The sequence below is a fragment of the Asticcacaulis sp. AC466 genome, from assembly GCF_000495815.1.
Classification (GTDB): domain Bacteria; phylum Pseudomonadota; class Alphaproteobacteria; order Caulobacterales; family Caulobacteraceae; genus Asticcacaulis.
Genome location: NZ_AWGE01000003.1, coordinates 1 through 54,351 on the forward strand (window position 1 = coordinate 1; position 54,351 = coordinate 54,351).

Below are 54,351 nucleotides of genomic sequence, written 5' to 3' on the forward strand. Positions count from 1 at the left end.
CACCACAGCATCGGCTACGGCTGTTGCCGACACGATTACCGCAATCAAGTTCGGCACCTATCAACTGGGCGCGAACGACACCACCCGGCCCACCGGCTATCGGAACATCGCTACGGTCGTCGTAAAGGATACTGTCGGCGGCACAACGACCTACGTGGCCGGCGTCGACTACGTTATCGATTCGATCCGTGGCACGATTACCTTTATCGAAGGCGGCACGATCACCGAGGGGAACCCGGCCTACATCACATACAACGTTGGCGTTTCGACCCGTACGCAGGTCGTGTCCAGCAACGATGTCATCGAAGGGGCGCTGTGGTTCAAGGCTTTCAACCCGAAGGGGCCGAAGATCGACTACTTCATGCCGTACGTCTCTCTGGCACCGGACGGCGATTTCGCGCTCAAGGGCGATGACTGGCTGAAAATTACTTACTCGCTGGATGTTCAGCGCAAAGGTGGTCTGGCCCGCGTTTATGCGGATGGCCAGGCTGTCGCAGCTTAAGGCGAGGTCAAAGGGATGAGCCTCAAAGCTATTGCGCTGCAAACTCAAGGACGGGTTGAAATCAAGGGCGTAGATCCGATCACGGTCTATGGCCTAAGCCCGTCCGATATTATCGGTCTGATTGATCGTAACCGGGCGTCGGCCGACAAAATGTTTGCCGACGTGTCCGGCGACAAGACCAATGTCCTCCTGACCAATCCGTCAGCTATGGCCGGCAAACTCTTCAAGGATGCGCCGACACTCGTGGCCGACGCTATCGCCGTCGCGACCCGCAATCCGACCGAGATTGAGGAGGCGAGAGACCTGCCAGTCGGTCTTCAGATCAAACTGATCGAGGAAATCCTGAGGGTCACTGCGTTCGTGGAGGGCGGCCTGGGGGAGCTATTGGAGATCGTCATCGGCGCAATGCGCGAGGGAACAAGCGTCGTCAAACAACTGAAGAGCGTCCCACGCTTTCAGGATGGATCGCCGGAGTCCGAAGGCAAGTAAGCCTTTTGCTCGCGAACGGACATACCGACGCTCAGTTCTATCCATTGTGCCGGGTTTGGGAAGAAGCGGCAATCGTCGTCGAGCGGGAAAATTCCCGGATCAAGACGGACGCCATTCTCACCAACCAGGCGGTCTCAACAGCAATCGCGACAGCCTTCGGCAACAATCGGGCGCAGAAAAACTTCCAAAAACTTCTAGACGAAATGAGTGACGCAGATGGCTAATCGAGAAAGGGACGTATCGCTAGTCATTCGTGCGAAAGAGCAATCCACGAAGGCGATCGCCGCTGTCGAAGATGCACTCAACGATCTCAAGAAGGCCCAGGAGTCATTCGGCGCGTCCGCGACCAAGGGCAGCAGCCTGGTCGAGCGTCTCAAGGCTTCATACTCAAACCTTGGCAAAGAACTCAGAAGCCTGGCCGCTCTCGACAAGGTTGCCGTCAATATGGACAAGGCGGCCGGTGCCGTCGGCCGTCTTGATGCTGAAGTCAAAGCGACTGCCGCTAGCCAGGTGCAACTGAGTGAAGCGGTCTCGGCGGCAGCCGCCAATACGGCCCGACTCAAAGCTGCCGCAGATGAAGCCGGCGCGGCCTATGCGCGCCAGCGCGCCGTAATCGCAGGGCTGACGGCAGAGCAGAAGAAGGAAAAGGACACGGTAGATGCGTTGCGTGCATCCCGTGACAATCTGAAAAAAACTTTTGCCGCCGCAACCTCCGCAGCTGATCAGGCGCAGCGCGCCGAGGGCGACCTGAATAAGCAATTGAGCCGCAGTCAGGCCGTTCTCAACGACCAGCAGCAAGCACTGGCCGAAGCCAATGCGGAACTATCTCAGATCGCAACACTGGCCGGTAAGGCATCCGCCGCGCTGGGCGGCGTTGAGGCTACACAGAGCGCCGTTGCGCGCGCGTCTGCCCGGGCAACGGCGGAAATGGAGCGCACAGCGGCGGCGCTCCAACAGGTCAAGAGCGCTTCTGGTGACCGGCGTCTTTTACAAGGCGGCAATGTCCTCACAGACGACAGCCGCACCAATGCCGTCCAGGCCCTGAAAGTCTATCGTGAAGCCGAAGCCGAACTGGCGCGCCTCGCTTCGGTGATGGAGTCGGCGGGGCAGGTTAGTGAAGAAATGCGCCGTGATTTCGATCTGGCATCGGCAGCGGCGGCAAAGTCGGCGGATGATTATCGCCGGATGCGCGATGCGCTCAATGAGGCTACCGCTGCCCGTCGGGCGGCGAAAGCGTCAGGTGCGGCGACCTCAACGTCGAGCGCATCTGGCGGCACGACGAGCGGTGCCGGTATTTCGGGTGTGCCAACGGCCGTACCGAACTCAATGCGCGAGGCTACCGTCGCGGGCAATGCGCTGCGCGATGCGTTCAAGGGAATTTATGGTGAATCCCGTACCGCCATGAACCTGTTCCAGCGGATGCGTGGCGAAATCCTGTCGCTGACGGCCAGTTTTGTCGGACTCTATGCGGCTATCGAAGGTGTGCGCTCGGTCATCGATACGGCAATAAAGTATCAGGCGACCTTCAATAGCTTGATGGTCGTCACGGGCGGAAACTCGTCGAAGGCCCGGGCGGAGATGGAATATCTTCAGGCTGAGGCTGCTCGACTGGGTATCTCTTTCACCACGCTCGCCACAAACTACGCAACCTTCGCGGACGCGGCGCAGGGTGCAAATCTGTCCATGAACGATACGCGCCGCGTGTTTAAGGCGATCTCCGAAGCCGGCGTTGTAATGAACGTGTCCGTTGAGGATATGCAGGGCATTTTCAAGGCCCTTGGCCAGATCATGTCGAAGGGTAAGGTTCAGGCCGAAGAACTGCGTGGTCAGTTAGGTGACCGGATGACCGGTGCCTTCCGATTGATGTCGCAAGCCCTGGGTGTCACGACCGGACAACTCGACAAGATGTTGCAGCAAGGACAGGTTCTTGCCGACCGGTCCACAATCGTCAATTTTGCCGACACCGTGAGCGCGCGCTATGGAAAGCAGCTTCCCGAGGCCCTGCAGGGCGCAAATGCGGAAATTGGGCGCTTCCAGAACAATTTGGTGCAGGCACAAAAGAACGTGGCCGACGCCGGTTTCCTCGACGCCTTTATCGCGAGCCTGAGGAAGCTCAACGAGTGGTTCCAGTCTGACGATGGCAAACGGTTCTTTGAGGGCATAGGGATCGCGCTTGGAAAGCTCGTCACCGTCCTGCCACCTGTTATCGAGAATATCGGGGCTATCGTTTCGCTATTCCAGGTGTTCGCCGGTCTAAAGTTGGCGCAAGTTTTGCTGAGCCTGACGCCGGCATTCCTCTCGGTGGGCAGTTCTGTCGCCGGAATGCGCACGGCGTTCCTGGCGGCGCGCGCCGAAGTCATGGCAATGACGGTTGCCATGCAAATCAATAGTATCGCGGCGACGGGCGCGGCGCGGGTCGGCTACGCAGCAGCCACGGCAGGCTTGCTGACCTTCCGTGGGGCGATTGCTGCCACCATAGCCGGGGTCCGGGCGCTTACGGTGGCCATCGCTGCAAACCCCATCGGACTGTTGATCACCGGTCTGTCGGTGCTGGCGTCGTTCATTCTGCCCGGGATGCTCACCTCGACAGACAAATTGTCGGAAGCTCTGAACACGCAAAACGACATCATGGAGAAGGTGCGGGCAGCCTACGCCAAAGGCGCCGACTCTCTTGTCGAGTTCAAAAAGAACCTGGACGGTGTAAGCGAGTCCACGATTATCGTGGAACTGGCTAAGGTGCAGAAGGCCTTTGCCGACTTACAAGACCAGGCGCGTAAGCCTTTTGCCGACGACAATCTGGCGCACGTGTTCACTGGCTTTTCCGATGACTTGGTTAAGGTCCGGCAAAAGCTTTATCTGGTGACTGATGCATTCCAGAACAATCGCATCTCGGCCGAGGACTATCTGAAACAGGTCGACGATCTGGTCGCGGCCAACCCCCGACTGGTCAGCGAGAACAGCAAACTGATTGATGGCCTTCGGGAAACGGCAAAGAAGGCTGTAGACGCCCAGAAGAAGACTGAGGTCTACCAAGGCTTGCTGGCCTACCTGCGCGGCACGGCAACAGATGCACAGCAAGCTTTACTTGGTTTTGCCGATGCGGCCGATACGGCCAACGCCTCGCTGACTACAACCTCGATTGATGCGTATGCCCAATCTCTGCGGGCATTGCGTGATTCCGTTCCCAGTCTTAAGGCCTTCGATGACTACCAGTCAAAACAAGCGACAGCGCTCAAGGACTATAAGGATAAGGTTCAGGAACTTTGGGGGAGGGACAACCCGCTATCGGCACGACTGTTAGACCCAAGTAACGCCGGCGAACTCGCGAAGTTGTTTGGGCCGAGCAAACTAGCCAAATTGCAAGAGTTGGTCACCACCTTCTCCCAAGCGCAGGCCGCGTTTACCGATACGTTCCAGAAGTCGATGACCTCGACCATCGACACCTATCTGGAAAAGGTAGCCCGCATCGAGTCGGGCGGTAAAAATCTAGGTCGCCATGGCACGGCTTCAACAGCGTCCGGACTCTACGGCTTTACAGATCGCACGTTCGAGAACTCTCTTAAGACGTTCTTCCCGCAGGTATATGCTGCGATCGATAAGGCGACATTGGACGCCTATAAGCGCGATCCCGCTTGGCAGAAGAAACTGGCGGAAGCGCTGACGCAGGAAATCGACGCGGCTCTGCGCACGGCAAAGCTGCCGGCGACCGATGCCAACCGTTACCTCGCGCATCTCCTGGGCGCACCTGATGCGATCAAAGTGTTGCAAGCCAATCCGACGACACCACTGGCCGGATTGATCGGGAAGGACTCCGTCAAAGCCAACCCGAAACTCATGGGTGGTAATGCGACGGCTGGGTCGATCATTGGCTACGCGAATACCAAGATCAACGGTGCTTCGGTTGCTGCGAATAGCGGTCTGAGTGCAGAGGATGCGAAACTGGCCAATGATCGGGCCGAAGCGCAGCGGAAGTTCAATGAGCAGTTGGCGGCCGAGGCCGCACAGCGGACGGCGATTGTCGATTCCGAAGGGCTTGCCTACGCGCAACAGAAGGCAGTCGCCGCCGCCCAAAAGCAAGCCGACGAACAGCACTTGGTTCTCAGTAAGGCACAGATTGAAGAAATCAATACGTCGGTAGCGGCAGAATACAAGCGCGTTAAGGCGTCGGAAGCTCAGAAGCAGATCATGCAGGCGCAAGCCGAACTGGCCAGTGCGACTAACAGAATTGAAACGGAATCCGAATTCATCGCCCGTAAGGCGCGCGAGGATAAGATTGACCTGCTGACCGAAGAGGGACGGAAGTGGGAAGAGATACAAAAACAAATCTACGCCGTCACAAAGGCTGAACATGACCGGTCGCAGTTCGATAATGGCGTTTCGACGCTTCAGAGCCGCCAGCGTTCAATTCTAGACCAGATCGGTATCGCGCGGGACAACGGCGATGCTGCACAGGTGAAATTGCTTAAAGAGCAACTAGCGCAGACTAATGCCGCACTGGTCGCAGCGACCGAGGCATCTTTAGCCTTCTACCGGGCGCTTGATCCGGCAACCAACCCCAATGCGGCCGGTGCTATCGCAAACCTGGAAGGCCTGAAACAACAGACGCTGGCGTATCGCGATGATACGGCGGTGACGGCATCGCAGGTGAATGACCAATTTGCGCAAGCGGCGACCGGAGGGTTGGACTCGTTCATTCAGAAAGTGATGGATGGACGGGCCGTCATCAAATCTCTGGGCGAATCTTTGCGCCAATCGGCAGCGGACATTCTCACGTGGATAGCCAAGCTGATCGAGCAAGCCGCCATCCTAAAGGCGCTCGAAAAGACGCCTATTGGAAAATATGTTTCCGGCGCCATCAATTCATTGAATGGCGTCGGCATGAAGAGTGCTGCTGACGATCTAAAGCAAGCCGGACTCGTTGTCGGCGGCGCGGCGGCGGCGATTACAGCCAGTGCGCTCGCTCTGAAATCGGCGGGTGCTGCCCTGGGCGGAGCCGGTGCCGGTGGCGCACAGGGCGGGTCCAGTACTTTAGCGGCAATCCTCACGTCGATCTTTACCCGTAAGGCCCCAGTTCATCACCGGGGCGGCGTCGTCGGCGCAGGGACTGCACCTACTCGCAATGTGTTCGCAAGTGCCTTCGCCAATGCGGCTCGCTATCACGGCGGAGGCGTGGCCGGTTTGAAACCCGATGAAGTGCCAGCCATCCTGCAACGCGGCGAAGTCGTATTTACTAAGGGGCAGATGTCAGCACTGGGCGGGGCGGGTGCTGCCAGCAAGGCGGTTGAACTCAAAAACGTCAACGTGTTCGACGCTTCGGATATGCTTGCCCACGCACTGGCAGATACCGCCGGCCAACAGGTCCTGATGAACTATATCAATCAGAACCGCACGAGCATTAAGGGGGTGCTGCGATGAGCGCTGCCCTGTGGACATTCGTCCCGAACTGGAAGAACAGCTTTTCAGTTACCCGGAAATTCAGCACGGATATCCTGACCAGTGAAAACGGACAGGAGCAACGACGCGCAATTGTCACGACGCCGCGGCGTTCGTACGAATTCACCCTCCTGGAATGGGGTAAGGCGTTTCAGCGTCTGAAGCACATCCTCCAAATGCGTCAGAACCAGCCGGTCATCTTTCCCGATAGTGTGAGACTGACTCGCCTGGCATCAGATGCCGTCGTAAACGGCGCGGCTATTTCCGTGACAGATGTACCGCGTTGGCTTCGGGCCGGAGCCACGATTGTTATCGGAGATCGTGACACGCGTGAAGCCATGCAGGTCCTGAGCGTCGTCGGTTCGTCGGTCAACCTCACTGAATCGCTGGTTTTTGCCCACCGTCAGAATGAGCGTGTGTATTTTGGCGTCACGGGTCTGTTTGACGCCCAGTTGTCGAGCACCCGGCACACCAATACTGTGAACGAGACGCCCATCGCTTTTGAGCAGATGCCTCTATCAGAGGCATACGTCAGTCCCGACACAGGCGATCTGACGTTCAACGGCCGCGAAGTATTCATTCACAAGCCAGACCGTCGGGTCGACCCAACGGTAACGAGCAATCATCCGGTCACCCGTCTTGACTACGGGCAGGGTGCGATTGCTTTAAAGCGGCTTATTACGTGGGGCATCCGCACTACCCAGGCGACCTACCTTAAGCGCACAGCGGCCGACATGCAGGCCATCGAGGATTTCTTCGAACGTCAGCTTGGCAGGCAGGGTGAATTTTATGCGCCCACCTGGGAAGAGGATCTGACGCTCGCCGCCGTGACGCCGCCATACGGCGTGAACATGATTATCGAAGGGCGGCTGGTCTACGATCTGTATGCCAACAACGGTGTGTATCGCAGCCTCTACGTGCGGCTAAACGATGGCCGGTCGGCAATGAAGCTAATCGATAGTTTCGGCCTGTCCGGGGCGAACACAGTCATCCAGGTCACAACGGGCTTCCCCTTCGAACTGCAACCGGCGGCTATCGATATGATCTGCTGGATGCCCGTTTGCCGGTTTGCGACGGATGCCATGACGACCGAGTGGATTACCGATCAGGTGGCCCAGACCCAACTATCTTTCCAAACGCTGCCCGCGCTGAGCCCGGAGGCCTGACATGAGCCTGAACGCCATGGAGAACAGCCGATATAAAGGCAAGCCGATCAATCTTTACCTGTTTACCTTCGGGGACGGGCCGAATGACTATTACGGCTACACCACGGCCGACACGCAGATCATCTATGGCGGTCATGTTTTTGAAACCATGCCCATAACCCGCGATAGCGTGACGGCCAGTGGTAAGCTCGACAAGGCCGAGATGACCGTAAAGACGGATGTGGTGACGGGCGCAGCGAGGCTATTCGCCAACTGGGCGCCATCATCCGTCGTGCAGTTGACCATCTTTCAGGGCCATGCAGGCGATCTGAATTTTCAGGTCTGTTGGGCCGGCCGCATCACAAGCGTATCGCGCGCCAACGGCGAAGTATCATTCGGAGCCGAGCCGGTTACAACATCCCTTAGCCGTCTGGGGTTGCGGCGGAATTATCAGTACGGCTGTCCCCACGTTCTGTACGGTCACGGCTGCTTTGCGAGCGAGGCCGCCGGCACGGTGACTGCCACGGTCTCAGCCGTAGCGACTCCTACCGTCACATTAAATGCGGGCTGGAACGGCGCGAAGGATCGCACACGGTTTATCAACGGCAAATTTGAATGGGTCGATGCCGACGGCCGTACCAATATCCGAGCGGTGCTCGCGCTCGTCAGCGACAACAAACTGCGCCTCAACGGGAAGGTCAATAATCTCCTGGTCGGGCAGACGGTCAAAGTCAAACTGGGCTGCCGCCACGACATGGCCGATTGCGAGGAAACCCACAACAACATCCTGAATTATGGCGGACAGCCGTGGATACCCACGTCCAATCCGACCGGCATCAAGAACAACTTCTACTAGGTGACCCGTGCCCGATTGGCTCATACAAATAATTATTGCGGTAACGATGCAGGTGGTGGCGTACGCGCTCACACCGAAGCCCAAACAGCGCAACACGTCGACAGTCCAGGAAGTCCAGGTTCCGACAGCCGAGGCGGGGAAGCCGATCCCCGTTGTCTTCGGGTATGGACTGCAACTGCAGACGGTCAACATCCTGTGGTCTGGCGAGAAGTACACCTCGGAACAGCAGGTGAAGGTCTGATGGCCGACGAACTCAAAATAACGGTTACCGATATCCGTGAAAGCCATTGCGCGATCGGCCTGTACGGCTGGTGCAAACGGAACGGCATCGACTTCAGGAAACTCATGGACGACGGCATAGACGCCGAAGTCCTCCTCGCCACGGGTGACGAACTGGCGCGCAAAGTTGTCGAGCGCGTGAGGGAGAAGCGCAATGGGTAAGGGCTCCTCCGCTAAAATGAATGTGGTGAGCTACCACACGTCACTGCACGCGGGTCTTTGCCATGGCCCGCTCGACGAAATCACCGAAATCACCGTCGACGATAAGGAGATGTGGGCGGGCTCGCTAACGACCATCGGCACAATTCAGGTCAATAAGCCGGAGCTTTTCGGTGGGGTGCAGAACGAAGGCGGCGCCATCGGCACGATCCAATATCTCAAGGGCGATTATGTCCAGGTTATGCCTGAAGTCCTGGCGGCTAAACTAGGGCGCACGTCTGCGAACTGCCCGGCTTTTCGCGGGATTGCGAGCCTATTCTTTTATGGTGCGGCGGCAGGCAAGGGCTTTGCATGGAAGCAGAACAGCCCGATTATCGCCCAGACGATCAAGGCGCGGGTCAGTCGGGCACCGATTGGCCTCAACCCCGCATGGGTGAAGATCGACTCGGCACAAGGCGCCAATTTTGCGCACATTATCTACGAGTGTCTGACCAACGTGACGTGGGGCATGGGTGCGCCCGCATTCACTATCGATACGGACTCCTTCAACAGCGCAGCCCATCAGCTTTATGACGAAGGCCTGGGCGGCACCATGGTCTGGGACAAGCAAAAGACTATTCAGGATTTTGTCAGCGAGCTTCTCTCGCTCATCCAGGGCGTGATGTTTCTCGATCCTACGACAGGCAAGCATACCATTGCGTTGCTGCGCGACGACTACGATCCTGCAACTCTGCCGGTATTAAACGAAGACAATTCGAAGATGACCAGCTTCAAACGGTCCTTGCCGGGCGAAGTAACCAGCGAGATCACGGTAAGCTGGACGAACCCGATCAATGAGCAGACCGAGACAGTCACGCGCCAGGTTGACGCACTGGTCGCTATCCAAGGGCAGGCGATCAACGATCAGCGCGACTATTATCCCATTCGCACGGTCGAACTCGCGACACAGCTTTGTGAGCGGGACCTGCGCTCGGCGTCAGCAGGCTTAGCTACGTTCGATCTGCGCGTTGACCGTAGTGCGTGGAACCTCCGGCCCGGCAACTGCTTTATCGTGTCGTCGGATGTCAACGAAGTTGACGCACTGGTCGGACGCATCCTAGAAATCGACTACGGGACGACAACCGACTCCCAGATCACCTTGAAATGCATCGAGGATATTTTCTCACTCGATCATGCGCCCGTCACCACGGCGCCGACGACACACTGGGTTGATCCGGCCGTCGCGCCGTCAACGCTCGATGCAGCGCTATTCATCACGGCCCCCTATTATTTCGCCAGTTCGGCCGACTTTCAGAGCCGCGCAATCGATCTGCAATACCCGCAGACACTGGCCGTTGCGCTCGGCTTCGAGCCTGGCCTGGATACGATCAATTACGACCTGATGAGCCGGATTATCTTGCCCAACGGCGATTCCGCCTGGCAAAATGATGGCACCAATACGATTGTCGAACGTAGCCTTTTGTCCGGTCCCATGGGGCCAACGGCTACCAACTTAATTGTTGGCGGCAGCCTGCGCAGCGAACGCGGTCCAGTCGTGTCCGGGTTTGTCCTGTTTCAGGGTGGAGATGAGTACGGGCACGAGTTGGCCTATATTCACGATATTGCGACTGACGGTTCTTTGACACTCTATCGGGGTGCGCTCGATACTATCCCGCGCAACTGGGCGGCCGGTACGCCGGTCTGGTTCCTTCGACCGAACACCAAACTGACCGATGAAGTTGTTATCCGGTCGGCCGGCGAGATTGCCTACTACAAGATGCTGCCGCGCACCTCGCTCGGGCGTCTGGACCTCGATGCGGCGCCGCAAATTCCAGTGGCGATGACCGACCGCCCCTATCGCCCTCTTCGGCCAGCCAATGTGAAGATCAATGGTGTCGCCTTCGCTGACGTGAATGTCAGCGCGGCGGCCAATATCGATATCACCTGGGCCACGCGGAACCGGACCTATGAGGACGGTCAGGTGTTCAACTGGGCAGACGGCGCGACATCGCCCGAATACGGCCAGCATACGGTCGTTCAGGTCTATAACGGTGGCACCCTGGTCTACGAGCACGCAGGTCTCTATCTGGAAACCTCACTGAGCCTGCCGAAGGACTGGTTTGCCCGATACGCGTCGGTGGCGATTGTCGTTCTGTCGCGGCGCGGCGATCTGGCGTCCTTACAGGCCTATCGCACGAATGTAACTGGTCTGGCGAACAATCCAGCGGCCGCCTTGCCGCCGGCATGGCCCGCAGTCGGAATCCCCCCGTCCATGGCGGAGAAGCCCGTGGTCGGAGATTTCACCGTGATCGCGGGGCCGACGGCTACGACATCGGGCCAGAGCATTCCGAGCGTATCCGTCTCAGGCGTGGTCAACAGCAGCACCGCCAAAAAGCTCCTTATCCGCTATCGCGAGAACGCCGGGGCTGTGGACTGGCGATACCATCCCGCCACGCATGTCTACGGCACGATCGTGCGCGTCGATATTACGGCCGTGAAGCCGCAGACTGACTACTTGGTTGAAATCGCATATGGCGCCGACGGGGAATACGATAGCGACTACGTGTATATTGGCCATGCGTCGTCCGGTCAGATGGTGGCCAATGATGTAACCTCGCTTAACGGACGCCTAGTCACAGAGGTTCTTGCGGACCTGGACACGACCGGTGAACAACTCGCTGCGGAAGTGCTGCGCGGCCAGTTGCTGGAAGCCGAGATCAAGGCGCTCGTTTATGACGGCGACGGCAAGTCGATCAAACTGGTCGTCATGGAAGCCATCGACAAGTCGGACACGGCCATAGCGAGGATGAACTTGCTGGGAGCCGTCAGCCCGTCAGGGACGGCGTTTGTGCTCGATGCCACTAAGGTCATGATCGATGGCACGACGACGCTGGCGCAATACCTGACCCAGACGGCGACAACGGTGAACGGCCATACGGCCTCTATCACGACGTTGCTGGAAGCGATCAATGGACTGGATGCCAAGCTTCAGATTACCGTGGACGCACCAGGCGGCACGGCGGCGATCATTCTGCGCGCGGGTTCGGCTGGTTCCGTAATCGCCATGTCGTCCGATGAATTCTACATCTTCAGTGGTAGCGACGCATCGACGCGGAAAAAAGTATTCGGCTTCAGCGGCGGGCTTGTCACATTAGGGGCAGATGTTCGCGTGTCTGGCTCGCTGATCGTCGACGGATCGCTAACCATTGGAAAAGCAGTGGTGAATTTTGCGGTGCAGCCCTCCTACGCGAAGACCGCAACGAGCTATCACGGCAACGGCTCTACCATATACACGCTTTGTGAAACGACGATCACGCTTACGACCGCAGGCTACATCGAAACGAGTGCCAACGTCTATCAGGGATTCCCAAGCGGTAACGACGCCTGGAACTGCTGGCTATATGTCGATGGTGTCGCTGACGAGCCCACATCCTATATCCAGGGCGCCTGGACGCAAGTTCAAGTCCGGATGGACACGATCAAATACAAGCCTGCGGGCACCTATACGGTTCAATTAAAATGGAAAGGGGGCTCGTCGGTTGAAAACGTCGTCGGCGTTCTTTTCGCCAAGGGATACGAGAAAACCTCATGATATATGTATCGTACCAGCCAGATTCAGCGGGAAGCACGAGCGGCTTTATTGTCCAAGTACTGCGCAATCCAAATCTTAAGCCGGATCTATTATCGCTTCCGGTTGTCAGAGTTGATGAGTGGCGTGACGACTACGGCACAGCCTTCAAAGTGGTTAATGGTGAGGTCGTGCCGAAATGACGATCTCAGCCCCCGCGAATCCAGCGCTCATTCTCGACGATGGCACCACAACATTTGCGCCGACGGGCGGCGGCACGTTTACCCGCAAGGGTACGGTCGGCGGCGCGGCGCATGTGTTCGACACAGGCTCGTCGACCAACCCCTGGTCGGGGATTGCCGCATTTCAGGCGTCCGTTTTGAAGCGGTCTGCCGGCAATGAGCAATATATCGTCACGGTCGAAGGCTGTGCGAATGCGGGCTTTGTCGGTGAGGTGCGGGCGCTGACGACCTCGTGGAATATGACTAACCCGGGGCAACAGGATCTCATGCGGATTTCGAACCTGGACCCGCTCGACAATACGATATGGCGCTACCTGCGTCTGTCGGTCCAGGTATCGGGCACGTTGCCGCAGATTGCCCTGACGGCATTTGTCCGCGCTCTATCCGATTTGCCTGTGTCGAGCTACGTACAGTTGATCCAGTTGCAGGTTTTCACACTGGAAAACATACAGAACGCGGTCGGCTGCTGGTTGCCATGGGCCACGGGCGTCGAGGGCGGCGGGCCGAACGGTGATGGGAAGTATCCGATCTATGACGGGGCAGGTCATAGTGTGCTCGTTGCTTGTCCCGCGCAATGGGCGGCCGATGGCGGCGGGCTGTCACAGGGCAATATCGACGGCTTGCCGGTCTACAATAGCCCTGTGGCATCGCCCATGGTGCCGGCCACTGTGCCCTTGCCGGGTGGCGGACGCGGCCTGGCCAAATTCGATCTGTTTCAGCTTACCTCCGCGTGGCGCCAATCACTGGTCTTCCAATCGGACCTGTCCGGCATTCAGGCAATCTTTGGCCTTACGACGGCCGGTCTGGAACGTCAGATAGATCTGAATGCGATTGTGCAGGTCTTCGGCGGGGTTATCGATCCGAGAAAGGCCCCATATAACTGCAAATTCGATTTCCGTGATTACCGCGCCTTCACGGCGACCGCCGGATCATCCATCATCGAGTCGGCGGATGCGAATGTCGTGACGGCGGCTGACCTCGGCAAGGAATTCTGGCTATCCAACGTTGGCCCCAACGGGTGTCTCTATGGCTGGATCGGCCAGATTATCGATAGCCGCCATTTCCGTATCTATACCGACAACACCTTTTCCACGCCGAAAACATCGCCAAATTCGCAAGCCTACCTGGATGGAATGTGGGGTACGGACGATACGGTCGGCATCCAACGCGCGTTCGATGACGCCGAGCCTTTCGATCATTATTCGCGCGGCAAGGTCGTCGTGATGACGGGCATCGCTATCGTCTCCGCCGTCCGGTTCGGATCGATTGCTATTTATGGCTTTGCGTCACAGACCTGCGGGTTTGCTCAGCGGCCGGAGAACTCGTCAACCACGTCGCCTATGGTGGCCGACAAGATTACCGGCGTATATGCCAGCAAGCGGCCGGCCCATTACAGCCTGATCAATCTCAGTTTCTTCGGTCAAAAATACTGCCAGTTCTACACGTCGTTCCGGAGGTGCTTTGAAATTAGAGGTGGTAACTTCGGCGCCTTCTATGAGGGCGCACCATACGGCCATATCGAAAACCTGATCTTTATTGAGGCTCAATGGGAAGGGGCGTCACTGCAGAATGCTTTCGCCGGCAAGGCCTATGGGCTGCAGGCCTTCTCTAATAATTGGTGCGGCATCCGTTGCGGGCTGTGGGATCTGAATGGACATAGCTGGCACTGCGAAGCCAATGGCCATGCCGGTATCCTGTCGCACATGGCGGGGGCCAACCTGACCAATGTCAAATGCTCTTACAACGGCGGGAGCGCAAGCGGGACGTTCATTCATGAAAACTCGGCCAACTATACCGAACTTGGTGTCGGTAATTCGGTCACCAATATCCGGGTGCAGGAATCCTGGGGCCACGGCATCTGCCTGAGCAATACCGACCCCTTGAGCATTACCAACAATGCGTCCAGCAAAAACAAATTTTACTTGGGGGCGTGGGACGACGTGGGCAACATGGGGCCGGGTCACGGCGTCCGTCCAAGCAGCCTGCCGTCCGTGCGCGCCATGATCTACGTCAAGGGCAGCACGACCAACGACAATATCCTGGACTTCGTTACAGGCACCTACGGCATCTCGGTCAGCGGTGCGCCACCCGAAAACAATGCCACACATGGCTACTTCGACACGGGCGGCCCGCAACGCAATATCATTCATCTCCGCACACCCGGGACAACGAACAACCCTGCTGACTGGTACGCCGGCCGGACGACACCTTTGCCGGCTATTCCGGCCGGAACCGGCGCCTATGCGCCTGGCCCATGGGGCACGGATTCCGCAACCTCGATAAGCGCGCGGAATGAAGTGACCGTAAATGGCGTTTCGCCGCCGTGACAATAAAATCACGTTAAGCGAGATTGTATCGCGAATTGGACGCAAAAGCGCGACGATTTGGACTCGCCACCCCGGAAAATTTCCTATAAGTTCCCGTGTATCGTGTAAATCACATTTAACGTGATTATAGAGGTGCGCACTATGTCCGATGAAACTCCCGTCGTGATCGATCCATCTGTGACCGCCACCCAAGCATGGGGGCTGTTGCGCCAGTTTCTCTTGTTGTTTGGTGGCACTATCTTGGGCAAGTTCCTTTCCAAGGAACAGATCGACTACCTGCTCTCCAATGAGTTCGTACAGTTCGTCGGCGCGGCGGCGGCGTTCGGTGCGTTGGTCTACGGCCAGGTTCATCTTCGGCTGACGAAGAAGACGCTGATTGCTGCGGCCGATGCCGCGCCGAACAGTCAGTTCGTCGTGACCAAGCCGAGCGTAACAAAATGAGCCTGCTTAACCGCCAGCAGTTCACCAGTTTTGCGCCCAAGGCAATCCTGAATACCCTTCCGGCGCTCGAAGCCGCGATTATCGCCTACCCACAATTGGCCGACAAGGAAGTCCTGGACGACTGGTTGGGTCAGATGCACGTGGAAAGCGCCGGCTTTAGCACTATGGTCGAGAACCTGAACTATAGCGTGGATAGCCTGATCGCCTTGTTCAGCCGCGCTCGCATCTCACTGGCCGATGCCCAGCACTTCGGACGCATCGACAAGGTGGTCAACGGTAAGAAGGTCGTTGTCCGGCAGGCCAATCAGTCGGCCATAGCCAACCTGATATACGGCGGCGCCTGGGGTAAGGAGCATCTTGGAAATACCGAGCCGGGCGACGGCTGGAAGTACCGCGGGTCTGGTTTCAAACAGATCACCGGCCGCTACAACACTGAGAAATCCGGCTTCACGCCGGACGAACTGCGCGGCGATGTGTTCAAATCCGCACTGGCGGCCGCCCAGTTTTTCGTCTCGCGCGGCTGTATCGGCCCGGCGAAGGCCGGCGATATCAGAGAAGTTACCCGACTGATCAACGGCGGCCAGAACGGCTACGACGATCGTGTCGCAAGGACAGTCGCCGCGCGCAAGGTCATCCTGTGATGCAACTCTCACTCAGAGAAATCGTTCTGGGGAGTTTGGCGGCGGCCTGCATTATTATCCTGGGTGCCCATCTGTATGGCGCCAGATCGACGATCGCAGACCTTCGTCGCGAGATCGATGGCCCGGTGACGGGCTATAAGGTGCGTCTCACCACGTGCCAGGCCAACGAAGCCACGTTCCGCGTCGCCATCGATCAGCAGAACAAGAGCTTTATGGCTCTTAAAACCGACTCGGCTACCCGGCTCGCCGCGGCGGAGCAACAGGTGTCCGCAGCGCACGCGGCCGCTCGTGCCGAGCGGACGAAATTTGATCGCATCATGGCCGCACCGCCCCAAGGCAAGACGTTGCTTGAGCGATATGAAGACGTTGACCGCCGTCTATTGGAGACCTTGCCATGAAGCGCTTTGTTCTGCCGGCGATCCTCACACTGACAGGATGTCAGACGTGCCCGGTCCCAGATCCGATCTATAGAACGGTCGAAGTCCAGACGCCAATCGCCGTAAGTTGTGTGCCGCATAATCTATCAGCAAGTCCGACCTATAGCGACACGGAGGCTGCCTTGAAGGCCGCCCCCGATGGCGCCGCCCGTTACAAACTGAAAATTGAGGCTGGCCGGCAGAAGGACGCGCGACTGGCCGAGTTAGAGCCGGTCATCGCTGGTTGTCGGGGAGGTGGGGATGTCCGCTGAATCTGACTTCCTCAGGCCGATGCCGGAACAAGCCTTGCGAGAGAGTGAATTAGTGGCAGTTCGAACCTTGTCTGGCCACGTTGAGACCCTGGGGACTCAGATTGAGAGCCTCCGGATCGATATGCGTGAGGTCCGAGATAAGGTGATCACGTTCGAAGCGGCAAAAATGGAAGCTCAGATTACCGGCGTTCGCGCCGAGGTCCAGGCGCTTGCGATTAAGGTCGCTACGCTCGAATTGCAGCGCGCCACAAGCGTCGGCGCGAAGTCGTTGAGGACTGAGTTTAGAGAATGGCTCCCAACCTTGGCCATGCTGGGAGCCGCGCTTCTATTCTGGTTTAAGCACAGTTAGGCGGCGGTCGGCTGCTCGACAGAAGATTCGCCCGAGGCGTAAGGTACGCTGATTACGTAGGCCGAGACCATATACATAAATCCGATCTCAACGGCGTCGTAACGGCCGCCTTTGATCATATCCCGGATGATCTTGCCGAGCAGGGTCGGATCATTGGTGCGGGAGATGAATTCCAGACATTCGGCCCCATAGGTACGACCAAGCTCGTTGTCGCGCCCATAGTTGCCGCACGGCTCGACAGACCACATTGATGTGATCTGGTTTAGCTCGTTTACGGCCACGAAATCGAGTTCGCGGATGTGCGTGGCTTTCTGCTTGGTCATCTCTTTCATCTCCCTGAAAAGAAAATTTTACCCCTTGATAGGACAATACGACCGTCAAAGAGTCAAACGTTAATGTGAACCAACTAGGAACAAAGTAAGGCTTTTTTGTGGCGGGACTATTGCAAACCTGCGACACGGTCGCTGAGTGGCGGACCTGCCAGTAGGTCCGCTAGGTCGTCATCCAAGCCAAATCGTTGCTCTAAGAAACGAACGTACGTCGGCTCCGCTTCCATCAGAAGGCAGTCAAAGCCTTCGAGGCGCGCAGCTTCACCCGTGGTGCCACTACCGGCGAATGGATCGAGACATATGCCGCCCGGCGGGGTGATATGCCGCACGAGGTGGCGCAACAGACCGATGGGTTTTACCGTCGGATGATTGCCACCGGCCCGGTCCGCCTTGGAGGCTTTGCCATGATAGAGGGCGATGGGTAGTCCAAAACCTCGCATGTCCGAGATCAAACCGACATCCACTGCTAACTGATAGTCGTCGTCAGTCAGACTGAAGCTGTTGAAGAACCGCGCAGCAGACCCGCCGTCGCCGTAAAACGTGTGCTCGCCGTTCTGCCTGTTTAACATACCGCCGTATTTCACGGTGCCACTAAAGCCGTTCTTCGTAGGCTCGGTGCCGCGGACTGGTGCAGAAGCGCCCGCCTCGCGCGGGAACAGATCGACAACCTCGGGCGAGCCGTCGTGCAGGATATTGGCCGGCCAGCGTCCATCTGGTTTGACTACGGTGCCGGTGGCAGCACCTTTGCCATTCAAACCCCAATTGTGGCCACTGTCCGCGGCGATACGCTGGCCACGTGTGATAGTTCTAATCTGAGATGTGTCGGAGGTGGGATCTATCGGTACGCGACATGCGTCGATATTGAACGCGCCGACGCTATGCTTCAGCAAGTTGGCGGCGCCTGTCTTCTCGCTGAAAGGTTTCTGCGCTAGGTATATCGGTTCCATAGCGGGCTTCTGCGTCTGCGTGCCGTAGGCGTAGCCCGACCATTGCTCGGCCTCCTCCGTCGCAGCCATGTAAGCGCCCGGCTGATATTCGCGACCGCTGTCCTTGATCCACGAGCCCGTCAAATTCTGGTCGGCACCGGGGATCATGCGTTTGACAGGCGCACCTTGAGCGATGATCTCGCCTTTTTGGCCAAGGTGGCGATCAATGGCCTTGTCGGCAGCATGGTACTTCGGCATCCCGGACCCATATATCCACCCGTGGAAGGGGTGCATGATAAACCCGACCATCTCCATAGCGCACGCCTGCCGATGGCCGGTGCGTGGACTTGAGAAGGCAAACACGAAGCCCCCCGGAAGCAGGATTTCGTAAACCAACGCCCAGAACTCGGGATCGTATTCGATACCAGACGCATCCCAGGCAAGGCCCATAAAGCCGGCCGACGCGCGGGCGAACGCCCCGTCTTTGCCGAACTTGGCTGGCGCGGCGCCATCCTTACCGAAGCGCTTCACGATCGATGTCAGGCTGTATGGTGGATCGCACACGACAGAATGTACCCGGACGCCTTTTGCTATCAGGCTGCGTAGGGATGCGCGATTGTCACCTGGGAACAGTTGGATGGTGCTCATGCCAGCAGGTCTTCCAAATCGTCATCGGCCTCTCGTACGATTTGCTCGACATGGCCCTCCCGACCGGCGTTCAGCCGCCGCAGCATTTCTTCCGGCTCGACCACGGTGTCGTGCAAGGGCAACCGGCCAAGGGCGCTCGATTGATTGGCCAGCTCGTGGTAAAGCCGCAGGTGGCCGGGTGAGCCCTTGCGCCCAAGCAGATCGTCAATTGCGCTGCGCAGGATCAATTGCATGGTCGTCGGGTCGGCTTCGAGAGTGATCGTATCACCGCAGTTGATCAGGTTCAGCATCGGGTACTCGTGGTAAAAGGGGCTAGGAGAGCAGATCAGCCAAGGTGGGCTCATCTGCTTGAGGTGGGGTCAGAAGAATGCCGGCGATTGTCTCGTCGTGGGCTTTGATGGCAGATCTTGCGACATAGACCGCGTAGTTGCCGCCCTTGATCGGATCATACTTGTGCAGTGCTTCGCGGATGCGGAACGCCACATGCTCGACTTCGGGCGGCAGCGGTGTCACGCCAGTAGATCCTCTTCCATGTCTTCCGCGCCGGCCATAACCTCCTCCGGGTCAAAGGTGTCGCTAAGCAGGTCGTCCTCATCTTCATCCTGGTCTTCGCCCAGGTGCTTTTCGACGGCCGTCGACTGGCGCACGAATTGCTCTTGTTGCTCCGGATCGGGCGGCGCGAAGCCGGGAAGGTCGCAGATCAACTGGCCGTTCTCCCGGATCGACAGATCGGTTTCGACCTGGTTGTCGCCGCCATGGGCAGCTTTCAGCGCTTCAAGCAGGCTGTCCTTCTGAACCACAACATAGAGGGGCGTTGTGACGTGCGGAATCCGCAGCCAGATTTTGACGTGCTTGGTCTTGCGGATTTGACTATTGAGAGATGCCAGTTTCATCAGATTGAACCTTTAATTTGGCGCGAAGGTCGCGGATTTTTCTGCGCAGGTCGAGAAATGTGGACCGGGCAATTTCGTAGGTCGTCCAGGTGTGTCCGCACTTGGCGCAGTGCCTACGCCGTCGAATAGTGCCTGAATGGGGCCGGGAGTCCTTGATCGAGGACTTGTCGCCACCGCACTTCTCGCACTTCGGTCGAACGCCGTCATATTCGGAAGTGCCGTGCTTATTGTTGGGGCCGAGTTTCTGCGGCATAGGCGACCTATCGGTCTAATTGCGAGGTCAATACGTCAGCATGGGGCATCGGAACGTGTTTCCAGTTCTTGCCTTGTGCAATCCGTAAAAGACTCGCGTGATGTAAACCGTACGCCCGCGCTAAGTCGGGAATTCGGCGGTTTGATTTGCCCAGTTTGATCGCCCGATATGCAATGCGAATATCGTGAACGTCGGCTTCGGTAATCTTAGCACGTCCGTTTCGCTCACCTTGGGCCGCAGTTCCATGGACTTCCCGATGTGAATGGTTTTCTTGCGAAGTCGCCCAAATCAAATTCGAAAAGTGGTTGTGAAGCCTCGATCCATCCTGATGCGCGATCTGATGTTCCTCGGTCGGCTGAGGTTGACCGAAGGCTGCCATTACTAGTTGGTGCGCGCCGGGCGAACGACGGCGTCCGGCTTTGTCCCGCAGCGAATATCGCACGTAACCGTCGGCATCGATTTTTCCGATTATGCGACAATGAGTGCTGCCGCGTCGGACATCACCGCATTCCGAAACTTCAAAACGGGGAAAATTTGGACAGACGCGCCATTCTAGAGCTGAGATCATTAGCGTTCCCCTAGGGCAGTAAGATATAAGCCCAGAATCGCTTCTTCTTCTTCTCGCTTGATCTTGTCCTTCTTGCGGAGAGAGACGACCTTGCGCACTATCTTACAATCAAAGCCTTCGCCGCGCGCCTCATCATAGACTTCCTTGATGTCGCCCATGATGCCGGCCTTGTCGTCTTCAAGGCGCTCAATACGCTCGACAATGGTGCGCAGGCGGGTTTGGGCGGCGCCACTGATCACATCATCCGATGTGAATTTCGGGCTGTCGCCGTCTAGGAGATCGTCGTCGTCGTCTCGATTATTGATCATTGAAGTGGTTGCTTTCTTGGGGGAGGGTTGCCAAGCGCAAGATCGCTTAAACTCAGGTGACACGTGCCGTAGCAAGCGCCGGCCGGATCGGTTTTTACGCGCCGCCGTCGCACCTGAGCCAATTCACCATCCAAGGTCAGGATGGTGAAGGCTGCGTAGCCATTATGAACCTTGTCGCCGGGTTGCATTAGCCGAACACCCGCTTAAGAGTGTAGTGACCCAGCACCAGATCGCTGTAGTCCTGCCGCTCCTTACGGGTCAGTCGCAGCGTGATCTTCGCTGGGCGTTTGGCCCGAGGCCGGGGCGTCGGGCCTTTAAGGCTTTGACGCTCATGATGCCGCTCCTGCTGACGGGAGGGAGGCGTGAAAGGAACATCCTTAAGCCGGAGGGCATGGGCGATCATTCGATCCTGCTCCCATCGGTTCATCTGTCTGAATTGCATGTGAGTATCCCTTTTAACGTGAAAATTTAAACGTGGCTGCGATATCTTTTCGGAAGGCGATATTCTGTGTCTACGATCACAGGCACAGGTTCACCCGGAGGCACGACGCCGCCGCTATGCAACTGCGCAATACACTCTTCTGTAACGCGTTCGCCAAGGTCCCAGGACCGCTCACAAATGCGGCAGATGCGGCTTCCGTCGCTACGATGTATGAAGGTGTGTGACATAATAAAATCCCTTGATAATCACTTTAAACGTGAAACTTAGAACGTGTCAATATCAATCGTAGACATGGACATGGCGAAAGAATTCAGCCGCCGATTTCGTCCATTCTCCTACGGTCATGTTATCTGCCCGCCGCAGATGCATCCTCCACCATGCCGCGGCGGCCGTCCGCAGACTGACGATCTTGGCCTTGCGTTCGGCACGGGCGGGCGCAAAGTAGTCAACGGCCGTAGCCGGGATGTGTTCGACGGCGGTCATCTTACGAACCTCGCCTTGATTGCCTGCCAGACAGATTTACCATCGAACAGGCGCCGTACGACGTATTGCCGGATGATAGAAACGACGGTGAAAATACCGACGATCACCAGGTTGTCCCCGATGGATATGGGCAGATGATAGATGTGTGCGACGATCAGTTGGACGCACAGGCTTATGGTGAAGCCGACAGCCGTATTGGTGATCGCTTCCATGAAACTGTCGATGCGGGATTGTCGGGCGGCCGCCGCCTGGTGACGATACAGCTTTTCCGTCACCTCAATGTCACTGCGATTGTAGGCGTCAATTTCGGACTGAGGATTGTAATGCGGTATGCTCCCGCTCTTACAGGCATTCCGGGTGCACGACTCAGGAAAGACACATGGGCCGCCGGTCTGGTGGCAGCGCTGCAGGAAAGGATTGCTCATGACGACACCTTAGCCAGTTTAAGAGCGGCCAGTGCGGCTTCGGCATTCTTGCGGCGTTCAGTCGCGAACTCGATATATTTCGCACTTTCACTGATAGCGTCCCACATGCTCTCGTCTTGGTGGCAGCGGTTGACGTAGGATTCTAGGACCGCCAAGGCGACAGCGTATTCTGTCTCCATCTTGGTTGATCTGAATTCGAGAGCATCAAAGCACATGGCCTCCATCTCGCGATTTCGGGCCGCTTTGTCAGCAGAGCCCTTGGCTTCATGACTACCGGCATATTCCCGGAAGCGCTCTTCGCAGGCCCACAGGACAGCTTCCAGTGTGGCGATGCGGGTTTCGTGAGGCGTGCTCATTGTGACGGCCTTTCATACGTGACTTTTGGGCGGAGGGACCATCCCTTTCGCCAGTGCGTAACCAGCCGAAAGCCCTTCTGCCGCAAGGTGCGGACATAGTGTTTGCTGAGGCCGGAGGGATTTGATGTGCGTTGACTGGTCACCGCTATGATCTCATCGCGAGTGATGATGCGTCCCGGCTCAAGGAGAAAGAGCTGCGCCACGCGGTGTTCGGTGGGTGACAGGTTGTTCACCATGGTCAGGCGTTTCCCGTACCGTCGCAAGACCAGCACTCTCTGTAGGTATTGGGAATTTCGTCATAGAGCGTCCCTGTACCACCACACAGAAGGCAGCGCTCGTCAGGTGTTTCGGACGCCGTGGTCACCTGATTGGCGGCGGCGCGAACCCGATCAAACACTTCAGTCGGGATGAGCACGTAGTCGGGATGGTGCTGCTCGCTGGTCATGTAGTCGGCATCGAAGCCGTCCAGAGCCTTCAAACGGTCTTCGGCATCCCTGGCGCGTTGCAGGTAAGCATTGTTCGTGGCCAATAGGTCGTCGCGCTGCCGGCGCAGAGCCTGAAGCTCTGTTTCATCCGCGGCAATCTGAGCGGCCCACAATATGTATGGATACCATAGGTCAGGATGCTCAAGCCATATTGCGGGATTTACCGTGTTAGGTATACAGCGCAGGTAGGTTGCGCGGGTTTGTTCGACGCGGTTCAACGCCCACCGGGGCAAATCCTGGCCGTTGATAATGATGTTCGGTACGGCCTTATTGCCCGACTCGGCGTAGAGCACGGCGGCCATTGCGATGTTCTCAATCAGTCTTGGGTTTATATCCGGACCGCTGCCACGGTTTTCGTACTCATAGGCCTCGATCTTCTGATTGATAAATTCTTCAATTCCGACGACGGTCACTGCGACTCTCCGATAGATCGTGTGTGAGCCATCTACCCATCATATGGCGTGACTGTCAAGTTAAACGTGAAAGTTTTAATTGCGCGCTTCGGTCATTGAATTGAGGCGCTCTTAGAACGCATTGACTCTGGCGCGTCTTTGGAACACAAAGAGAACAAACTGTGCGTGAGGTGGAAAATGGAAATGCTGAAACACGGTATGTGGGCCGATATCGAAGGTCCCGGAGTCAAGGATGCATGGCGGCCGCGCAGCGTGGTCGAGCATCGTAAAGACGGCCAGGTTGTGCCGGACCTCTTTGAGATCGACGGCAAGCTTTATCGCGGCGACTGGACACCGGTCGATCCGGATAGCCCTAAAATCAAATCTGTTGTCGAGTTGTCAGCGCCGCCGAAGGTGAAAGACGGCATGGTCTACTTCGAAAAGTTCAATCCGAAAAAGCTATTCCAGAAGAAACCGAGTTGATCGTTCTTAGGTTGCGGTATATGTACCATAACTATGAAACTCAATCTATGGTCCAACCGAATGCAGGTCTTTTACGCGATTGCGCTTGCGTTTTTAATCGGTTGCCTCATCACGAGCGGACCGGACTTGAATCCGGACGTATTGTCGTCTTCGGAGCACGTGACAAGTCATTAGGTTTCGTCCGCAAACGTTATACTCGGCGCGATAGTCCCTCATGTATACTGCGGCGTAACACTCATGGATTTGACGAACAGGTTTTGCCCCTGCACACAAATCTGACGCGTATATGAATTGGATGTGACGGCTGTGACGACGAGAGTTTGACCGGCGGGAATGGTGATGGTTTTGATCACCACGTCGTATTGCTGCATCAGCTTGAATGAGATGTCTGCACCGGTCGGGTTGTAGACGGTAACGCTATAGATGAAGGCATCATACGGCGTAGCAATGGCGTTGGCGTTCCAGTTGCAACGATATATCTGATTATCTACAAGTTTGCGATAGCCGTTGGACTGGTCAGTAAGGGTGCCCCCAAGCCATGCTGCGGAGACGAAATTTATCTGATCGGCTGTCAGTTGTTCCGGTCTTGGACCCTCTGGACGGTCTTGGATCGTCAACTTCAGTAGCTTAGTGACGGTGGCACCGTTCGGGTCAGTATAGCGTACGAATATCTCATAAATGTTGTCGACATTGGCGTCGGATGGATTTTCGAAGTCGAGAGCGGCGCGCGTCAAAAGGCCGCCAGCCGAAAGGCTGAACAGCGCATTATCCGCTCCACCAGATTCAAGAGCCCATGTCCCACCTGTGGGAGTCGCCGCGAGTTGTGTTGATACGACTCGGTCTTCCCCTTGTGCCAATGCTGGGCTAGTTGTGATTTTTGGTGGGAACATAGATGCTGCTGGATCGGGAGTGCGCTTCCCGTTTGCCCAGGGTTTGGCGTCGGTCTGATCGACAAGCGTTACCTGGCTCAAGGAATAGTAGCGGTATCCGTACACATACATGTCGCCGCTGCCTTGGTCGTATGGCTCATCGATAGACGGAGTGGCAACGGCCACGTCGAGAATAGGATGAAATAGCTTTGTGTCGCCGGACTTCACTGGCTTAAGAATATGTCGAAACTGGTAGATTTCGATGCCGTCAATGAACGTGGTTATGTAGTCCGCACCTACGTGACATTGGCTTTTATGAATCTCGCGGTTCAGATTAAGCCCGGCATCAAATCCCAGGTATTTTAGGAGCGTTCCCATGCCCTGCGCACCCTCGCGGCGCACGCCAAAAGGACCGTAGTGGAGGGTATTCGATGTCTGTTGCGCTGTATCCCAAGCGCCATAGACGCCGTTGAAGTGCTCGAAGATGTCGATTTCAGGCGGCCAAACCGTAGCATGGGTAATCGGGTTCACCCCCATCATCCAGTGTGCCGACCACGCATAAGTCCGATCCGGGGACACGAATTCAAGTTCCCATAATCCGGTTTCGTTGCACAGCGCGTCTATGGTTTGTCCTGAGAGCCAAGACGCTTGGTATTGGAAGAAACTGCCAGAGGCGTTTCCACTCATATCGATTGCATTCTTAGGCGCTGGATAGCGCTTCGTGTGCATCCGTACATAGGGACGCCCTGCACTATCTGTGCCCTTAATGTGGGAGTCCGTGCTAGGGTAGGTGACTTCGTTGGCGTACAGGCCTTTTTCGTTAGCATTAGCCGGCCCATCACCATATTGCAGACTGGTCCGCCAACACGCCCCGCCCCCCGGCTTCACGCCCAGGCGCGACCAAGCGATGTTGGCCATGTCTTCGTCATAGGACGGCGTCCCCAGTTGCAGCTTAAGCGGCTTACGATGAAAGGGCATTGTGCCCGGCAAGACATTCGGAACAGCTGGTGTATCAACGACATTGACATAGAAGCCGGTTCCTGCATTTGCGCCTTGGTATCCAGCCTGACCGAATGAGCCTGCCGCAACACATTGAAATTTCCACCCGCTGACACTACTCGCGTTCGCGCCGGTAAGCGGTATTGAGACGTAGCAGTCCAAATCGTCACCAGGGCTCCAGCGGGCCATATATGGTAAGGGCGTTTGAAGCAATGATGTGTTGAAACCAACCTGATTGCCGTTAGCTATCGTAAAGAATACATAGACGGTGCGCCACGGCGCCTTATCGAGCGAAAACTTGATGTGAGCAAATGTTGCACCAGGCGCGATATCAGTTTGGCTTATAATCAGGTTAGGATCTACTGCGATATCCCAAGGGTAAGACGTGGGCGCTATGATGGGATCGGCCAAGTCCATCAATTGGTTCAGAACCTGACGTACTGACGCCATGCTGTCATTATCTTGAATTCGGCGCAGGGTCATGCCGCATCCCTCCATATGTTGCTATCGTTCCAATACAAACGGTCATTCCAGTGAATAACGTGCTCGCCCGTCGGAACTTGCGGGTCAGCGCCTAATGAGATGGAAAGCCTTTCGCATATATCGGCCAGAGCAAGACCGATGCTGCCGGTGCGAAGACGTTCGCGAGCTTTCAGGTCAATACGCGGCGAAAGGCCGAGTGCATTTCCGGCAGCCTGAATTTTTTCCAGTGTGTCGATCAGATGGTTGCGAAAGTATGGACCGGAGCCTACTAGCGGCGACTGAGGTAACTGAAATGTCGGCATTCCGGCCAGTGCGTTTAGGCGTGCCTCAACTTGCGCCAACATCTTGCGTATGTTCTGGCGCAGCACCTCCCCGCGACCGATGAATTGCCCTATGTTGAGTTGCCATGCCACGTAGGTTGATCCTTAGGCGGCCGCTAACCATGGATTGACACGTGCCGCTCCATAAGTGGCATGTATCGCGTACCCTTCATTTTTCGGATGTATCCCGTCGCCGGAATTGATGCTCGTATTATTGGCGTCAGCGGTATAGCTCGGCAAAGCGTCAAACGCTGAGTCTGCGCATATGTCTATGACCTCGTAACCGTAAATCGCGGCGCCGTCTCGCTTCAACTGGTTGTAGGCCAGACGCTGCGTTTCTTTCGCCGACGTAAAGTCGGCTCGAGGCGGCACGGTGTACGTGTAATACTTCTCAACATCGGGGAGCGATAGGACATACTGCACAAGCGGGATGAAGGTGTTGTCGAATAATGCCTGTGCCTGCGCACCTGCGTTTATGTCATTGCTACCACCAATCTCAACAATGGCGTTTTTCTGGTTGGCGCGCACCGCAGGTGGAATCGCAAGCGCCCTTGACGAATATACGACGGCTAGGTTTTGGCCTGGATTGCAATTGTTCACGACGTTGGTCTGCTTGACCAATTGCTTTTGCAGTTGACGCGACGTGTTCATCCCGTTAGTCGAGCCAGTTCCGGCTCCTAGGCTGTCGCCAATGTGAATGATGTTGTATCCCGTCGGACGCAATACGTTGAAAGCTGCGTAGAGGTCAGACTTAAGCGCCGGCAATTCCGCAGTCTTGTCTGCCCCGGCAACGCCAAAGAACATCAGATCGCCCTTATTCGGAAAAGGTGCTAGATCCGTATAGCCTATCCATCCACCGCTGATCGTACCCGCCGTACCCGCCGCACGGGTTTCGGTCGTATCATTTTGGTGAATGGTTATGTTTACCGCATTCGACACCATAGCCGTGACGACTGTGCGAGATTGAATAGGCGTAGTTAGGTTTGTCGATCCGTCACCAGCAAAGAGCATCATGCCCTTGTTTTGTTCGCAGTAGAGCGTGGGACGCGGAGTCGCCGCAGTACCGAGTTGGAAATACGCAGCGCCTGAGTAGGATGTCTGCGTTGAATGGACCATTACAACTGTGAAAAGCCTATTGTTCACAGACAAGGTTGACGGAAGAGGGATTCCGGCAGACAGGCCGCTCATCGACAGCGCGGGGAATCCGAAATAGTCACTGGTGATTTGCGAGTACAGGGCACCAGAAGGAATGGTGATGTCTTCGGCCAGGGTTCCGTGATTATAATATTTCGAGTAGCGGCCCGTACTTGCGCCTAGGAAGGTGGCAATTGCAGCCGTGTCCAGATAGCCATTGGACGCATACCCAATGTCTTGCGTAGCACTATCTGAAGTGCGTGTAATTTGAACACACGGCTTGGTCGCGCCGACGGGTTTGACGAATGACACTGCGATCAGCATATTGCTGGGAAGCGTTACGGAAGCCGTGGCTATGACCGTGACCGGTAGCGTGGCCATGGTTGCTGACCCGCCTGCATTGGTCGCTACGACCGAACAAACCAACTGGTGCCCAACGTCTGCCGATACAGGCGTATAGGAGGACGAGTTGGCACCTGAAATCGGCGTAACTGAGTCATACCAGAACCATTGGTACGTATATGATGTTGGTGAATTGAGCCACACACCAGGAGCGCAGACTGCCGTTACACCAACAATCGCCGACGTGAGATTCAGTGTGGGCGCAACACTGTTTACAGGTTTCGGCGTTGGACTCAGAACCGCAAGAGCGTTACCTACCGATGTGAACAGGCTGGCTATCGCCTTCTGGTCCAGGAGTCCGGTCTTGAGCTTAGTGGCAGCATCCAAATTCAGAGGGGGACTCGCTCCGACCGCGTTCGCTGCAATCTGTACCTGATTGAGGATGGCGATGAGCCGAGATCGAAAGATCGGACCGGCGCCATGCAACCCGGTTCTTGGAAGAGTGACTGCGGGACTGGCCCCCAGTTCGTTGAGGCGGTCTTCCACCTGCTTAACCAGAGACCGAACTTTCTGGCGCATCACACGGCCACGCCCAACGAAAGTCCCTACATTCAGATTCCACGGCATACGTCACCTCTTGCATCACGTGATGCTGAGGTATAAATCAATTCACCTTTAAAGTGAGAGTCACGTTTTGAGTTAAAGTCCGACTACGGCTTTGAACTTGTCCGTGATAATGCCGCTTACGCGCGCTCGTTCTTCGTAGTCCTCGTCAAAATCGATGATCGGTATGCCGGGAAAGAAGCCCGTGGGCAGCAGACGTGCGCGGACTTCGGGCGCCGACCACGTGTCAGGATGAGCAATCAGAATGGTCTCACCCTCATGAACCACTTTGCCGAACCGGTCGCATGGCCACTCGGACCACTGGCATAAGGTGAGTTTTGGAACGACAGGTAAGCTGTCGATCGCCCGCTTGATATTTGCCAGTAAGCTCTCGGCCGATTTGGGCACGTCGGCGTTGCTAATGGTGGTAGACGTGACGGTGCCGCCAAATAACGAATTGAGCCTGGCCTTTTCGGCTTTCACATGACGTTTGGCCACGTCTGCGGCAATATCTTCAGCCAGCTTCCGTTGCACAGGATCACCCATAGACTCCACAAAGCGTTTGTCCGCCTCGATCAGAGCGTCGAGTGACACTGCGCTGCTATGGGCACGCGGCGAGGGCGCGTCACGTGGGTTGAACCGGCTGAAACGGTTGATTATACGGGGACCACGGGTCATCGTTTGTTGTCCAATGTCAGATTGATGATACGACGTTCTGCGTAGACCCGGATGAGGCCCCAAAAAGCGATTTGAAAACGGCGCCAGGCCGCAGCAGTTATGGGGAACACGGTTGTGCGGATTCTGTCAGGCGTTGACGGACGGCTTCACCAAAACGGTCCAGCCAATAGCCTTTGCCATGGAGCTTGCCTTCGTCATCCATGAGATGGCCAAAGTTCAGAACGCCTTTCCGATGTAGCGATTGCAGCAAAGCACGAGATTCCGATATGGAAATGCCAAGATCGGTAGATATGTGCTTTGGGCCGTATCCCCATTCCGGGACCATCTCGTTTATGGCTGCGATCTCAGCATCTGAAAGCTGCTCAACTACTCTACACATGTCTTCTGGGTTGATAGTCATAGTGCTTTTCCTCTCCGGTGCGCGCGTTCCAAGCGGCGGCGTTCAGCCCGGTTCTTCGCTCCATCCAACCGCTCGCCCCAGCGCGGGACATCGAGCGTCAGCGGTTCATAGTCCGTGGGGGCCATTTGCTGCGGCGCATAGGGCGTCATGTCCACGCCCCTAGCCTTCGCCAGATTGAATGTGTGCTGCGTCAGGAACACGATTTGCGCGTGACTAATGGGCGATCCGATAGCCATGGCTAACCATCCACGGGACGAATGACCCACTCGCGCACCTGGTTTAGTGGTATGGCGTAGCTGGTGTTGTCGTTAAACAAACTCAAGACTCCGGTGGCGCCGGCAGTTTGCGCCAGGTGCCCGCCGATCCGGTGCGAGGCGGAAATTCGGTAGGTCTTAACCTCGCCGTCGATGAAGGTGACATCCACGTCACTTAGCTCTGAATCACTGGCCATGGTTAGACCTCCACCCATAAAATGTTGTCGCCCCAAGGCTGCTGGCGTCGACGCAGCAGGTCTTCCAGTCTTCCTTCCGGGGTTGCGAAATTAAGAATACTCGTTGGCACGGTAACGCGTTGTGGTGTGCGGCACAGAAGTCCTTGCATTCCAAGGCCCGGCCACCACGCCATAAGGTGCTCGTAGCGCGGATGCGACTGGCCTTTGAACCCGGCCCGGCGTGCCTGTCGCATGTCGTGAAATATGATCAGTTCGGGAGGTGCTGGCACTTTTTTCTGCGCCCGCCGACCGTCCATATGACCCAGGCAGTAGACGGCGTAAGTCCAGGTGACTATCCCGATGCAGATGGCGAGAATGATAAGCGGATAGTCCATCAGTCAGCGGTCCTTATGGCATCAAGCAGGCCTTGGCGCTGCGGTGCGTTGGGCGATAGTCGGGCCGGATCGTCGCTGATCCAGTAGCCGTCCACCAGTTTGCCGGGCGGCAGGGTGAAGATGTGTTCGGGATTGTCGTCGTCCGTCGCCGGGTAGATCCGGCCGTCAGGGCGCATAACCACCGGGTCACCGCCTTTCGGACCATCGGCAGGTGGCGTCAGCACCAGATGATCGGTGGCCTGCAGATGTTCTTCCGGGATGCCGAGTTCGATATGCATTTCGGCCAGTGTTTGCCGGGCTGTCGCGGTGATCTGCTCGGCAGTGGCTCGCCGGTAGCTTCGAACTGATGCTTCAAAATCCGCTATCGTAAGCGGGCGGGCGAGCAGTTGGTCAATCTGGCGATCCATACCGGTCGACTTCACATAGTCGGCCCCAAGTACCGTATTTACACGGTCCAGGAGTTCCTGCTTGTGAGCGTCCATGGACTGGCGGGCGCGTCGAACTTGGCCGGTCGATAGGTCGACTTCGACGGCCATACCGGTTTCAATCGATTCGACGGCTGTGCCTACGTGCATGAAGCGGGAGGTCATAGGTCCGCCTTTCGCCCAGCGCCAACATAGTTGGGATCGGGTCGATATTCCGGGAGACAATAGAGATTGTTCCACTCTACCGCTCGCACAGCGTCTATCCAGGCGTCATGAAGGTCTTTGCCCGTACCACAGAGAGAAAGTATTTTGCCGCCGATTGATGGAGCATGTCGGACAAACCTCACTTCCCACGCCCCCAGGTGCGCTGGTCCGTTCGGCACGTGATTTCCGTTGGAGTCCTGAATATGATTGTGGCGCGCCCATGCGAGATACCAGCCGGCGGGCTCAACCATGCGACCACCGTCGTAGCCTAGTTGCGCGCGGGCTTTGATGGCGACTCGTTGCGCGAACTCCCACATGGCATTCTTTGTGCAAACGTAGAGATCAGCATTATCGTTGATCGACTTAAACCCGGTCTGCACACACTCCCTGAGCAGAATGCGTTCGGCCTCGCTGAAGTCGCGCGAAACGGGCGAAACTTCAAGTTCGCGAATATGCCGAGGTATTATGCTAGCTATGGCTTCGACAAAGACTTGTTCCAGGTGCTTCGCCTGGCCGTTTGGGCGGAAACCGTTGCCCAACGCGCTATCGTAGGCGTCAGCAAATGAAACTATCGCTTCGCCTAAGGGTTCATCTAAATATGACTCATGATCAAGTGAACCTGTCAGTTCTGCTAGAATCGCGTCCGCAGCGTCTTCGCGGCCTACCATGTGATGGCTGCCGGCCGACTGCACATGGTCACGAATGATCTCGACGATCTTTTCCTTGGTGAGTGCCATGGTCAGATCACCTTCCCGCCGTCGGCCAGTCGGTGCTCGCGCTTATGGTCGAGACGATTGGCGTTGTAGGCGCGCTTCTCGGCAATGATGTCGAGCAGGGGCACGTTGATGGTGTCGGCAAGGGCGAAGGTGAAGACGACTGCCGCGCACAACTCGTCGAGATAGTGTGCCGTGCGGCCCTTGCGGTAATGTTCAAAGGCTGCGTTGACGAATGACATCGCATTGAGCAATTGGCTTTCAGTGCTCTGAATAAGGAGGTCACGCAGCAGACCTTTGCTGGTGATGTAGCCGAGGGTGGAGGTGATAAAGCCCTCGGTGAACCGGTCGGCCGCGCCTTCGCCGCCGAGCAGGTCAAACAGCCGGATTGCTGCGTCAGCCAATTCGACATCGAGCATCAAGCGGTGGGGCAGATGGTCATCGCGCTTGTCGCCCAGGGTGCCGTCATAGGCTTCCAGATATTCGCTCTGGATAAGCATCATGACTTCCGGGCGATTGCGCGTCCTGAGGATGGATTCCCCGGTTTGCAAGTTCGACCACCAGCCGGCAGCGACGTTGGACTGGTGAATGTCGGTGGTGAGGTCTTGGAACTGTTTGGCGGTAAGCATGTAAAATCCCTTTAAACGTGAAAGTATAGGCGTAAAATTAGGAGCCAAGGAGCGACTGCGAACCCGACCCCGAGGCAAAAGATGATCAGGGCGAGCCCGATCCAAGACGTGACGGCGATCGGCATCCAGCGTTTCGGCATCTCATTGACGAGAATGTCGTAAACACCGGAAAGGAATAGCGCGAGACAGCCGATCGACCAGAGGGCTGAGAAGGCGCCGAGAAGGATGAACATCGGAAATGTCTCCTACAGCGACTGCGTGATTTTGACGCTATTTGGCAGACCCGCCCTAGAGTCCATTAGCCCAGCAATTTCCACCTTCAACCCGAGGGCCTTGGCGTCCTTGATGGCGCTCAACAACTGGTCAAGGGCTTCGCGAACGCGGGCGGCGGCCGCCTGATTGGCGTCCTTCGATGGGGCTGCGGTAATGACGTGCTCATGGAAGAGCGCCCGTTTTAGGCTCTCGCCGCCGCCGCCGTAGCTTTGCGTTCGAAAGAACTGACCACTGTGACGGTCGGCCTGGCGTTCGTTATATATTTCATCCAGGGTGCTTTGAAGCTTCGCCTGGTGCGTATCGGAGAGATCGGGGGTGAGTATCTGGATTGCCACCCCCTCTCCAAATTTATCGGCAGTCATTGTCTTCGGCTCGGAAGGTGCTTTGGGTAGAGACGGGCCGGGGTTTGGATCGTCGTTGACCGTGTAAAGCGAGAATTCCGTGCTGCCGAAGCGGAATACCAGCTGAGTATCGCCGCCATCTTGTGCGCAGAACCTCTCCACCCATTCTGCAATGCCGAAACGCTGGATACCGAAGTGGCGCCCAAGAGCCCGGATGAGCGTGACCCCAAAGTCGCGGCGGGCTTGCGCCTCGCCGGAAATAGTGACCTTCAACATAACAAAATCCCTTTAAACGTGAAAGTTAGTGCGCGAAAATGCTGTTGCCGACCAGCAGCCAGAAGCCACCGCAGACGAGCGTAACGCCGATGATGGTGTAGGCAAAGGGCCAACGCGGCTCCGAGTGCCAGTCTGGATCGGAGAAGGGATCACCCTTGCTGTCCGATTGAAGGCGTGGATCGAGATGAGAGTTATGCGGTTTCATAGGCTTGCTCCTGGTCAGAGTAGAAGAGGGAATGTTTGCATCTGACCATGTCGCGACTTGACTGTCAATTAAAAAGTGAAAGTCACGTAAAAAGGGCTCAGCCAAAGCCGAGCCCTTCTGACGCTGTAATGGTAGCGTAGGATTAGCTCTCAAGCGCCCTGATGTACCTCAGTACCGACTCGGAGAAGCCGTCCAGGTGCGTCCACCGGCCGTAACCCACGCCGTTTTTGTAGGAGGCGACGTTGATCATATAACCCTTACGGCCTGGGTGCGGATCTGGCGCCGATCCGTCGCCAGACTGTTCGTCAGTGATAACGATAAGTCGATCGTATGGAATCAGATCGTTGAGGCCTTTGATGGCTGCTCGCAGGTTTGTTCCGCCGTGAGGCTGCGATTTTGAAATCACCTCAACGCCGGCCATGCCGAGCCGATGCGGGACTTCGACGAGGTAATTTGAGAAACTGAACACGCGCACGTCGCCCGTGATCACTGAGGCTAAAGCGCAGGCAGCATCCATACGTGTCAGGTCCGACTTTGACGATAGTTTTGTGTCCATCGATCCAGACACATCCACGAGAACGACCGTTACACCATCGAAAGTCGGCCCCTCGGACAGGCCCGCGATCAATGCGCCGTCGATAGCCGGCTCAAAGGTAGGCACCGCGCGCGCCGCCGCGATAAAGCGGAACGGCAACACCTTATCCGCACCGCCGCGGCGAGCCCGCAATGCATCAGAAACCAAGGCGCGATCTACACCGGCTTCTGCCATGTTGCGCAGGTTGCGCAGCAGAGCCAGGTAGCCGAGTTTCTGTTCTCGCAACAACCTCTCAAAGGTTTCACGCCTGTTTGCGCCGCCAGACAGTGCGACCTCCCAGGTGTCCGGGCTTTCGAGTGTGCCGGCGGCAAGCCTGTTCCACAACTCCTGTTGGGCGTCGTTCAAGGGCTTAGGCCGCACCATGAAAAGGACATCCCGCAGTTTGATTGCATGGTCGCGATTGTACTTAGCGAGGGCGTAGGCGTCGAACTTGGTGAACGCGCGGCTCAGCCCTTTCTTCAGTTGGGCGGCAATCGGCCGGCGTCCGTCCTTCCAGTACAGGGCCAGCAGTTCGGCCAGTTCGTCGGCCCGGCTGATAACCTCGTAGATGGTGTCCGCAACAAACGACTCGCCGCTGCCGCGCTTGACCAGGGTCAGAAGCAACAGCAGGGGGACATGGCGAAGGTTGTGGACACGCCGCGCTTCGACGGCCAGGTTGGCAAGCGTCTTGAGGGGCACCTTTACGGCATATTCCTCAATGCGCTGGGCGATAGACTTGCCGTCTTCGTAGAATTCATTTTCCCACAATAGGCACGAGAGGACAGACCGACGCAATTGCTGCTCGTCGGTGAGGCGCGGGAATGCCGGCGCTCCTTCGTGAGTCTTGGGACGGGTGATTGTAGTGGCGGTGTTGAAACGCATGGTCGGCGGTCTCCATGAAGGGTTGCTGGACCGCGAAATAGAAGTGGGATCGGAGGGCGACGGGCGCCCGCAGAACGGTCAGCGCTCTCTTACTGAGCTACAGCCTGGCGTTTGCCATGCTGACGAGGATTTACACCTCGCGGCCTCTGTCTTGCATAGAAGTAGCTGCAGACTGCAGCACCTCCGATCCAACTAATATAGCGCGGAAGGACTGTCGAATTCAGATATGCGTCTACCAATTCCGCCATCGGCTCCCAAAAGGTGCTGAGCAGGATTCGAACCTGCAATCGTTGTTACGAAGTAACTGAACTCTTCACTATCCACGAATTGCAGTGAGGGAACCGGCGATAGCAGCACAGGTTTGTCTTTTGCTCTACCCATCTGAGCTTCCGGCCTTGCGACCGAGCCGGATTCGAACCGGCGACCCAAAGAGAAGTATCTGCGATCTGCACCACTCACTAAAAACTCGGATGTTAGGGAATTGTCGAACACGGCTGTTTTCATCCACAAGAAGTAACCGTGGTCTGCACCACCAACGATGCAGACCATAGAGCGGCGCATTTGCACTGTCAATTAAAAAGTGAATGTCACGCAATATTGACGATCTTGGGCGGACGTGCGAACGTGCAGAAGTGCCATAGCATGGAGGGTCGATATGATCCGGTTGGTCGCCCGAAGTATTAGTGAAATCCCTGTTTTTACTGAGCGTATCGACGACCTGCGACCCTAACCCCTTATACTCCGGACGATCTGTTCGGGTAACGCCTCACAGCCCGGTCGCACAACGGCCGGGCATTTCAATTTCACTCAAAACGTGAAATAGTGTTGACGGCCTGTTGAATCCGTGAGAGCGTGCAGTTCTTCGCAAGAGACCTTACCGAGGAGCCTCCCATGAAGTAGCAGATGTTCTCCGCCTCCTGAACCAACTCAACGCCCGGTCACAGTGCCGGGCGTTTTTGCGTTCTAAGGGTAGGAAGACATTTTCAAGTAAAAGGTGATTGTCATGTCGATTGTCGAGATCCGAACAGGTGGCGATGTCCGGTCATTGCACCGGCACTACATGCGCAAGTCGAAAGAAGATTTAGTGCGCAGTCTCCAAGACCTGCAGCGCATGGTCGGTGATACACCTGAACCCACAAACCATTTAATGAGTTTCAGCAAAGGCGGGCTCGCGCAAAGAGCCTTGGCCATACACAAGAGGTTGCCCGAATGACCACCGATACAATGATCGAGCCCGACGGCTGGTATCTGCACCGCGCCACCAATGACCAGTCGTCGCCCGACTGGATCGTCGAATTCATGAGACTGGGCGGCGGACAGCTTACGTCGGGCCGTGGCGCCGATCTGCCGGCCGCCTGGACGAATGCCGTCGCCAACATCGAGGCTGCAGAGAGCGGGCTTGTGCCGACGCAAGAGAATGGCCCGATGATCCTGTCGATCAGCAAGATATTCGCCGCCGGCACGAAGGTCGCTTTTGACAGTCACTCGGGTGCGCTGCGTGACGCCCGGGCAGGCGACCGAATGTCTTTTCCCATGCCGGCCTACGTGCTATCCGAAGACGGCCGCAGCGCTATCGTCGAGCGGCCGATCTGGGAGAATCTGCACACCCACCGGTTTCTGAAGAGGGAAGTGTGACGCATGATCCAACCCAATTCTGAATTCGAAGCCTTCTTCGCCGGCCAATGGGGCGATCTGCTGAACCAGGTTTATCCCAGCGAACTGTCCTGGGACCGAAAGGCTGCGATCCTGTATTGGGTTGACGTGCTCGGCAAACCGGCACCCTATGCCCCGGCCGATGTGCCAAGGGAAGCGCCGTCATCGATCGACGATGAGATTGCGGACTTGCTGGCGTGACATTGCAGATCAGGCCGATCAGCCTATTGCAAGCCCGTAAATTCGTCGGCGTATTGCACCGGCATCACGGAGAGCCCCAGGGCGGCAAATTTGCCATTGCTGCCGAGGAGTCCGGGCGAATTGTCGGGGTAGTGATCGCAGGGCGGCCAGTGGCCCGGCACCTCGACACCGGCAGAGTTGCTGAGGTAACGCGCCTTTGCACCGACGGCACGCGCAACGCCTGTTCGCTGTTATACGGCGCCGCGGCCCGGGCGGCAAAAGCCATGGGCTATGAGCGCATCTACACCTACACGCTTGCCTTTGAGCCCGGTTCCAGTTTGCACGCTGCAGGATGGTGCAGGGATATTGAGACGCGCGGCGCCAGCTGGGATCAACCTGGCCGGAGACGGACGGATAAGCATCAACTCGGGCCGAAGGTGCGATGGGTGAGGGTGTTGAATCCTATGAGCGTCCCCGACTTCCCATGTCCGCTGCGCTTGTACCTAGATGCAATGAGTCAGATCGACCCCATAGACAAACCGCAGATTCACGTTTAAAGTGATATTGCTTGATGGACACGACGCCGAGCGACCCCGCGATGATCAATGCCGCGGCTCGCCAACGTCCCCATAGGGCGATCATCCTCACAACTGAATCTATGAAGGTATCACCATGTCTGTGATTGCAAAGGTCGCCGTGCGCGGCGTCGAAAAACAATACAACCTTTACCGCGTCGAGGCCTATTGTCAGGCCGAGAACCAACTTATGGCCCAATATGCCGATCCAACCGATGAAGACCTGCTGTTTAGCCGGGCCAGTCCGTCGGGCGAGATGCGCGCCAAGTTCCCCGAGGACCCGCACATGGTTGAAGGTGACCAGCTGTATGTGATCTTTACCCGGGCGCCGCAGCCGCGCGCCTGGCATTGGTCGAAAGCCCGCGTTCAGAGTGTCACCGATTATGGCGGCGTCACCAAGGAAGTGCGAATCTGCTCACCGCATAGCTACGGCCGCCCGGATCTGGCCGCTAACGAACTGCCGGACTTCACGTTTAAAATCTCGATCGATAATGCCGGCGCGTCCGAGCAGTTTCAGCCGAATGACGCCGATTGGGTTGTCGGACTCTATCGGTCGTCCCAGGTCACCATGGACCAGGCGCTACAGCTTGCCCGTGATGCGCGGGGTGAGCCTGCTGAGGAACTCGTAGATGAAAGCCAAGGTTAAACTTTCCGCCGATGGCCGCTTCCGTCCTCTCCTCACTTATGGCGAGGGCCCCAGGCGCTATGGGCCGGTCGTCTCATTCAGTGTCGCTGTCACCCGAGCGCGGAAAGCTGAACAGGAGTTCCGTAACCGCGCCCTTATGCTCAAAGGTATCTTGGCTGAGCATAAGGAACGCATGGAAGAGATGAAACGACGCCGACCAATGGGCGTCTACTACGCAGTTTGATCTTCGACCCGGTGGCCCAGGCTGCCGGGTTTTCTTTTGCCGCGCTGATCAAAATGCTCCGGGCGATCTGCCAAGGTAAGTCCGGCTGAACTTTTCAGGTACTGCTCCGGGTGATCCGGCAAGGTAGCCAAGGTAAGGCCTTACGTACGCGTATACGGGCGCCTGGACGCAGGTCTGCACGTGCATGTGCGCGTACACGTGTGACACGGGCGCCGCGCGATTTCCTATTATCGTTCAAAGGCTTGTTCGAAAATAATTTTGCGTGACTTTCACTTTTCAGTTGACAGTTTCACGTTTGCCGTGCGAAAAGGGGTTATCGAAACACGGCTAGGGAGTTAGCCAAATGTCATCTGTCACCCTATTCAACGAAGTCAGCGATAATGGCGATTTCCGCGTTTGCGCCGAATGGCACAAAGACCGCACCTGTACGGTCACCACTTACGAAAACGACGGCAACGCTTGGCGTCAGGTCACCGTCCGTCACTACACATCTGACCTTTTGGCCGTCGGTTCCGCTAAGCGCAAATTCGCCAAGATGAATAAGGAGTCGCCTAAGCCATGAAACTCCCCCCGCTAATCTACCTCACAAACCTATTCGTTTACGGCCTCTTGGTCGTTCTCACATGCGCATTATTGCGCCTATAGTTTCACGTTTAAAGGGAAAGCTATGTTATGACTGACTATTATGTTTTGAAGCACAAGACGCTTACGGCAGTGTCGCACATTGGTAGGGCTATTACCGCTATCCCGACCCAAATCATTGGCCGCATGACCTTCGCGCAACGCAACCGATTGAATGCCAAAAACTTCGTGGCGGATGACCGGTGGCAATACAGGCTTATTGCCGACAAATTGGTTGAAATCGCATACGGCAATTTCATGGGTAATCCGGTTTTGGGTGTGACTGTCTTTCACCTGTACGGGGAGGATAGTGCACGCGCCGAAATGGATCACAATGCGTCAGACGCTGTGCATTCGGTCGACGAGCTTGTTGAAAAGCTTCTCTCCTTACAAACGGACGGCGGCGACCCGACAAGCAAATATCATGAGGCTTGCTGATCATGAAAACGTGGAAAGATATGGAGCCTGCCGCAGGCTCAAACTTGAACCGTATTCGCGTCGGCCAAACCCTTGAATTGTTCGGCGACCCGAAAAAGAAAATCGAAAAGGAAACAACGATTATCAAGTTTCCGGGCGGCCATGTGGAAGTGTCGCGCACCGCAGACAACGAATATTGGGTGCACGTATCGACGGCTGAAAACGGACAAATCGTTGACGCCCGTGCCGACGCGCAAGGCCGCTATGCCGACAACTTCCGCAATCTTGTGCGGGCTCTAAACACCGAAATTGCGGAAGGCGTGAATCACATAGCGTTCCGCGTAAAGCCGGGAAATCTTAAGCCTTGGGAGATCGAAGAATGAAAACTCTATCTGTTGCCAAAGCCAAAGACCGCGCGATCATGGGCAAGGTCAAATTGACACCCGTCTCGAAAGTGGAATCGTTCGTTGTCATCATGCGCGCCATGGGTGGCGACGATCAGCGCGCGGCACTGGCCGAATTACATGCGCGTGGCCTTTGGCTTGGTGACGGCTCATATAGTGGTCACGATCAACAAAGCGCGGCTATCCGCGCCGCCGGTCATCCCGTGCCATCTGAAAAACAGGAACGCAACGTTACCCTGGCCGCCATGGGATACTGCTCACCCAAGGCCCAACAATTCATTGACCTGTATGTTGCCGACGTGAAGCGCACGCCTGATGCTTATGACGCGAGCGTCCGAAATTGGCCAGAACATGCGGCAGCGCGGATCATTGAAAACCTCACCCATGATGAAATCGACATCCTGATTAAAGACGCGAAAGCTGAAGCCCGCCTGTTGGCACGGCACGGACACTAGGGAGATAGCGAAATGGATACACTTGTTAAAAAAGGCCCGTACATCGTCAACGATTGCCTTTTGATGTACGGTCAAGTTTCGGGCGACGAGGACGAAGCGCCCTTTATTGCCGACTTCTCGGAAAATGGCACGACGGGCGAATATACCGACGCCGAACGCGCTACCGCTGAATACTTTGAGCGCGCCGTCAACGCCTTTCCTGCCATGCTTGCGGCCTTGGAGGAATTAATCAGTGAGAAGAAGGCGCCGATTTATAATCTCCCGCCCCACGCGCAAGGCGTGATCCGTAGCGCTATCGCACAAGCCAAGGGGGACGCGGTCTAATGGCTACTTGGCACCAAAATAAGAACGTCGCAGGCATGTCAGCGTTGTATAAATCGCACCCTACTGAGTGGAAAGTGGTCGATGACAAGCCCGGCCAGTTCGCAAGTGCTCAGACCTTCCGTACAAAACGGGAAGCCCTGAAACTCGCCAAACGGAACGGGGGAATTATACGTGAACCATTGCGCCTAATTCAAGGTCACACATATCGCGGCGTCAACATTTACCGCGCCGCACCCAACTCTTCCGGCATCAAATGGGAGGCTCTTGGCTATGGCCGCGCCGACACCTTGGCCGGAATGAAGCAACTTATTCGGAGCGCGCTGTAATGGCCGCCATATTCGGCCTTGTCGCCCTTGTCCTAATCATCGCCACGGCCTGTAAATCAGTTGGCGCTGCAATCGTCCTGGCTATCTTCGCCGCTATCCTTATCGGCTTCCTGAAACGCTAACCCTGACACATGAAAGGACAAGCTGATGAAACAATTTGCGGAACGCAGGCCCTTTCCATTGGCCGGGCACAAATGTCTTGGTGCGCGGAAGCTATATGAGACCAGTTGCGAGTGTGGTTGGTACTCAGACCCGGACCCTGAACGCGCGGCAGTTTATAGGCGATGGCGAGCTCACGTGAGGGAGCACGGCGCAGAAATGGAAACGTTGCAACAAGCCGAAGCGCGGGAAAAGCGAGAGCGCGACAAGCTTTCGGAACGTTTCCCCTTACTTACGGTCCGACGTGGGAAAGATTGAGAGACTGGAATTTGAAATGTTTGACCTTTCGCCCGCCTTCACCAATGACGGTTACAGCGTGACCTTTCGCCTACATAGCGGCAACCTGGTTTCGTGCTGTATTCACGCCTTTGGCCCGTATACGGGGGCAGGGCAGGCGCGCCCTACGTTTCAAGCTATCAGCCCGCCCATGATGGACGCGCAAGCGGCGTTTAATATGGCGTGTCAGAAACTAAAGCCGAAAGACCTAGATTGTCTTTGGGATTAGGGCTTGCCCCACATACCGGCCTATAGATACCCTCTCGCCTCACAAGCGGGAGGGTTTTTCTATGCCTACAGACACGACACCTAAGGCACCCGGTTTCATAGGCTGGATAGGCGCTATCCTGCTACTCTTCGCCATTCTGTACGGCGTGTTCGGATGCTTTAAGCCCAAACACCACAACCCGGTTATCACCCACGCCGACACCACTGACACGCCCGTGAAGCGTAAGGCGGCCGCTGATACCGTCACGGCGTCGGGCTATTGGTGTCCTGTACCTACCGCCCTGTATGACACAAGCCCGCTTGGTAGCGGATGGAAGCAATACACCCTGACATGCGAGGAGGGCGGGCGCATGGCACGGTATCAGATACGCATGACGCCGGAGGGCGCACACGGCACGGTCAAACTGCTATGACCTCACAGTGCCGCAGGGCTACCCTAGCCGCATAGGCAACGCTACCACACTGCAAACCCCTCGCCTCATGGGCAGGGGTTTTCTTTTGCCTAGTCTTTTGAACGCTGTTCATGACGGTCTAAGGGCAGGGTGTGCAACCGAATCACAACGCACCACAATAGCCCTGAATATGTGTCTCAAGTCGTCTCATGTGAGCCCTGGTCGCACGTGCCTATGCGTTGTCTCGTTCAGTCTCGTACAATCTTATGCCGTCTTATGCCGTCTTATAGGGTGGCTTGGGTCCCTCTTTATGAGACGACTTGAGACGCGAGGGGCGCAGACCGCGAAACTCGAAAGACCTCAAAACTACTAAATGCACTTGTTCGACTATTAGCTAAGTGTCTAACCGTTGATTATACCGACAGCACGGCAGCCGCTCAGCGCCGAAAATGGGTAAAAGCACTTGCCGGCGGGAAAACTTCGATCCTATTCAACGTTTTTGCGGTGACAGCGGAAAAATCGGCTACTTTGGACCTGTCCCGGACCTGTCCCACCACCTGTCCCATCAATTTGTCTATATAAATCAATAAGTAGGACAGGTTGGACAGGTTGGACAGGTATTATAAGGAAAGCTGTCGTAGGGGTACAAAAGCGCTAAAGCGAAACAACATGGTCGGATGAAAACGCGAAAAGGGGGTAACGACAGGTGTATAGGGAAATAGCTGTCCGGGCTGTCCAACCTGTCCCGAGCCTTATGTTTTCAGGTGTTGCGCGTGGACAGGTCCCCAGATGACCTGTCCCGGAATGGGGGACCTGTCCCAAAAAGAAAACCCGACCTTTTTCAAGGCCGGGAAAACTTGCAATAGGATCGATGTTTTATACGTCGCGCCGAAAAACGCGTTGCCGTCCAAACCTGGCCGTGGCATCTCTACCGGCAGCACGCCACCCTGGTACACTGCGTAGAGCGCGGGCATAAAGTTGGGAATTGCGCGGATCGAGTGATGCCATATCTCGTCCAGCCATATCCACCCATACATCCAGGACGCAAACCACATCCCGATATCGAGGTTCGGCATCGTCAGCGTCGTCGAAATCTGCGGCTATCGGAGTGTTCAACCAGCCTTCAATCTGACCAGCAAGCATTTCTTCCGGTGTATCCTGGCGCCGGCTCTCCTGAATAGCCAGCGCTTCCACTCTGGCGTCGGCTTCCGTCAGGTATAATGGTAACGTGCCGACCGGTTGTGTTTTTCGCATATTGCGGTATAAATATACCGCTTCCGCCCACAGTTGATCCAGGTCCCGTTGCAAGCGTTTGAAGTCAATTTCTTCGACAGTACAGAAGACAGGCCAGAACCGACGGCCGCCCGTTGGGTCACGTAAGTACTCACCTTCGTTCGTCGTCCCCATGAAGATGCATTGCCGAGGCACATCTTCTGCGTAGCTGGCGAAAGGCCTGCGCATTCGATCAGTGGCCGCGGAGACAAACCCTTTAATAGTCGTCACTTCATGCTTGCTGAAGCCCTGCAACTCCGGAAGTTCGCATATCATCGACCCTTCCATCTTCTCGACCATAGTTTTGCGATCAGAAAAGTCACCCTCAAGCTCAGTGTACCAATCACGAGCGAGGATTCGGATAAACGTTGATTTCCCTTTGCCTTGTGCGCCTTCGAGAATTGGCACGAAGTCAAATTTATGCCCTGGTTCGAAAATCCGCGTGACCGCACTGACCAATGTCATTCGCGCGATCTGCCGATGGTAGGCATTGTCCTCGGCGCCCAGGTGGTCGATGAACATGCGGTCGAGCCTCGGCTTGCCGTCCCAGCGCAGGCTATCGAAATACTCTTTCACCGGATGGAAACTGCGCTTGCGAGAGACCATCAGCACAGCAGCCTTCAAATCGCGGTCGCTCACCTTCAATGAGTAGCCGCCCTGACTGTCAGGCGCTTCGATCATTGCACGCAGGGCGGCCAAGTGTTCGTCGCCCCACCGATCGCCCTTCACTTCGTCGCGCAGCGTCCAGAAGCCATCATCCAATTGCCGGCGCGGTTTCTTGGCGCCAACCCGGGCCTCTTTCAGGCGACCCGCCAACTCGATTCGCACGATCTGCTGTGAGAATTCGTTGAACCCTATGACGTTGCGGATGCGTTTATCGTACCTGACGATCAATTCGACATTGTGCAGACTGGCCTTGAGACCGTCATCGGTCAGTTGGAAGTAGGTTTTCCAGTCTGGATCTGGCGCAATGCGTGCGCGCTCGACTTTGATCGGGGGCGGTGGCACCGATGCAATCAACAGGTCTTCCAGATCGTCTAACAGAATATCGGTCGGACTGGCTTTTTCCTGATAGGGAACAAGGGCTTTGTTTCCCACATCCGCGCACAAAAGGTCGGCCAGGTCATCGTCTTCATCGCCGTCGAGCAAATCGACATCACCGAACTGACGGTCAATCCGATTCTCTTTCGATGCCTTAATAAGCAGCGCCATGCGCAGTGGCCGTTTTGCACCCTTGAATGATTTCCAGACGCGAGCCTGGTCGCGCGGATCGTATTTCTCGGAGCCTTTCGACCACTCGGACCAACGTTCGAAGCCGAGGGCGCCGCCTTCGTACTGGTGGTGCAGCGCCATGCCGACCTGATACCACTGGTCGCGATCATCCACCCAGTCTGAGGGCAGGTCCTCCATAATGCTGTCGATCTCATCGTCCGAGAGGTCCATCGGCCGCTGTTTGATCAAGCCGTTCAGATCGTCATCATCGTCGTCTTCATTAAGGTCGTTATCGAGCGCGCCCCAGGCCGCTACGTCGTCCGAATCAAGCAGCGGCCCCATGCCTAGGTCCAGCGCTTCGAAATCGATCTCCCGACCCCACCGATATTCCAATCCCGTGTCAGGATGGATCGACGGCGGCAGCACGGCCTGCACATTCGTTCCATACAGCACGACTTCCCAGTCGTATTTCTTGACGTTACGGTGTTTTTCCTCGGACCAAACTTGAGTGAAGCCGAAGGATTTGCCAAGCGTCAGTTTATAGAACGGCTTATCGGTGAAGAAATATAGGTGCCGGCTCTCGCCGCCGCTACCGCTGATCACATAGGGCGCTTGCCGGGCGTCGGGCCATAGGTCGAGGATGACTTGCCAGGCGGCGTCGGCCTGATCGGCATCGCGAATATCCATGTCAATGAGGTGCAGATATCCCCAACGTGTTTTGCTGGGTTCACCGGTGCGGATGCCGATATTCTGGCCGCGGCGATAGGCTTCCTTTGCGGTCTGCCAGGTGTGAACAGGGGCAGCGGCCCAACCTTTATAAGGCGCCTTGGTCTTCGGCCGCAGCCAGTGTATCGCCAGGCCAGCGGCAATAAGCGGCTTAGCCGCAGACAGCATCCTGTCTTCGTTGCGTTCCCCGTTCATGCCGGAAACTGCCTTTCCGACGTATTAGAGGTGTTCTACGAAATCTTCGAATTTCAGACGGCCGTCCGACTTGGCGACGATCGCACGGGCGTTGTCGCTTCGCATATTCTGGCCGTTGCACCACCTGTAAAGGGCGTTCCGGCTGAACCCGAGAAACTTCCCAAGATTTTCCAGGCTGAGCGACACTTCGCCGTCAGCATAGGTCTTGTGGAACGCCGGAAACGCGTCGAACAGCTTCTTATACAAGGGCTTGTTCTTGAAGAACTCGCGGTTCTTGTCCCTCGGTTTGATGCCGAAACGGCGGCGAGCAGCGGGCTCCGCAGTTTGAGTTTGACTCATGTGAACCTCATTGAAAGTGGGGGCAACGTAACGCACCAATTCCACACAATCAAGTTAAACGTGAAAATATTTGCGCAATGGGGTTGCACTTTCACTTTTCACGTGCTTGTATCCGGTCATTCGCCGGGTGCTTCTGGCGGGTGTCCGGCCACAGTGCCGTTGTCGTTCCCGGAGAACCGGAGCGGGGCACCCTCCCGAAGTTCCCGGCGTTCTCACCGCCGAAATCAGGAGATCCCATGTCCATCGAAGCGCTACTCGCTGAAAACACTAAAGCCATCCAATCACTGGCCGAAATCATGGCCAAGGTTGCCACCGGGCAGGATGCAATCGTTCAGGCCGCCAAGGGCGCGACCGCCGCAAAAGCCAGCCCCAAGACCGAGGCTAAAGCCGAAACCAAGGCTGAAACGAAGTCTGATGACGCCGGCAAGACTGAAATCAAGTCGGATGCCAAGTCTGCGACTCAGGACGATCTGATTGCCGCGATCAAGGGCTACGCAGTCGGACTCTCGACGGAGGCCGCCGCCGCCCGTAAGGAAAATAAGGGTAAGCTGCCGGAAGACGGCGACTGGTCTGCTGAGGATCGCTTCAAGGACGCGGAAGCCACTGCCCGTCAAGCCGAACTCGACAAGCTGTTCAAGAAGGTCGGCGCCACCAACTACAAGACTGTACCCGCCGACAAGATCGCTGCCGTGATTAAGGCCGTGAAGACGCTGACCGAACGCGGCAACATCCTGAACCCCGAAGACTTTGCTGATGACGCCGGTGGCGATGCCGGTGGTGATGACGACGATCTGCTCGGCTAACGAATTCTGAGGGGAGTACGCACCCCTCAGATGAACCTTCCCCGGTACATCCCCCATCGTACCGGGGAAGGCTTTTACGCAGGCAGCGGGACCGCACCACGCGGTTAAGGGTTCGTCCCTTCAGTTGGAATCCGACTGCTGTCTCCGCAAAAGCCTTAGAGGTTTACAATGTTCGAAATTGAACCCGGCCAAGTCTATCGCCATCACAGCGGTCGTGTCTATACCGTTTTGTACTTGGCGAATGCATCGGTCATATCAGATCGCTTTCCGATTACTGTTGTCTATATTGGTGCCAACGGTAACGTTTGGTCACGTCCATTAGCGCAGTTTTTGGAGAAATTTGAACTCCTTCACGATGGAAAGAGCACCGTCTAATGGCAGCCCATGCTCGCATAGGCCCGTCGTCGCTTAAGCGTACGATCAACTGCCGCGGCTCTATCCGCGAGTTGGAAAAGCTTACGCGCACGTCGAATGACGCGGCTGATGAGGGCTCCTGTCTCCACACCTTTTGCGAGGAAGTGCTCAATTCCGAAGGGCTGCTTGAGCCGTTCGACCTGATCGGGAAAACGTACGAGCACAATGGCTACAACCTAACGATCACCCTTGATCACGCTGAACATGCGATCAACGGCATCGATTGGATACGCCAACAGCCGGGCGAACTTCTGGTCGAGCAGCGTGTCTCACTCGAACCATGGATGCCAGATCAGTTCGGCACTTGCGACGTGGCAATCCTCGACGACGACCTGTGCATCATTTTCGATTGGAAATGGGGCAGCGGTGTTCCGGTAAAGGTCGAGGACAACCCTCAACTCAAAGCGTACGCGCTTGGGTTTCTGCATACGGTTCTTCGCCCACGCGGGCAGGAGCCATCGACGTTCCGGCTGATCATAGAGCAGCCGCGCAACGCGAAGGGTGGCCGCTATTACGAACATTGGGACATATCCTTAGAGGACCTGCTGGAATTCGGGGAATTGCTCAAAGAGGTCTACGCCGACGTGATGAGCGGCACGGCGCCATGCGTGGCCGGCGAATGGTGCAAAGAGACCTTCTGCGACGTGATGAAAACGGAGCAGGGGTGCCCGGCCTACAATCGCATGATGATCGATCTGCTCGGACCCGAGTTCGATGATGACGATCTGGATCTTGAAGACCCTGATCTGATCACACCTGAGCGACGTGGGCGTATCGTCAAGTGGGCGGCTGAGATACGCGCTTGGCTCGCCAAACTGCATGAAGACAGCATCGACGCGGCTTACGCCGGCCGTACTGATCCGGGCTTGAAGCTTGTGCCGGGCCAAAAGGGCGACCGCTATTTCACCGATGAAGAAGAGGCCGAACTCATCCTGGGCGCGGCTCTTGGCGCCCAAGCTTTCACGTTTAAATTGAAATCTCCCGCGCAGGCTGAGAAGGACCTCAAACCTGGGCGGAAGAAGGTGGGCAATAAGACCGCATGGTCCGCGCTCACCGAACTGATCGGTCAGGACGAAGGGAAACCTGTTCTCGTGGCCGATTCCGACCCTCGCCCGGCCCTCAAACCGCTGCGCGATTACTTTGACGACGATGATGACGCGTCGACTTTTTCTCTTGATGACTAGGAGGCTTGTCTTATGGCAACCGACAAACTTGATGACCGTGAATCCAGAACTGTAATGCTCAAAAAGGTTCGGCTCTCCTTCCCGAACCTGCGCACGAAGACCGCAGCCGTCAAAGGCGGCAAGGAAAAATTCGGCGCCAATTTCCTGCTCGACCCTAACAAACCGGCCCACAAGAAGCTCATGGACCAGATCGCGAAGGCTGTCGAAGCGGCTGAAATGAAGGAATTCGGCAAGGTTGGGCATATCAAAAAGACTGTCCAGGACCCCAAGCGGAAGTGTTACCGCAAGGGCGAAACCTTTGCCAACCAGGATACCGGCGAAGTCTATGACGGCTATGCCGGCATGGTCGTCGTGTCGGCTTCCGCTGATCGTCGCCCGACGCTCTTCAATCGAGCCAAGGAAGAAGTTGACCTCGAAGACATCGAGGACGTGTTCTACGGCGGCTGCGTGGTTGATGCCAAGGTCAGCTTCTTCTGCATCTCGGACAAGGACAAGGGCGGCAACGGCCTGTTTGCGACCGTCGAAGCGATCCGTTCGTGGGAAGAGGGCGAATCCTTCGGCCGTGCTCCGACCAGTTCGGATGAATTCGATGACGATGATGACGACGGCATGGACGGCGGCTCGTCTGCCGACGATGACGACGACCTATTGGGTTGATCTGATGCCCGGTCGCTTCGGCGGCCGGGTGTTCAGGTGAGGTGTGGAACCGTCAGTACTGTGAGATCAGAGCGCTCGCACGAATGCGGTAGGCATTAGCTGAAGGCCGGCGCGTCCCCAGTGACCCGGTTGTCTTAATTGATCGCACAAGCCGCCACATCTCTCCCCAACATCCGGGAGCTTTTAAATGATCACTTATGATCCGACACGGTGGACCGGTCGCCCTTTTTGGGCCCAGACGCCATATCAATTTATTCAAACGTGTCTACGACGTGCGCTTTACCCATGGTCGGGCGGATGCGAGTGCTGCGTGGGACAAGAGCATTGGCAAGGTTGCTATTGCGCATATGTCGGCGGAATTGCTCCAGGAATAGGCCCTGAACGCTGGCGTGTTCTCCTTCGCCAAACGATCGGGCGGCTGTTTGACATCGAGTCGAGATAGCCATGTCTATACTGGTTGCTGATACCGAGGTGTATCAGAACTTCTTCTATATCGGTTACAAGAGACTGTCGGATGGCCTGCGCGTCGGTTTCGAACTGAGCGAGCGGTCGCCTAAGCCGGATCGTGCGCGCGTGCGCAAGATCATGATGTCGAACACAAACATCGGCTACAATTTCGCCGGCTTCGACAATCCGTTGATCTGGGCATTCATCAATGGCGCTGACAACAAACGTCTGAAATGCCTTGCGGACGGCATTATCAACAACAAGGTCCGGTGGTGGGACGCCGAGAAATTCTGCGACGTAAAGATACCGCGGAACTGCGACACCATAGATTTGATGGAGCCGCAGCCGAACGCGATTGCCGGCTTGAAATCCCTGATCGCACGCATGGGCGGCAAGTGGTTGCAGGAATTGCCATATCAGCCTGACGAAATCCTCACGCCCGAGATGATGGACCGGGTTATCGAATATAACCAGTACGGGGACCTGGACGGCACCGAACTGCTCTGGAAGACGATGAAGGAGCCAATGGATCTGCGTCTGGCTCTCGGCCGGCAATATGACATGGATTTCCGGTCCAAGTCTGACAGCCAGATCGGTGAGGCGATCGTCAAAAAGCGCGTCGAGCAGATCACGGGCAAGAAACCGGAGAAGGCTAAGGCGCGCACCGGCTACACGATCAAGTACAATATTCCCGACTTCCTTCACTTCAAGCATCCGCACCTGGTCGAAATCCTCGATCGCCTGCGTACGACCGAATTTTACGTCAACGCCAAAGGCAAGGTGAACTTACCCACCTGGCTGATCGGCAAGACCAAAAAGCGCGAGATCAGCCTTTTCGACGGCAACGGCAACGTCATATTCGACCCGGCGAACGATGATGAGGCGGGACCCGGCCTCGGCCTCATACCCATCGGCAAGACCATCTATAAGATGGGGATCGGCGGGCTGCACTCGACAGAGAGCAACCGGGCCGTTCACTCCGACGCGAACTATGTGCTGATCGATGCCGACGTGGCGTCGATGTACCCGACCCTGATCCTCCTGCTGAAGCTGCTGCCGCCGGCATTGGGCGAGGCCTTCTGGATCGGATACGCCGGCATCAAGGGCGACCGCCTCAAGGCTAAAAAGCGCGGCAAAGAAATCAAGGAGGCGATGAAGGATGACGGCCGCACTGAGGCCGAACTTCACAAACTCCTCGGTGAACTGCTTGCCTGCGAAGTCGTCGACAAGGGGCTCAAGATCGCCTTGAACGGCGTGTTCGGCAAGCTTGGCTCGATCTGGTCGATCCTGTTTGCTCCCGAACTGCTGCTCGCCGTCACGCTCACTGGCCAGCTTTCGCTCCTGATGCTGATCGAATGGGCCGAGGAGGCCGGGATTGAGGTGGTAAGCGGCAACACAGACGGCGTGCTGTTCAAATGCCCGCGTTCTATGTTCAACGGGTTTGCCGTGAAGGACGCTAAAAAGACCGACCGGTTAGCGCCTGGACCTCTCGAAGCGATCTGTTCAGCCTGGGAAAAGGCAACTGGAATGGATCTCGAATTTCAGGAATACAAGGCAATATACAATCAGTCGGTCAACTCTTATTTCGCTATCAAGGCCGATGGCGGTCATAAGCGCAAGGGGCCGATCGCCAACCCCTGGTCGGATCACCCGGACGACCGGGACCCGCGCGGTCAGTTGATGAAGAACCCCCAGTCAACGATCTGCTCAGATGCTGCACTGGCCCTGATCAAGTATGGCACGCCCATCGAGAAGACAATCCGTGACTGCATGGACATCCGGCAGTTCGTCACGGTGATCAAGGCGACCGGCGGCGCTACCTGGCGCGATCAATACCTGGGCAAGGTCGTGCGCTATTACTATTCGACTGACGGCGATCCGATGTTCAAGGCCGTGCCGAACGATAGCGGCAATTACCCGATGGTCCCGAAAACCGAAGGCTCGGCACCGTGCATGATTCTGCCCGACGAGTTCCCGGATGATATCGACTATCGCCGCTACATCTATGAGACCGAACAACTGTTGATGGACATCGGCGCTGTCTGGCGGCCGCCTGTCCTTAAGAAGGTCTCGACGAACCAACGGTCGCGCAAGCTGATCCTGAACGACTACCTCTCAGCCATGCGGGCGGCAGCATGACGTTTCACTATCGCGACGGTACATTTGCTACTGACACTTCAGCCTTTACGCTACTATTGGCTGCCTTCGCCTACGAAGCTAAACCCGTTATTGCAGTCTGGTTCTCGTGCGGCGCGGCCAGTGCTGTAGCGGCAAAACTTACAATCGAACGATACGGCGCCACTCATGATGTGAGGCTGCTGAATAATTTCGTGTTGGAGGAAGACGGAGACAACCGCCGTTTCCTGCGCGAGGTGTCGGAGTGGTTAGGTTATCCAGTTGAGCAGGTAGCGCACCCCGATTACCCGAACTGTAGCGCGGTAGAGATATTCGATCTGCGCAAATTCATGAGCAGCCCGAAGGGTGCGCCATGTACGATGCTCCTCAAGCGAGGCGCACGTCAACACTGGGAACAAACCCATGATGTTGCATGGCATGTTATGGGATTTACGGCGGAGGAAGAAGATCGACACGACAACTTCATTCTGACAGAGCGCGATAACCTTCTGCCCGTTTTAATTGACGCAGGGCTGACAAAACAGGACTGCTTCGACATCTGCCTTGCCGCCGGTCTGACGCTGCCTCGCATGTACCTCTGGGGCTATCCGAACGCGAATTGTGTCGGATGCGTGAAAGTGAACTCTCCGACCTACTGGAACCATGTTCGTCGCGTCCACCCGGAAGTCTTTGCGGCGAGAGCCGAGCAGTCGCGCCGCCTAGGCGTTAGACTAGTTCGTGTGCGTGGCGCAGGTAAGGGGGAGCGTACACGCATATTTCTCGACGAACTGTCGCCCGATTATGTCGGTGGTCCTATGAAGTCGCTAAAGATGCCCGACTGCGGCATCTTCTGTGAGGAAAAGCCACGTTTCAAGCTTATAAATTCGTCGGGCACATATCGCAAAGCTCTCTGGCCCACATATCTCAGCGCCATGCGGGCGGCAGCATAATGGCCCGAGAACTCGCCATCGAGGGAGATGTCGTCGAGTGGGCCGAGGATAACGGCTGGATCGTACGCAAGATGTCTTACATCGGTCGGCGCGGCGCCGCCGACCGGTTTTTCTTCGGTTACGGGCAGATCGTGCTCATTGAATTCAAGAAACGCAATGGCGCTCTGTCTGTTCAGCAGGCGCGCGAGCGTCAGCGACTGGCCGCGGTGGGCGTTACCGTCCACCGCGTCGACACAGTGGCCGAAGGCATTGCGATCCTAGAAGGCGTCATGTTGTTGGCGGCATAGCATGTTAAAAAGAGAACACCTTCGTCCCTACCAGGAATTCATTGTCGGCAAGATCGTGCAGTCCGTGCGACCTGGACCTGAGAAACTGCCCGGCCTGATGGTGGCGTTTGAGCCTGGGGGCGGCAAGACGGTGAGTGTGTTGACCGGCTTTGACGACGCCCTGAACGAAGGGCTGATCAGAAAAGCGTTGATCGTGGCGCCGCTGCTGGTCGCCCAGACGGTCTGGCCGGAGGAGCCCCAAGAGTGGGAACATCTGCAACATCTGCGGCCATTGCTGATCCGCGTTGAAGATAATGACCCTGAGGTCCTGGCCCGCTCGTTGCCGGTTTACCATGAGGCGTTGACGCGGTTCCGGAATGAGACGGCAACGTGGTTTACGTTCGGCTTGAGCCCACAGGACTTCGCCGGCTTATTGCGCCTGCTCAAGATATCGCCGGAACAGCGGGCCGCGCGCACCAGAGATGCGGCGGAAATCTCGATCCGCGATGAATTGATGGGACGGCTCGTGGCCGACCCCGCGCCGATCCATGTGATCAATCGCGAGGCGTTACCCTGGCTGTGGGACTATGCTCGGCGAAAGAAGACCTGGCCGTATGACGTGATGGCCATTGACGATTGCCGCGAAGGCCGGACGGCAAAGACCAGGGTTAAGCGCGACAAGGAAAAGCAGGAGAAAGCGCCGTTGTCCCGCTGGGGCATTATGGCGCACGCCCGCAAACATATGAAGGCGGTCATCCAACTGACAGGGACACCCACGCCGAAGGGGCTGCATAATATGTGGGGCCTGATCTACCTGATCGACCTGGGCAAACGTCTCGGCACTGCCAAGACGCCGTTTTACGAGCGCTACTTCGCGATGAATGAATACTTTCAGCCTACCGATCCGAAAGAGGGGGCGTTCAAGGCGATCATGAGCAAGGTGACAGACATCATGTTCAGTCTCAGGCCCGAGGATTTGCCCGATCTGCCCGATTTCATCATCGACCCGATCCGGGTGAAGCTCAACGACAAGGTGCTCAAGGAATATCGTCGTTTTGAGCGGACCCTGGTGTCGGAGGAATACGACGTAGAGGCGGCCAACGGCGGCGTGGCGCACGGTAAGAAATTGCAATTCGCCAATGGCTCGATGTTCCGGGAAGACGGAAAGGATGTCTGGATTCACGACGCCAAAATAGAAGCGCTGAAAGAACTGGTCGAACGACTGGACGGCACGCCGCTGCTTGTCACCTATGACTTCGAGTTCGATAAGGAGCGCATCATGCGTGCGTTTAAAGACGCCGTTTTGCTGACGCCGACGAACTCAATGCAGTTCACGCGTGATTGGAATGCCGATAAGATCCGTGTCGGGCTGTGTCACCGGGCGTCGGCCGGCCACGGTCTGAACCTGCAAAAGGGCACGGGACATATGTGCGAATATGGCCTGACGACGGACGCCGAGTTATATCTGCAGTTCAAGAAGCGGCTGCATAGGCCGGGGCGGAAGACAACGGTGTTCAATCATGTCATCATTTCCGAAGGCACGATCGACGAAGATGTATTTCCGATGTACCTTGATCCAAAGATCGAAACGCAGGAGCGAGTCCTGGAACACGTCCGGATCGACTTGC

69 protein-coding genes (1 of these 69 only partly in view) are annotated in these 54,351 nt (G+C 56.5%); 38 read left to right on the plus strand and 31 right to left on the minus strand.

The window, feature by feature from the left end:
* The 15 genes from AEAC466_RS44725 to AEAC466_RS27200 all read left to right on the plus strand — a co-directional run.
* Positions 1-502 (plus strand): phage tail tube protein (locus AEAC466_RS44725; protein WP_023456887.1); only part of this gene is annotated, 502 nt, incomplete at its 5' end.
* Between the two features lie 15 nt (positions 503-517).
* Positions 518-991, plus strand: coding sequence for a phage pre-tape measure protein (locus AEAC466_RS27135; RefSeq protein ID WP_023456888.1), 474 nt, complete (start codon positions 518-520; stop codon positions 989-991).
* A 5-nt stretch (positions 992-996) separates the two neighbouring features.
* Entirely contained in the window at positions 997-1,215 is a 219-nt protein-coding gene (locus AEAC466_RS27140) for a hypothetical protein (RefSeq protein WP_023456889.1), read from the plus strand.
* Positions 1,208-6,406: a tape measure protein gene (locus tag AEAC466_RS27145; protein WP_023456890.1), complete on the plus strand. Its 5,199-nt coding sequence runs from the start codon at positions 1,208-1,210 to the stop codon at positions 6,404-6,406. The genes AEAC466_RS27140 and AEAC466_RS27145 overlap by 8 nt, the downstream gene beginning before the upstream one ends.
* The gene (locus AEAC466_RS27150; RefSeq protein ID WP_023456891.1) at positions 6,403-7,590 is read left to right on the plus strand and encodes a hypothetical protein; all 1,188 of its coding nucleotides are present in this window, start codon (positions 6,403-6,405) and stop codon (positions 7,588-7,590) included. Before AEAC466_RS27145 ends, AEAC466_RS27150 begins: the two co-directional genes overlap by 4 nt.
* A gap of 1 nt (position 7,591) precedes the next feature.
* Positions 7,592-8,425: a phage BR0599 family protein gene (locus AEAC466_RS43600; RefSeq protein ID WP_023456892.1), complete on the plus strand. Its 834-nt coding sequence runs from the start codon at positions 7,592-7,594 to the stop codon at positions 8,423-8,425.
* Positions 8,426-8,432: 7 nt separating this feature from the next.
* The gene (locus tag AEAC466_RS27160; RefSeq protein ID WP_023456893.1) at positions 8,433-8,666 is read left to right on the plus strand and encodes a hypothetical protein; all 234 of its coding nucleotides are present in this window, start codon (positions 8,433-8,435) and stop codon (positions 8,664-8,666) included.
* Positions 8,666-8,866 (plus strand): hypothetical protein, encoded by a 201-nt coding sequence (locus AEAC466_RS27165; RefSeq protein WP_023456894.1) that lies wholly within the window; start codon positions 8,666-8,668, stop codon positions 8,864-8,866. Before AEAC466_RS27160 ends, AEAC466_RS27165 begins: the two co-directional genes overlap by 1 nt.
* A complete protein-coding gene (locus AEAC466_RS27170) occupies positions 8,859-12,434 on the plus strand; it encodes a phage tail protein (RefSeq protein WP_081714532.1) in 3,576 nt (1,191 codons plus the stop codon). Before AEAC466_RS27165 ends, AEAC466_RS27170 begins: the two co-directional genes overlap by 8 nt.
* 175 nt (positions 12,435-12,609) lie before the next feature.
* A complete protein-coding gene (locus AEAC466_RS27175; RefSeq protein ID WP_023456896.1) occupies positions 12,610-14,979 on the plus strand; it encodes a hypothetical protein in 2,370 nt (789 codons plus the stop codon).
* Positions 14,980-15,120: 141 nt separating this feature from the next.
* Positions 15,121-15,420 carry a Pam3-gp28 family putative phage holin gene (locus AEAC466_RS27180; protein WP_023456897.1) on the plus strand — a complete coding sequence of 100 codons (300 nt, stop codon included), beginning with the start codon at positions 15,121-15,123 and terminating at the stop codon, positions 15,418-15,420.
* Positions 15,417-16,061 carry a glycoside hydrolase family 19 protein gene (locus tag AEAC466_RS27185; RefSeq protein WP_023456898.1) on the plus strand — a complete coding sequence of 215 codons (645 nt, stop codon included), beginning with the start codon at positions 15,417-15,419 and terminating at the stop codon, positions 16,059-16,061. The genes AEAC466_RS27180 and AEAC466_RS27185 overlap by 4 nt, the downstream gene beginning before the upstream one ends.
* Positions 16,061-16,459 carry a hypothetical protein gene (locus tag AEAC466_RS27190; protein ID WP_023456899.1) on the plus strand — a complete coding sequence of 133 codons (399 nt, stop codon included), beginning with the start codon at positions 16,061-16,063 and terminating at the stop codon, positions 16,457-16,459. The genes AEAC466_RS27185 and AEAC466_RS27190 overlap by 1 nt, the downstream gene beginning before the upstream one ends.
* Positions 16,456-16,749, plus strand: coding sequence for a hypothetical protein (locus AEAC466_RS27195; protein WP_023456900.1), 294 nt, complete (start codon positions 16,456-16,458; stop codon positions 16,747-16,749). Before AEAC466_RS27190 ends, AEAC466_RS27195 begins: the two co-directional genes overlap by 4 nt.
* Positions 16,739-17,098: a hypothetical protein gene (locus AEAC466_RS27200; protein ID WP_023456901.1), complete on the plus strand. Its 360-nt coding sequence runs from the start codon at positions 16,739-16,741 to the stop codon at positions 17,096-17,098. Before AEAC466_RS27195 ends, AEAC466_RS27200 begins: the two co-directional genes overlap by 11 nt.
* On the opposite strand, the gene AEAC466_RS27205 is transcribed toward AEAC466_RS27200, so the two are convergent.
* From AEAC466_RS27205 to AEAC466_RS27250, 13 genes are all read right to left on the minus strand, one after another.
* A complete protein-coding gene (locus AEAC466_RS27205; RefSeq protein ID WP_155913490.1) occupies positions 17,095-17,421 on the minus strand; it encodes a hypothetical protein in 327 nt (108 codons plus the stop codon). The two genes, AEAC466_RS27200 and AEAC466_RS27205, sit on opposite strands and share 4 nt — an antisense overlap.
* Positions 17,422-17,537: 116 nt before the next feature.
* Positions 17,538-19,001, minus strand: a complete 1,464-nt coding sequence (locus AEAC466_RS43605; RefSeq protein ID WP_023456903.1) for a site-specific DNA-methyltransferase — start codon at positions 18,999-19,001, stop codon at positions 17,538-17,540.
* Positions 18,998-19,291 carry a hypothetical protein gene (locus AEAC466_RS27215; protein WP_023456904.1) on the minus strand — a complete coding sequence of 98 codons (294 nt, stop codon included), beginning with the start codon at positions 19,289-19,291 and terminating at the stop codon, positions 18,998-19,000. The genes AEAC466_RS43605 and AEAC466_RS27215 overlap by 4 nt, the downstream gene beginning before the upstream one ends.
* Positions 19,292-19,313: 22 nt before the next feature.
* Complete coding sequence (locus tag AEAC466_RS27220) at positions 19,314-19,514, minus strand: hypothetical protein (RefSeq protein ID WP_023456905.1); 201 nt, start codon at positions 19,512-19,514, stop codon at positions 19,314-19,316.
* Complete coding sequence (locus tag AEAC466_RS27225; RefSeq protein WP_023456906.1) at positions 19,511-19,894, minus strand: hypothetical protein; 384 nt, start codon at positions 19,892-19,894, stop codon at positions 19,511-19,513. The genes AEAC466_RS27220 and AEAC466_RS27225 overlap by 4 nt, the downstream gene beginning before the upstream one ends.
* Positions 19,872-20,147 carry an NrdR family transcriptional regulator gene (locus tag AEAC466_RS45290; protein WP_444826217.1) on the minus strand — a complete coding sequence of 92 codons (276 nt, stop codon included), beginning with the start codon at positions 20,145-20,147 and terminating at the stop codon, positions 19,872-19,874. The genes AEAC466_RS27225 and AEAC466_RS45290 overlap by 23 nt, the downstream gene beginning before the upstream one ends.
* 7 nt (positions 20,148-20,154) lie before the next feature.
* The gene (locus tag AEAC466_RS44075) at positions 20,155-20,715 is read right to left on the minus strand and encodes an HNH endonuclease (RefSeq protein WP_081714533.1); all 561 of its coding nucleotides are present in this window, start codon (positions 20,713-20,715) and stop codon (positions 20,155-20,157) included.
* Positions 20,715-21,023 carry a DUF2312 domain-containing protein gene (locus AEAC466_RS27230; protein ID WP_023456907.1) on the minus strand — a complete coding sequence of 103 codons (309 nt, stop codon included), beginning with the start codon at positions 21,021-21,023 and terminating at the stop codon, positions 20,715-20,717. The genes AEAC466_RS44075 and AEAC466_RS27230 overlap by 1 nt, the downstream gene beginning before the upstream one ends.
* Before the next feature lie 187 nt (positions 21,024-21,210).
* Complete coding sequence (locus AEAC466_RS27235) at positions 21,211-21,465, minus strand: hypothetical protein (RefSeq protein WP_023456909.1); 255 nt, start codon at positions 21,463-21,465, stop codon at positions 21,211-21,213.
* 279 nt (positions 21,466-21,744) lie between these two features.
* A complete protein-coding gene (locus tag AEAC466_RS27240) occupies positions 21,745-21,948 on the minus strand; it encodes a hypothetical protein (protein WP_023456910.1) in 204 nt (67 codons plus the stop codon).
* A complete protein-coding gene (locus AEAC466_RS43610) occupies positions 21,945-22,373 on the minus strand; it encodes a DUF7220 family protein (protein ID WP_023456911.1) in 429 nt (142 codons plus the stop codon). Before AEAC466_RS43610 ends, AEAC466_RS27240 begins: the two co-directional genes overlap by 4 nt.
* Positions 22,370-22,729 carry a hypothetical protein gene (locus tag AEAC466_RS27245; RefSeq protein WP_023456912.1) on the minus strand — a complete coding sequence of 120 codons (360 nt, stop codon included), beginning with the start codon at positions 22,727-22,729 and terminating at the stop codon, positions 22,370-22,372. The genes AEAC466_RS43610 and AEAC466_RS27245 overlap by 4 nt, the downstream gene beginning before the upstream one ends.
* 238 nt (positions 22,730-22,967) lie before the next feature.
* The gene (locus AEAC466_RS27250) at positions 22,968-23,627 is read right to left on the minus strand and encodes a hypothetical protein (protein WP_023456913.1); all 660 of its coding nucleotides are present in this window, start codon (positions 23,625-23,627) and stop codon (positions 22,968-22,970) included.
* 183 nt (positions 23,628-23,810) lie between these two features.
* On the opposite strand from AEAC466_RS27250, the gene AEAC466_RS27255 reads away from it, so the two are divergent.
* A complete protein-coding gene (locus AEAC466_RS27255) occupies positions 23,811-24,089 on the plus strand; it encodes a hypothetical protein (protein WP_155913492.1) in 279 nt (92 codons plus the stop codon).
* 212 nt (positions 24,090-24,301) lie between these two features.
* Here AEAC466_RS27255 and AEAC466_RS27260 read toward each other — a convergent pair whose 3' ends face one another.
* The 16 genes from AEAC466_RS27260 to AEAC466_RS44730 all read right to left on the minus strand — a co-directional run bounded on the left by AEAC466_RS27260 (position 24,302) and on the right by AEAC466_RS44730 (position 35,825).
* Positions 24,302-26,440 (minus strand): hypothetical protein, encoded by a 2,139-nt coding sequence (locus AEAC466_RS27260; RefSeq protein ID WP_023456915.1) that lies wholly within the window; start codon positions 26,438-26,440, stop codon positions 24,302-24,304.
* Complete coding sequence (locus AEAC466_RS27265; RefSeq protein WP_023456916.1) at positions 26,437-26,853, minus strand: hypothetical protein; 417 nt, start codon at positions 26,851-26,853, stop codon at positions 26,437-26,439. The genes AEAC466_RS27260 and AEAC466_RS27265 overlap by 4 nt, the downstream gene beginning before the upstream one ends.
* A 12-nt stretch (positions 26,854-26,865) precedes the next feature.
* On the minus strand, positions 26,866-28,863 hold the full coding sequence (locus AEAC466_RS43615; protein WP_023456917.1) for an SGNH/GDSL hydrolase family protein: 1,998 nt from the start codon (positions 28,861-28,863) through the stop codon (positions 26,866-26,868).
* Positions 28,864-28,935: 72 nt separating this feature from the next.
* Positions 28,936-29,517 carry a hypothetical protein gene (locus AEAC466_RS27270; RefSeq protein ID WP_023456918.1) on the minus strand — a complete coding sequence of 194 codons (582 nt, stop codon included), beginning with the start codon at positions 29,515-29,517 and terminating at the stop codon, positions 28,936-28,938.
* A gap of 97 nt (positions 29,518-29,614) precedes the next feature.
* Positions 29,615-29,917, minus strand: coding sequence for a hypothetical protein (locus AEAC466_RS27275; protein WP_023456919.1), 303 nt, complete (start codon positions 29,915-29,917; stop codon positions 29,615-29,617).
* Positions 29,914-30,153 carry a hypothetical protein gene (locus AEAC466_RS27280; RefSeq protein WP_023456920.1) on the minus strand — a complete coding sequence of 80 codons (240 nt, stop codon included), beginning with the start codon at positions 30,151-30,153 and terminating at the stop codon, positions 29,914-29,916. Before AEAC466_RS27280 ends, AEAC466_RS27275 begins: the two co-directional genes overlap by 4 nt.
* Positions 30,154-30,155: 2 nt before the next feature.
* Positions 30,156-30,368: a hypothetical protein gene (locus tag AEAC466_RS27285; RefSeq protein WP_023456921.1), complete on the minus strand. Its 213-nt coding sequence runs from the start codon at positions 30,366-30,368 to the stop codon at positions 30,156-30,158.
* 2 nt (positions 30,369-30,370) lie between these two features.
* Entirely contained in the window at positions 30,371-30,742 is a 372-nt protein-coding gene (locus AEAC466_RS27290) for a hypothetical protein (RefSeq protein WP_023456922.1), read from the minus strand.
* Entirely contained in the window at positions 30,742-31,332 is a 591-nt protein-coding gene (locus AEAC466_RS27295) for a hypothetical protein (RefSeq protein ID WP_023456923.1), read from the minus strand. The genes AEAC466_RS27290 and AEAC466_RS27295 overlap by 1 nt, the downstream gene beginning before the upstream one ends.
* Positions 31,329-32,108 (minus strand): hypothetical protein, encoded by a 780-nt coding sequence (locus AEAC466_RS27300; RefSeq protein WP_023456924.1) that lies wholly within the window; start codon positions 32,106-32,108, stop codon positions 31,329-31,331. Before AEAC466_RS27300 ends, AEAC466_RS27295 begins: the two co-directional genes overlap by 4 nt.
* Positions 32,109-32,110: 2 nt before the next feature.
* Entirely contained in the window at positions 32,111-32,713 is a 603-nt protein-coding gene (locus tag AEAC466_RS43620; protein ID WP_023456925.1) for a hypothetical protein, read from the minus strand.
* Positions 32,714-32,724: 11 nt separating this feature from the next.
* Positions 32,725-32,946 (minus strand): hypothetical protein, encoded by a 222-nt coding sequence (locus AEAC466_RS27305; protein WP_023456926.1) that lies wholly within the window; start codon positions 32,944-32,946, stop codon positions 32,725-32,727.
* Between the two features lie 12 nt (positions 32,947-32,958).
* Positions 32,959-33,603, minus strand: coding sequence for a hypothetical protein (locus AEAC466_RS27310; RefSeq protein WP_023456927.1), 645 nt, complete (start codon positions 33,601-33,603; stop codon positions 32,959-32,961).
* 25 nt (positions 33,604-33,628) lie between these two features.
* Complete coding sequence (locus AEAC466_RS27315) at positions 33,629-33,808, minus strand: hypothetical protein (RefSeq protein WP_023456928.1); 180 nt, start codon at positions 33,806-33,808, stop codon at positions 33,629-33,631.
* 142 nt (positions 33,809-33,950) lie between these two features.
* Positions 33,951-35,264 (minus strand): vWA domain-containing protein, encoded by a 1,314-nt coding sequence (locus AEAC466_RS27320; protein WP_023456929.1) that lies wholly within the window; start codon positions 35,262-35,264, stop codon positions 33,951-33,953.
* A gap of 192 nt (positions 35,265-35,456) precedes the next feature.
* Entirely contained in the window at positions 35,457-35,825 is a 369-nt protein-coding gene (locus AEAC466_RS44730) for a hypothetical protein (RefSeq protein WP_162148920.1), read from the minus strand.
* Between the two features lie 442 nt (positions 35,826-36,267).
* On the opposite strand from AEAC466_RS44730, the gene AEAC466_RS27325 reads away from it, so the two are divergent.
* The 14 genes from AEAC466_RS27325 (at position 36,268) to AEAC466_RS27385 (ending at position 42,164) form a co-directional block, all read left to right on the plus strand.
* Positions 36,268-36,477 (plus strand): hypothetical protein, encoded by a 210-nt coding sequence (locus AEAC466_RS27325; RefSeq protein ID WP_023456930.1) that lies wholly within the window; start codon positions 36,268-36,270, stop codon positions 36,475-36,477.
* On the plus strand, positions 36,474-36,899 hold the full coding sequence (locus tag AEAC466_RS27330; RefSeq protein WP_023456931.1) for a hypothetical protein: 426 nt from the start codon (positions 36,474-36,476) through the stop codon (positions 36,897-36,899). The genes AEAC466_RS27325 and AEAC466_RS27330 overlap by 4 nt, the downstream gene beginning before the upstream one ends.
* 3 nt (positions 36,900-36,902) lie before the next feature.
* Positions 36,903-37,118, plus strand: a complete 216-nt coding sequence (locus tag AEAC466_RS27335) for a hypothetical protein (RefSeq protein WP_023456932.1) — start codon at positions 36,903-36,905, stop codon at positions 37,116-37,118.
* Positions 37,115-37,654, plus strand: a complete 540-nt coding sequence (locus AEAC466_RS44970; protein WP_023456933.1) for an XF1762 family protein — start codon at positions 37,115-37,117, stop codon at positions 37,652-37,654. The genes AEAC466_RS27335 and AEAC466_RS44970 overlap by 4 nt, the downstream gene beginning before the upstream one ends.
* Positions 37,655-37,769: 115 nt before the next feature.
* Positions 37,770-38,318: a hypothetical protein gene (locus tag AEAC466_RS27340; RefSeq protein WP_023456934.1), complete on the plus strand. Its 549-nt coding sequence runs from the start codon at positions 37,770-37,772 to the stop codon at positions 38,316-38,318.
* Positions 38,302-38,541 (plus strand): hypothetical protein, encoded by a 240-nt coding sequence (locus AEAC466_RS27345; protein ID WP_023456935.1) that lies wholly within the window; start codon positions 38,302-38,304, stop codon positions 38,539-38,541. Before AEAC466_RS27340 ends, AEAC466_RS27345 begins: the two co-directional genes overlap by 17 nt.
* Before the next feature lie 343 nt (positions 38,542-38,884).
* Positions 38,885-39,103 (plus strand): hypothetical protein, encoded by a 219-nt coding sequence (locus tag AEAC466_RS27350; protein WP_023456936.1) that lies wholly within the window; start codon positions 38,885-38,887, stop codon positions 39,101-39,103.
* A 110-nt stretch (positions 39,104-39,213) separates the two neighbouring features.
* Positions 39,214-39,600 carry a hypothetical protein gene (locus AEAC466_RS27355; protein WP_023456937.1) on the plus strand — a complete coding sequence of 129 codons (387 nt, stop codon included), beginning with the start codon at positions 39,214-39,216 and terminating at the stop codon, positions 39,598-39,600.
* Positions 39,601-39,602: 2 nt separating this feature from the next.
* A complete protein-coding gene (locus tag AEAC466_RS27360) occupies positions 39,603-39,962 on the plus strand; it encodes a hypothetical protein (protein WP_023456938.1) in 360 nt (119 codons plus the stop codon).
* Complete coding sequence (locus AEAC466_RS27365; protein WP_023456939.1) at positions 39,959-40,438, plus strand: hypothetical protein; 480 nt, start codon at positions 39,959-39,961, stop codon at positions 40,436-40,438. The genes AEAC466_RS27360 and AEAC466_RS27365 overlap by 4 nt, the downstream gene beginning before the upstream one ends.
* A gap of 12 nt (positions 40,439-40,450) precedes the next feature.
* Positions 40,451-40,762 carry a hypothetical protein gene (locus AEAC466_RS27370; protein ID WP_023456940.1) on the plus strand — a complete coding sequence of 104 codons (312 nt, stop codon included), beginning with the start codon at positions 40,451-40,453 and terminating at the stop codon, positions 40,760-40,762.
* A complete protein-coding gene (locus AEAC466_RS27375) occupies positions 40,762-41,088 on the plus strand; it encodes a hypothetical protein (protein ID WP_023456941.1) in 327 nt (108 codons plus the stop codon). Before AEAC466_RS27370 ends, AEAC466_RS27375 begins: the two co-directional genes overlap by 1 nt.
* The gene (locus tag AEAC466_RS45105) at positions 41,088-41,210 is read left to right on the plus strand and encodes a hypothetical protein (protein ID WP_023456942.1); all 123 of its coding nucleotides are present in this window, start codon (positions 41,088-41,090) and stop codon (positions 41,208-41,210) included. Before AEAC466_RS27375 ends, AEAC466_RS45105 begins: the two co-directional genes overlap by 1 nt.
* Before the next feature lie 603 nt (positions 41,211-41,813).
* Positions 41,814-42,164, plus strand: coding sequence for a hypothetical protein (locus AEAC466_RS27385; protein WP_023456944.1), 351 nt, complete (start codon positions 41,814-41,816; stop codon positions 42,162-42,164).
* Positions 42,165-43,019: 855 nt separating this feature from the next.
* Here AEAC466_RS27385 and AEAC466_RS27390 read toward each other — a convergent pair.
* Both AEAC466_RS27390 and AEAC466_RS27395 read right to left on the minus strand, forming a co-directional pair.
* On the minus strand, positions 43,020-45,548 hold the full coding sequence (locus AEAC466_RS27390) for a VapE domain-containing protein (RefSeq protein WP_023456945.1): 2,529 nt from the start codon (positions 45,546-45,548) through the stop codon (positions 43,020-43,022).
* A 24-nt stretch (positions 45,549-45,572) separates the two neighbouring features.
* On the minus strand, positions 45,573-45,887 hold the full coding sequence (locus tag AEAC466_RS27395) for a hypothetical protein (RefSeq protein ID WP_023456946.1): 315 nt from the start codon (positions 45,885-45,887) through the stop codon (positions 45,573-45,575).
* 236 nt (positions 45,888-46,123) lie between these two features.
* Between AEAC466_RS27395 and AEAC466_RS27400 the strand changes: the two genes are divergently transcribed.
* From AEAC466_RS27400 to AEAC466_RS27430, 8 genes are all read left to right on the plus strand, one after another.
* Complete coding sequence (locus AEAC466_RS27400; protein ID WP_023456947.1) at positions 46,124-46,690, plus strand: hypothetical protein; 567 nt, start codon at positions 46,124-46,126, stop codon at positions 46,688-46,690.
* A 168-nt stretch (positions 46,691-46,858) separates the two neighbouring features.
* On the plus strand, positions 46,859-47,065 hold the full coding sequence (locus AEAC466_RS45185; protein ID WP_023456948.1) for a DUF1653 domain-containing protein: 207 nt from the start codon (positions 46,859-46,861) through the stop codon (positions 47,063-47,065).
* Positions 47,065-48,288, plus strand: a complete 1,224-nt coding sequence (locus AEAC466_RS27410) for a DUF2800 domain-containing protein (RefSeq protein ID WP_023456949.1) — start codon at positions 47,065-47,067, stop codon at positions 48,286-48,288. The genes AEAC466_RS45185 and AEAC466_RS27410 overlap by 1 nt, the downstream gene beginning before the upstream one ends.
* A gap of 12 nt (positions 48,289-48,300) precedes the next feature.
* Positions 48,301-48,945: an ssDNA-binding protein gene (locus tag AEAC466_RS27415; RefSeq protein ID WP_081714534.1), complete on the plus strand. Its 645-nt coding sequence runs from the start codon at positions 48,301-48,303 to the stop codon at positions 48,943-48,945.
* 444 nt (positions 48,946-49,389) lie between these two features.
* A complete protein-coding gene (locus tag AEAC466_RS27420; RefSeq protein WP_023456952.1) occupies positions 49,390-51,531 on the plus strand; it encodes a hypothetical protein in 2,142 nt (713 codons plus the stop codon).
* On the plus strand, positions 51,528-52,457 hold the full coding sequence (locus AEAC466_RS0122075; protein WP_023456953.1) for a hypothetical protein: 930 nt from the start codon (positions 51,528-51,530) through the stop codon (positions 52,455-52,457). The genes AEAC466_RS27420 and AEAC466_RS0122075 overlap by 4 nt, the downstream gene beginning before the upstream one ends.
* Entirely contained in the window at positions 52,457-52,744 is a 288-nt protein-coding gene (locus AEAC466_RS27425; protein ID WP_023456954.1) for a hypothetical protein, read from the plus strand. Before AEAC466_RS0122075 ends, AEAC466_RS27425 begins: the two co-directional genes overlap by 1 nt.
* A 1-nt stretch (position 52,745) precedes the next feature.
* On the plus strand, positions 52,746-54,351 hold the 5' portion of the coding sequence (locus AEAC466_RS27430; protein ID WP_023456955.1) for an SNF2-related protein. It continues 32 nt past the right edge of the window; 1,606 of the gene's 1,638 nt are visible here — the first part of the coding sequence; the start codon lies at positions 52,746-52,748; the stop codon falls past the right edge of the window.

Bases quoted from the DNA above. Each gene is read 5' to 3' on its own strand.
- AEAC466_RS27275 (WP_023456919.1), bottom strand. From the start codon at position 29,917: ATGACTATCAACCCAGAAGACATGTGTAGAGTAGTTGAGCAGCTTTCA.
- AEAC466_RS27420 (WP_023456952.1), top strand. From the start codon at position 49,390: ATGTCTATACTGGTTGCTGATACCGAGGTGTATCAGAACTTCTTCTAT.
- AEAC466_RS27270 (WP_023456918.1), bottom strand. From the start codon at position 29,517: ATGACCCGTGGTCCCCGTATAATCAACCGTTTCAGCCGGTTCAACCCA.
- AEAC466_RS27215 (WP_023456904.1), bottom strand. From the start codon at position 19,291: ATGCTGAACCTGATCAACTGCGGTGATACGATCACTCTCGAAGCCGAC.
- AEAC466_RS27390 (WP_023456945.1), bottom strand. From the start codon at position 45,548: ATGAACGGGGAACGCAACGAAGACAGGATGCTGTCTGCGGCTAAGCCG.
- AEAC466_RS27410 (WP_023456949.1), top strand. From the start codon at position 47,065: ATGGCAGCCCATGCTCGCATAGGCCCGTCGTCGCTTAAGCGTACGATC.
- AEAC466_RS27260 (WP_023456915.1), bottom strand. From the start codon at position 26,440: ATGACCCTGCGCCGAATTCAAGATAATGACAGCATGGCGTCAGTACGT.
- AEAC466_RS27330 (WP_023456931.1), top strand. From the start codon at position 36,474: ATGACCACCGATACAATGATCGAGCCCGACGGCTGGTATCTGCACCGC.
- AEAC466_RS27255 (WP_155913492.1), top strand. From the start codon at position 23,811: ATGCTGAAACACGGTATGTGGGCCGATATCGAAGGTCCCGGAGTCAAG.
- AEAC466_RS27345 (WP_023456935.1), top strand. From the start codon at position 38,302: ATGAAAGCCAAGGTTAAACTTTCCGCCGATGGCCGCTTCCGTCCTCTC.
- AEAC466_RS27325 (WP_023456930.1), top strand. From the start codon at position 36,268: ATGTCGATTGTCGAGATCCGAACAGGTGGCGATGTCCGGTCATTGCAC.
- AEAC466_RS27395 (WP_023456946.1), bottom strand. From the start codon at position 45,887: ATGAGTCAAACTCAAACTGCGGAGCCCGCTGCTCGCCGCCGTTTCGGC.
- AEAC466_RS27385 (WP_023456944.1), top strand. From the start codon at position 41,814: ATGCCTACAGACACGACACCTAAGGCACCCGGTTTCATAGGCTGGATA.
- AEAC466_RS43600 (WP_023456892.1), top strand. From the start codon at position 7,592: ATGAGCCTGAACGCCATGGAGAACAGCCGATATAAAGGCAAGCCGATC.
- AEAC466_RS44730 (WP_162148920.1), bottom strand. From the start codon at position 35,825: ATGCGCCGCTCTATGGTCTGCATCGTTGGTGGTGCAGACCACGGTTAC.
- AEAC466_RS27240 (WP_023456910.1), bottom strand. From the start codon at position 21,948: ATGACCGCCGTCGAACACATCCCGGCTACGGCCGTTGACTACTTTGCG.
- AEAC466_RS27365 (WP_023456939.1), top strand. From the start codon at position 39,959: ATGAAAACTCTATCTGTTGCCAAAGCCAAAGACCGCGCGATCATGGGC.
- AEAC466_RS27305 (WP_023456926.1), bottom strand. From the start codon at position 32,946: ATGTTCATCCTTCTCGGCGCCTTCTCAGCCCTCTGGTCGATCGGCTGT.
- AEAC466_RS27135 (WP_023456888.1), top strand. From the start codon at position 518: ATGAGCCTCAAAGCTATTGCGCTGCAAACTCAAGGACGGGTTGAAATC.
- AEAC466_RS27335 (WP_023456932.1), top strand. From the start codon at position 36,903: ATGATCCAACCCAATTCTGAATTCGAAGCCTTCTTCGCCGGCCAATGG.
- AEAC466_RS43610 (WP_023456911.1), bottom strand. From the start codon at position 22,373: ATGAGCAATCCTTTCCTGCAGCGCTGCCACCAGACCGGCGGCCCATGT.
- AEAC466_RS43605 (WP_023456903.1), bottom strand. From the start codon at position 19,001: ATGAGCACCATCCAACTGTTCCCAGGTGACAATCGCGCATCCCTACGC.
- AEAC466_RS27170 (WP_081714532.1), top strand. From the start codon at position 8,859: ATGGGTAAGGGCTCCTCCGCTAAAATGAATGTGGTGAGCTACCACACG.
- AEAC466_RS27300 (WP_023456924.1), bottom strand. From the start codon at position 32,108: ATGGCACTCACCAAGGAAAAGATCGTCGAGATCATTCGTGACCATGTG.
- AEAC466_RS27280 (WP_023456920.1), bottom strand. From the start codon at position 30,153: ATGGCTATCGGATCGCCCATTAGTCACGCGCAAATCGTGTTCCTGACG.
- AEAC466_RS45185 (WP_023456948.1), top strand. From the start codon at position 46,859: ATGTTCGAAATTGAACCCGGCCAAGTCTATCGCCATCACAGCGGTCGT.
- AEAC466_RS27290 (WP_023456922.1), bottom strand. From the start codon at position 30,742: ATGGACTATCCGCTTATCATTCTCGCCATCTGCATCGGGATAGTCACC.
- AEAC466_RS27400 (WP_023456947.1), top strand. From the start codon at position 46,124: ATGTCCATCGAAGCGCTACTCGCTGAAAACACTAAAGCCATCCAATCA.
- AEAC466_RS27360 (WP_023456938.1), top strand. From the start codon at position 39,603: ATGAAAACGTGGAAAGATATGGAGCCTGCCGCAGGCTCAAACTTGAAC.
- AEAC466_RS27355 (WP_023456937.1), top strand. From the start codon at position 39,214: ATGACTGACTATTATGTTTTGAAGCACAAGACGCTTACGGCAGTGTCG.
- AEAC466_RS27370 (WP_023456940.1), top strand. From the start codon at position 40,451: ATGGATACACTTGTTAAAAAAGGCCCGTACATCGTCAACGATTGCCTT.
- AEAC466_RS27340 (WP_023456934.1), top strand. From the start codon at position 37,770: ATGTCTGTGATTGCAAAGGTCGCCGTGCGCGGCGTCGAAAAACAATAC.
- AEAC466_RS27295 (WP_023456923.1), bottom strand. From the start codon at position 31,332: ATGACCTCCCGCTTCATGCACGTAGGCACAGCCGTCGAATCGATTGAA.
- AEAC466_RS27415 (WP_081714534.1), top strand. From the start codon at position 48,301: ATGGCAACCGACAAACTTGATGACCGTGAATCCAGAACTGTAATGCTC.
- AEAC466_RS27285 (WP_023456921.1), bottom strand. From the start codon at position 30,368: ATGGCCAGTGATTCAGAGCTAAGTGACGTGGATGTCACCTTCATCGAC.
- AEAC466_RS27180 (WP_023456897.1), top strand. From the start codon at position 15,121: ATGTCCGATGAAACTCCCGTCGTGATCGATCCATCTGTGACCGCCACC.
- AEAC466_RS0122075 (WP_023456953.1), top strand. From the start codon at position 51,528: ATGACGTTTCACTATCGCGACGGTACATTTGCTACTGACACTTCAGCC.
- AEAC466_RS27245 (WP_023456912.1), bottom strand. From the start codon at position 22,729: ATGAGCACGCCTCACGAAACCCGCATCGCCACACTGGAAGCTGTCCTG.
- AEAC466_RS43620 (WP_023456925.1), bottom strand. From the start codon at position 32,713: ATGCTTACCGCCAAACAGTTCCAAGACCTCACCACCGACATTCACCAG.
- AEAC466_RS44075 (WP_081714533.1), bottom strand. From the start codon at position 20,715: ATGATCTCAGCTCTAGAATGGCGCGTCTGTCCAAATTTTCCCCGTTTT.
- AEAC466_RS27375 (WP_023456941.1), top strand. From the start codon at position 40,762: ATGGCTACTTGGCACCAAAATAAGAACGTCGCAGGCATGTCAGCGTTG.
- AEAC466_RS27200 (WP_023456901.1), top strand. From the start codon at position 16,739: ATGTCCGCTGAATCTGACTTCCTCAGGCCGATGCCGGAACAAGCCTTG.
- AEAC466_RS27165 (WP_023456894.1), top strand. From the start codon at position 8,666: ATGGCCGACGAACTCAAAATAACGGTTACCGATATCCGTGAAAGCCAT.
- AEAC466_RS27350 (WP_023456936.1), top strand. From the start codon at position 38,885: ATGTCATCTGTCACCCTATTCAACGAAGTCAGCGATAATGGCGATTTC.
- AEAC466_RS43615 (WP_023456917.1), bottom strand. From the start codon at position 28,863: ATGCCGTGGAATCTGAATGTAGGGACTTTCGTTGGGCGTGGCCGTGTG.
- AEAC466_RS27185 (WP_023456898.1), top strand. From the start codon at position 15,417: ATGAGCCTGCTTAACCGCCAGCAGTTCACCAGTTTTGCGCCCAAGGCA.
- AEAC466_RS27310 (WP_023456927.1), bottom strand. From the start codon at position 33,603: ATGTTGAAGGTCACTATTTCCGGCGAGGCGCAAGCCCGCCGCGACTTT.
- AEAC466_RS27225 (WP_023456906.1), bottom strand. From the start codon at position 19,894: ATGAAACTGGCATCTCTCAATAGTCAAATCCGCAAGACCAAGCACGTC.
- AEAC466_RS27195 (WP_023456900.1), top strand. From the start codon at position 16,456: ATGAAGCGCTTTGTTCTGCCGGCGATCCTCACACTGACAGGATGTCAG.
- AEAC466_RS45105 (WP_023456942.1), top strand. From the start codon at position 41,088: ATGGCCGCCATATTCGGCCTTGTCGCCCTTGTCCTAATCATCGCCACG.
- AEAC466_RS27145 (WP_023456890.1), top strand. From the start codon at position 1,208: ATGGCTAATCGAGAAAGGGACGTATCGCTAGTCATTCGTGCGAAAGAG.
- AEAC466_RS27190 (WP_023456899.1), top strand. From the start codon at position 16,061: ATGCAACTCTCACTCAGAGAAATCGTTCTGGGGAGTTTGGCGGCGGCC.
- AEAC466_RS27150 (WP_023456891.1), top strand. From the start codon at position 6,403: ATGAGCGCTGCCCTGTGGACATTCGTCCCGAACTGGAAGAACAGCTTT.
- AEAC466_RS27230 (WP_023456907.1), bottom strand. From the start codon at position 21,023: ATGATCAATAATCGAGACGACGACGACGATCTCCTAGACGGCGACAGC.
- AEAC466_RS27175 (WP_023456896.1), top strand. From the start codon at position 12,610: ATGACGATCTCAGCCCCCGCGAATCCAGCGCTCATTCTCGACGATGGC.
- AEAC466_RS27425 (WP_023456954.1), top strand. From the start codon at position 52,457: ATGGCCCGAGAACTCGCCATCGAGGGAGATGTCGTCGAGTGGGCCGAG.
- AEAC466_RS27205 (WP_155913490.1), bottom strand. From the start codon at position 17,421: ATGACCAAGCAGAAAGCCACGCACATCCGCGAACTCGATTTCGTGGCC.
- AEAC466_RS27235 (WP_023456909.1), bottom strand. From the start codon at position 21,465: ATGCAATTCAGACAGATGAACCGATGGGAGCAGGATCGAATGATCGCC.
- AEAC466_RS45290 (WP_444826217.1), bottom strand. From the start codon at position 20,147: ATGCCGCAGAAACTCGGCCCCAACAATAAGCACGGCACTTCCGAATAT.
- AEAC466_RS27320 (WP_023456929.1), bottom strand. From the start codon at position 35,264: ATGCGTTTCAACACCGCCACTACAATCACCCGTCCCAAGACTCACGAA.
- AEAC466_RS27315 (WP_023456928.1), bottom strand. From the start codon at position 33,808: ATGAAACCGCATAACTCTCATCTCGATCCACGCCTTCAATCGGACAGC.